Annotated in this window: 52 protein-coding genes (2 of these 52 only partly in view); 28 read left to right on the top strand and 24 right to left on the bottom strand. The window is 69.8% G+C overall.

Annotated elements, in window-relative coordinates:
- The 3 genes in view from gltC to KY661_RS14200 are tightly spaced (each overlapping or abutting the next) and all read right to left on the bottom strand, a layout consistent with a single transcriptional unit that may run on beyond the window.
- A protein-coding gene (gltC, locus tag KY661_RS14210) for an adventurous gliding motility protein GltC (RefSeq protein ID WP_225410706.1) crosses the window boundary here: on the bottom strand, nucleotides 1-217 show its 5' end (the start). It extends 1811 nt beyond the left edge of the window; only the first 217 of its 2028 coding nucleotides appear in the window; its start codon is at nucleotides 215-217; its stop codon lies beyond the left edge, outside the window.
- Nucleotides 217-1029, bottom strand: a complete 813-nt coding sequence (locus KY661_RS14205; RefSeq protein ID WP_075010477.1) for an outer membrane beta-barrel domain-containing protein — start codon at nucleotides 1027-1029, stop codon at nucleotides 217-219. The genes gltC and KY661_RS14205 overlap by 1 nt, the downstream gene beginning before the upstream one ends.
- Nucleotides 1029-1856, bottom strand: a complete 828-nt coding sequence (locus tag KY661_RS14200) for an outer membrane beta-barrel domain-containing protein (protein ID WP_225410705.1) — start codon at nucleotides 1854-1856, stop codon at nucleotides 1029-1031. Before KY661_RS14200 ends, KY661_RS14205 begins: the two co-directional genes overlap by 1 nt.
- A gap of 264 nt (nucleotides 1857-2120) precedes the next feature.
- On the opposite strand from KY661_RS14200, the gene cglC reads away from it, so the two are divergent.
- The 5 genes from cglC (at nucleotide 2121) to ybaK (ending at nucleotide 6347) form a co-directional block, all read left to right on the top strand.
- Nucleotides 2121-2597 (top strand): adventurous gliding motility lipoprotein CglC, encoded by a 477-nt coding sequence (gene cglC / locus KY661_RS14195; protein ID WP_143101645.1) that lies wholly within the window; start codon nucleotides 2121-2123, stop codon nucleotides 2595-2597.
- Between the two features lie 68 nt (nucleotides 2598-2665).
- Nucleotides 2666-4102, top strand: a complete 1437-nt coding sequence (locus KY661_RS14190; protein ID WP_225410704.1) for a vWA domain-containing protein — start codon at nucleotides 2666-2668, stop codon at nucleotides 4100-4102.
- A gap of 133 nt (nucleotides 4103-4235) precedes the next feature.
- Entirely contained in the window at nucleotides 4236-4733 is a 498-nt protein-coding gene (purE, locus tag KY661_RS14185; RefSeq protein ID WP_075010516.1) for a 5-(carboxyamino)imidazole ribonucleotide mutase, read from the top strand.
- Nucleotides 4730-5866 carry a 5-(carboxyamino)imidazole ribonucleotide synthase gene (purK, locus tag KY661_RS14180; RefSeq protein ID WP_225410703.1) on the top strand — a complete coding sequence of 379 codons (1137 nt, stop codon included), beginning with the start codon at nucleotides 4730-4732 and terminating at the stop codon, nucleotides 5864-5866. Before purE ends, purK begins: the two co-directional genes overlap by 4 nt.
- Before the next feature lie 4 nt (nucleotides 5867-5870).
- Nucleotides 5871-6347 carry a Cys-tRNA(Pro) deacylase gene (gene ybaK / locus KY661_RS14175; RefSeq protein ID WP_225410702.1) on the top strand — a complete coding sequence of 159 codons (477 nt, stop codon included), beginning with the start codon at nucleotides 5871-5873 and terminating at the stop codon, nucleotides 6345-6347.
- 13 nt (nucleotides 6348-6360) lie between these two features.
- Here ybaK and KY661_RS14170 read toward each other — a convergent pair whose 3' ends face one another.
- From KY661_RS14170 to KY661_RS14160, 3 genes are read right to left on the bottom strand one after another with little or no spacing between them, the layout of a single operon-like run.
- Nucleotides 6361-7377, bottom strand: coding sequence for a zinc-binding dehydrogenase (locus KY661_RS14170; RefSeq protein ID WP_225410701.1), 1017 nt, complete (start codon nucleotides 7375-7377; stop codon nucleotides 6361-6363).
- A 33-nt stretch (nucleotides 7378-7410) separates the two neighbouring features.
- Entirely contained in the window at nucleotides 7411-7953 is a 543-nt protein-coding gene (locus KY661_RS14165; RefSeq protein WP_225410700.1) for a DUF192 domain-containing protein, read from the bottom strand.
- Entirely contained in the window at nucleotides 7950-8342 is a 393-nt protein-coding gene (locus KY661_RS14160; protein ID WP_075010471.1) for a TIGR02266 family protein, read from the bottom strand. Before KY661_RS14160 ends, KY661_RS14165 begins: the two co-directional genes overlap by 4 nt.
- Before the next feature lie 25 nt (nucleotides 8343-8367).
- Here KY661_RS14160 and KY661_RS14155 point away from each other — a divergent pair, with 25 nt between their 5' ends.
- The 3 genes from KY661_RS14155 (at nucleotide 8368) to KY661_RS14145 (ending at nucleotide 11824) form a co-directional block, all read left to right on the top strand.
- Nucleotides 8368-10734 (top strand): hypothetical protein, encoded by a 2367-nt coding sequence (locus tag KY661_RS14155; protein WP_225410699.1) that lies wholly within the window; start codon nucleotides 8368-8370, stop codon nucleotides 10732-10734.
- A gap of 29 nt (nucleotides 10735-10763) precedes the next feature.
- The gene (locus KY661_RS14150) at nucleotides 10764-11288 is read left to right on the top strand and encodes a hypothetical protein (RefSeq protein WP_225410698.1); all 525 of its coding nucleotides are present in this window, start codon (nucleotides 10764-10766) and stop codon (nucleotides 11286-11288) included.
- 68 nt (nucleotides 11289-11356) lie between these two features.
- Nucleotides 11357-11824, top strand: coding sequence for a nuclear transport factor 2 family protein (locus KY661_RS14145; protein ID WP_225410697.1), 468 nt, complete (start codon nucleotides 11357-11359; stop codon nucleotides 11822-11824).
- 12 nt (nucleotides 11825-11836) lie between these two features.
- Here the strand turns inward: KY661_RS14145 and KY661_RS14140 are convergent, their stop codons facing one another.
- Complete coding sequence (locus tag KY661_RS14140; RefSeq protein WP_225410696.1) at nucleotides 11837-12808, bottom strand: homoserine kinase; 972 nt, start codon at nucleotides 12806-12808, stop codon at nucleotides 11837-11839.
- A gap of 156 nt (nucleotides 12809-12964) precedes the next feature.
- Here KY661_RS14140 and KY661_RS14135 point away from each other — a divergent pair, with 156 nt between their 5' ends.
- Entirely contained in the window at nucleotides 12965-14563 is a 1599-nt protein-coding gene (locus KY661_RS14135; RefSeq protein WP_317987258.1) for a tetratricopeptide repeat protein, read from the top strand.
- A gap of 450 nt (nucleotides 14564-15013) precedes the next feature.
- Complete coding sequence (locus tag KY661_RS14130) at nucleotides 15014-15475, top strand: hypothetical protein (protein ID WP_225410694.1); 462 nt, start codon at nucleotides 15014-15016, stop codon at nucleotides 15473-15475.
- Between the two features lie 13 nt (nucleotides 15476-15488).
- Here KY661_RS14130 and KY661_RS14125 read toward each other — a convergent pair whose 3' ends face one another.
- From KY661_RS14125 to KY661_RS14115, 3 genes are all read right to left on the bottom strand, one after another.
- Nucleotides 15489-15980: a hypothetical protein gene (locus tag KY661_RS14125; RefSeq protein ID WP_075010463.1), complete on the bottom strand. Its 492-nt coding sequence runs from the start codon at nucleotides 15978-15980 to the stop codon at nucleotides 15489-15491.
- Nucleotides 15981-15994: 14 nt separating this feature from the next.
- Nucleotides 15995-17335, bottom strand: coding sequence for a cyclic nucleotide-binding domain-containing protein (locus tag KY661_RS14120; protein WP_225410693.1), 1341 nt, complete (start codon nucleotides 17333-17335; stop codon nucleotides 15995-15997).
- Nucleotides 17336-17403: 68 nt separating this feature from the next.
- Nucleotides 17404-19533, bottom strand: coding sequence for an FHA domain-containing protein (locus KY661_RS14115; RefSeq protein ID WP_225410692.1), 2130 nt, complete (start codon nucleotides 19531-19533; stop codon nucleotides 17404-17406).
- Nucleotides 19534-19694: 161 nt separating this feature from the next.
- Between KY661_RS14115 and KY661_RS14110 the strand changes: the two genes are divergently transcribed.
- Genes KY661_RS14110 through KY661_RS14100 form a run of 3 tightly spaced genes read left to right on the top strand, consistent with a single transcriptional unit; the run spans nucleotide 19695 to nucleotide 23575 of the window.
- A complete protein-coding gene (locus KY661_RS14110; RefSeq protein ID WP_075010460.1) occupies nucleotides 19695-21179 on the top strand; it encodes a TldD/PmbA family protein in 1485 nt (494 codons plus the stop codon).
- Between the two features lie 14 nt (nucleotides 21180-21193).
- Complete coding sequence (locus KY661_RS14105; protein WP_225410691.1) at nucleotides 21194-22543, top strand: TldD/PmbA family protein; 1350 nt, start codon at nucleotides 21194-21196, stop codon at nucleotides 22541-22543.
- Between the two features lie 39 nt (nucleotides 22544-22582).
- Nucleotides 22583-23575: a ParB/RepB/Spo0J family partition protein gene (locus tag KY661_RS14100; protein WP_225410690.1), complete on the top strand. Its 993-nt coding sequence runs from the start codon at nucleotides 22583-22585 to the stop codon at nucleotides 23573-23575.
- A gap of 2 nt (nucleotides 23576-23577) precedes the next feature.
- Here KY661_RS14100 and KY661_RS14095 read toward each other — a convergent pair whose 3' ends face one another.
- On the bottom strand, nucleotides 23578-25398 hold the full coding sequence (locus tag KY661_RS14095; protein WP_225410689.1) for an OPT/YSL family transporter: 1821 nt from the start codon (nucleotides 25396-25398) through the stop codon (nucleotides 23578-23580).
- A gap of 78 nt (nucleotides 25399-25476) precedes the next feature.
- On the opposite strand from KY661_RS14095, the gene KY661_RS14090 reads away from it, so the two are divergent.
- The 8 genes from KY661_RS14090 (at nucleotide 25477) to KY661_RS14055 (ending at nucleotide 32872) form a co-directional block, all read left to right on the top strand.
- Nucleotides 25477-25950, top strand: a complete 474-nt coding sequence (locus tag KY661_RS14090) for a hypothetical protein (RefSeq protein ID WP_225410688.1) — start codon at nucleotides 25477-25479, stop codon at nucleotides 25948-25950.
- Nucleotides 25951-26041: 91 nt separating this feature from the next.
- A complete protein-coding gene (locus KY661_RS14085; RefSeq protein WP_225410687.1) occupies nucleotides 26042-26617 on the top strand; it encodes an RNA polymerase sigma factor in 576 nt (191 codons plus the stop codon).
- A 3-nt stretch (nucleotides 26618-26620) separates the two neighbouring features.
- The gene (locus tag KY661_RS14080) at nucleotides 26621-27415 is read left to right on the top strand and encodes a serine/threonine-protein kinase (RefSeq protein WP_225410686.1); all 795 of its coding nucleotides are present in this window, start codon (nucleotides 26621-26623) and stop codon (nucleotides 27413-27415) included.
- Nucleotides 27412-29058 (top strand): caspase family protein, encoded by a 1647-nt coding sequence (locus tag KY661_RS14075; protein ID WP_225410685.1) that lies wholly within the window; start codon nucleotides 27412-27414, stop codon nucleotides 29056-29058. Before KY661_RS14080 ends, KY661_RS14075 begins: the two co-directional genes overlap by 4 nt.
- On the top strand, nucleotides 29058-29636 hold the full coding sequence (locus KY661_RS14070) for a hypothetical protein (protein ID WP_225410684.1): 579 nt from the start codon (nucleotides 29058-29060) through the stop codon (nucleotides 29634-29636). The genes KY661_RS14075 and KY661_RS14070 overlap by 1 nt, the downstream gene beginning before the upstream one ends.
- Nucleotides 29637-29738: 102 nt before the next feature.
- Nucleotides 29739-30251 (top strand): hypothetical protein, encoded by a 513-nt coding sequence (locus tag KY661_RS14065; RefSeq protein WP_225410683.1) that lies wholly within the window; start codon nucleotides 29739-29741, stop codon nucleotides 30249-30251.
- 108 nt (nucleotides 30252-30359) lie between these two features.
- Entirely contained in the window at nucleotides 30360-31274 is a 915-nt protein-coding gene (locus tag KY661_RS14060; protein WP_225410682.1) for a DUF4382 domain-containing protein, read from the top strand.
- 179 nt (nucleotides 31275-31453) lie between these two features.
- Nucleotides 31454-32872: an MEDS domain-containing protein gene (locus KY661_RS14055; protein ID WP_225410681.1), complete on the top strand. Its 1419-nt coding sequence runs from the start codon at nucleotides 31454-31456 to the stop codon at nucleotides 32870-32872.
- 31 nt (nucleotides 32873-32903) lie between these two features.
- Here KY661_RS14055 and KY661_RS14050 read toward each other — a convergent pair whose 3' ends face one another.
- From KY661_RS14050 to KY661_RS14035, 4 genes are all read right to left on the bottom strand, one after another.
- Entirely contained in the window at nucleotides 32904-34490 is a 1587-nt protein-coding gene (locus KY661_RS14050; protein WP_225410680.1) for an IS1182 family transposase, read from the bottom strand.
- Between the two features lie 97 nt (nucleotides 34491-34587).
- Nucleotides 34588-35025, bottom strand: coding sequence for a response regulator (locus KY661_RS14045; protein WP_225410679.1), 438 nt, complete (start codon nucleotides 35023-35025; stop codon nucleotides 34588-34590).
- Between the two features lie 72 nt (nucleotides 35026-35097).
- On the bottom strand, nucleotides 35098-36306 hold the full coding sequence (locus KY661_RS14040; protein ID WP_225410678.1) for a GAF domain-containing sensor histidine kinase: 1209 nt from the start codon (nucleotides 36304-36306) through the stop codon (nucleotides 35098-35100).
- Nucleotides 36307-36423: 117 nt separating this feature from the next.
- Nucleotides 36424-38046 (bottom strand): sigma-54-dependent Fis family transcriptional regulator, encoded by a 1623-nt coding sequence (locus tag KY661_RS14035; protein WP_225410677.1) that lies wholly within the window; start codon nucleotides 38044-38046, stop codon nucleotides 36424-36426.
- 174 nt (nucleotides 38047-38220) lie between these two features.
- Here KY661_RS14035 and KY661_RS14030 point away from each other — a divergent pair, with 174 nt between their 5' ends.
- Nucleotides 38221-39405 carry a cytochrome P450 gene (locus KY661_RS14030; RefSeq protein WP_225410676.1) on the top strand — a complete coding sequence of 395 codons (1185 nt, stop codon included), beginning with the start codon at nucleotides 38221-38223 and terminating at the stop codon, nucleotides 39403-39405.
- Between the two features lie 45 nt (nucleotides 39406-39450).
- On the opposite strand, the gene KY661_RS14025 is transcribed toward KY661_RS14030, so the two are convergent.
- From KY661_RS14025 to KY661_RS14015, 3 genes are all read right to left on the bottom strand, one after another.
- Nucleotides 39451-41040: a S8 family serine peptidase gene (locus tag KY661_RS14025; RefSeq protein ID WP_225410675.1), complete on the bottom strand. Its 1590-nt coding sequence runs from the start codon at nucleotides 41038-41040 to the stop codon at nucleotides 39451-39453.
- A 166-nt stretch (nucleotides 41041-41206) separates the two neighbouring features.
- On the bottom strand, nucleotides 41207-42298 hold the full coding sequence (locus tag KY661_RS14020) for a serine hydrolase domain-containing protein (protein WP_225410674.1): 1092 nt from the start codon (nucleotides 42296-42298) through the stop codon (nucleotides 41207-41209).
- Nucleotides 42299-42337: 39 nt separating this feature from the next.
- Entirely contained in the window at nucleotides 42338-44191 is a 1854-nt protein-coding gene (locus KY661_RS14015) for a sulfatase-like hydrolase/transferase (protein ID WP_225410673.1), read from the bottom strand.
- A gap of 161 nt (nucleotides 44192-44352) precedes the next feature.
- Here KY661_RS14015 and KY661_RS14010 point away from each other — a divergent pair, with 161 nt between their 5' ends.
- The gene (locus KY661_RS14010) at nucleotides 44353-45210 is read left to right on the top strand and encodes a DMT family transporter (RefSeq protein ID WP_225410672.1); all 858 of its coding nucleotides are present in this window, start codon (nucleotides 44353-44355) and stop codon (nucleotides 45208-45210) included.
- Between the two features lie 24 nt (nucleotides 45211-45234).
- On the opposite strand, the gene KY661_RS14005 is transcribed toward KY661_RS14010, so the two are convergent.
- Nucleotides 45235-46854 (bottom strand): NADP-dependent glyceraldehyde-3-phosphate dehydrogenase, encoded by a 1620-nt coding sequence (locus KY661_RS14005; protein ID WP_225410671.1) that lies wholly within the window; start codon nucleotides 46852-46854, stop codon nucleotides 45235-45237.
- A 149-nt stretch (nucleotides 46855-47003) separates the two neighbouring features.
- Between KY661_RS14005 and KY661_RS14000 the strand changes: the two genes are divergently transcribed.
- Together KY661_RS14000 and KY661_RS13995 are read left to right on the top strand one after the other, a co-directional pair.
- Nucleotides 47004-47648, top strand: coding sequence for a hypothetical protein (locus tag KY661_RS14000; protein WP_225410670.1), 645 nt, complete (start codon nucleotides 47004-47006; stop codon nucleotides 47646-47648).
- On the top strand, nucleotides 47645-47890 hold the full coding sequence (locus KY661_RS13995; protein ID WP_225410669.1) for a hypothetical protein: 246 nt from the start codon (nucleotides 47645-47647) through the stop codon (nucleotides 47888-47890). The genes KY661_RS14000 and KY661_RS13995 overlap by 4 nt, the downstream gene beginning before the upstream one ends.
- A 43-nt stretch (nucleotides 47891-47933) precedes the next feature.
- On the opposite strand, the gene KY661_RS13990 is transcribed toward KY661_RS13995, so the two are convergent.
- Complete coding sequence (locus KY661_RS13990) at nucleotides 47934-49460, bottom strand: vanadium-dependent haloperoxidase (protein ID WP_225410668.1); 1527 nt, start codon at nucleotides 49458-49460, stop codon at nucleotides 47934-47936.
- 319 nt (nucleotides 49461-49779) lie between these two features.
- On the opposite strand from KY661_RS13990, the gene KY661_RS13985 reads away from it, so the two are divergent.
- On the top strand, nucleotides 49780-50844 hold the full coding sequence (locus KY661_RS13985; RefSeq protein ID WP_225410667.1) for a hypothetical protein: 1065 nt from the start codon (nucleotides 49780-49782) through the stop codon (nucleotides 50842-50844).
- Between the two features lie 44 nt (nucleotides 50845-50888).
- Entirely contained in the window at nucleotides 50889-51767 is an 879-nt protein-coding gene (locus KY661_RS13980) for an AraC family transcriptional regulator (protein WP_225410666.1), read from the top strand.
- On the opposite strand, the gene trxA is transcribed toward KY661_RS13980, so the two are convergent.
- Entirely contained in the window at nucleotides 51764-52087 is a 324-nt protein-coding gene (gene trxA / locus KY661_RS13975; RefSeq protein ID WP_225410665.1) for a thioredoxin, read from the bottom strand. The genes KY661_RS13980 and trxA overlap by 4 nt on opposite strands.
- Before the next feature lie 219 nt (nucleotides 52088-52306).
- On the opposite strand from trxA, the gene KY661_RS13970 reads away from it, so the two are divergent.
- The gene (locus KY661_RS13970) at nucleotides 52307-52723 is read left to right on the top strand and encodes a DUF2000 domain-containing protein (protein ID WP_225410664.1); all 417 of its coding nucleotides are present in this window, start codon (nucleotides 52307-52309) and stop codon (nucleotides 52721-52723) included.
- Between the two features lie 30 nt (nucleotides 52724-52753).
- Here KY661_RS13970 and KY661_RS13965 read toward each other — a convergent pair whose 3' ends face one another.
- The 3 genes from KY661_RS13965 to KY661_RS13955 all read right to left on the bottom strand — a co-directional run.
- Nucleotides 52754-53032 (bottom strand): hypothetical protein, encoded by a 279-nt coding sequence (locus KY661_RS13965; protein WP_225410663.1) that lies wholly within the window; start codon nucleotides 53030-53032, stop codon nucleotides 52754-52756.
- A gap of 73 nt (nucleotides 53033-53105) precedes the next feature.
- Nucleotides 53106-53576 (bottom strand): cupin domain-containing protein, encoded by a 471-nt coding sequence (locus KY661_RS13960; RefSeq protein ID WP_225410662.1) that lies wholly within the window; start codon nucleotides 53574-53576, stop codon nucleotides 53106-53108.
- Between the two features lie 33 nt (nucleotides 53577-53609).
- Nucleotides 53610-55685: the 3' portion of an efflux RND transporter permease subunit gene (locus tag KY661_RS13955; protein ID WP_225410661.1), read on the bottom strand. 1041 nt of this gene lie beyond the right edge of the window; the window shows 2076 of its 3117 coding nt (coding positions 1042-3117); the start codon falls outside the window, past its right edge — the gene reads right to left on this strand; it ends in the stop codon at nucleotides 53610-53612.

The raw sequence follows: 55685 nt of genomic DNA, 5'->3' as shown, positions 1-55685 counted from the left end.
CGCTCGCCGCGGGCATGGCCTCCTCCTCGGGAGGAGTCTCGGCCGGAACGGCCTTCTTGCCACGCGCGGGCTTCTTCTTCTTGGCAGCCTGCTTGCCGCGCTTCTTCTTCGAAGCGCCGGGCGTGTCGAGGCCCTCGAAGCTCTGGGCAGGGGCGGGGTTGGCCCACACGAGCGTAAGCCCGAGCAGGGCGAAACGGAGGAGTCGGGAGGTGCGCATCATGACTCGGGAAGGGCAGTGGGGAAGAAGAAGGAGAAGCCCAGCTCGAACATCAGCTGGTTGCGCAGCGTGGTGGAGGGAAGAACCGCCTTCTCCACATAGATGAGGTCACGCACCTCGGTGCGCACCGTCATGTACCGGTTGAGGAAGAAGCGGAAGCCGATGCCCACGTTTCCGCCCACCGTGGTGAAGGACTGGCCCCCCTCCCCTTCGCTGGCACGCCGCCCCTTGTACTGGACCGCCGAGGCGCCCACGATGCCGTACATGTCGAAGTGGAGGAACTTCTCGGCCAGCACGGAGATCTTCCCGTAGATGGGCGCCCACTGCAGGTCCACCCCCGCCATCAGGGTGAGCAGGCCGGGGGCCTCGCCATCCAGCTGCTCGAAGGACGGCGAGCGGCACCCGCGGGTGACGCCCCCCTCCACCTGGGTGAAGGTGCAGATCTGCGCCGAGCCGGACACCGCCGAGAGCGCGTACCCGGCGCGCAGCCCCACCCCGAGCGTCTCCAGGGGGTGGTAGGTCAGCGACGCCCCCAGGATGTACTTGGAGAAGAACGCATCCCGGAAGGTGACGGTGGCCGAGGGGCTGACCTCGAAGCGGCCCTTCTTGAGGAAGAGGTGGCCGGACACGGGGCGGATGCGCTCGCGCAGCGGCCCGAGCGCGTCCTTGTCCACCTCGGACACGTCGCCAGCCTCGGCCTCCGAGGAGGACGCGGCGGGCACGGGCTCCGTGGCCGTGGGGGGCGGAGCGGTCTGGGCCAAGGCCACGGCCGGCGCCCAGCAGAGCACCCACAGGAGAGAGAAGGCGCGCATCACTCGCCCTCCCGGCCAGTGGACTGCAGGGGGAAGAACAGCGAGATGCCCGCGTTGATCGTCATGACGTTCTGCAGCGCCCCCTTGCTGGTACCCAGGGGCTGATCCACGTACGAGGTGTTGATCAAGGAAGTGTTCACCGCCAGGAAGTCCTTGGCCACGAAGCGCAGGCCCACGCCCAGGTCGGTGGCGATGTTGAGCCCGCGGCCCGGCAGCGAGGAGGTCTCGGTCTGCACCACGCCCAGGCCGCCCACGAGGTAGCCGTCGAAGTGGAGAATGGAGTTGAGGAAGGCCACCTTGCCATACAGGGGGCTCCACTCCACGTCGCCCATGGCGGCCCAGTTGGGCACCGAGTTGTAGATGGCCGACTGGAAGCTGCGCTTGGCGATGCGCACGTCTTCCGAGGGAATCACCTGCATCACCGAGCCGCGCACGGCCACCGCCAGGGTGTCCGCGAAGTAGTACGCCCCGCGCAGCGAGGCGCCCAGCTTCGAATAGTACGGATCATTGATGGAGAAGCTCACCTGGGGCGTCAGCTCGAAGCGGCCCTTCTTCAGGTACACCTTTCGCTGAACGCTTTTGACCCGGTCGTCCAAGGTCACGTCCGTGGAGACGGCCACGGGCTCCGGAGGGGGCTCGGCGGCCGGCGGGGCGGCCTCCGGGGCGGGTGGGGTTTCAGCGGCAAGAGGGGTCTCTTCGGTCTGCGACTCCTCGGCCTGATTGGCGTCCGAGCCGCTGAGGTCGAGTCCCATCCCCTCTTGGGATTGGGCGAGCGCTAGCGCGGGTCCGAAGCACAGCGCGAGCAGGGTGGCCTTGAGGCGATTCACTTCCGGGGGCTCCGTGGTGGAGGGGCGATCAGCCGCCCGCGAATGTGCGGAGTGTCAACGGCGGGGGCATCCTATCCGTCCACTTCCACCCCTACAACCAATCCGAGCATGTCCCGGTTACGTTCCCGGCATTCCCCCTGCCTGAACTATTCCACTCATGCCACTTGTGGCGGAAACGGTTGGCAGCGCGAGCCGCTATGCTACGGTCCGGGGCTCACCCCTCCTTTGCCTTCCTCTTCCCTTCTCATGAGGTGCACACCGGTCATGTCTGCGCGTCTGGTCATCGTTCTGAGTGCCGCCCTGCTCGCCAGCGCGTGCGAGGTCACCACCCAGCTGGGCCAGGAGTGCCTGCTGATCAAGCAGGATCCGGACCGCCCCGGGGAGTCCACGGCCATCCTCGAGCGGGAGATCCTCCCGGGCCAGGACTTCATCTCCTTTGGCGTCACGGACTGTGAGGACCTCGTCTGCGTCCGGGACGCGAACTTCGTGGGAGACCCCAACCCGGATGCCCAGGCCAAGGGCTACTGCAGCCAGGACTGCGTGGAGGGCTCGGGCAAGTCGGGCTGCGAGGTGACGGACTCGGGCGTGGCCGAGGACATCCGCACCGGCATCACCTGCCGCTCGCTGCTCCTGGACCAGGCCTCGCTGGAGCGGCTGCGGCAGGAGGACCCGGTGGCCTACCGGCGGACGTTCGGGGAGAACAACTCGCCGTACTTCTGCGCGGTCGCGCTGACGCCCTGAAGAATCCGTAGACCTTTTTTCCGCCTCATCCGTCTGAAGCAGGGCCCGCTGTCCCAAGGAGCCCTGCCATGAACAAGACCACCACCCTGCTGGCTTTGACCGGGGGGCTCGCGCTCACCGCCCTCGTGCTGGGGCTGCCGCAGCTGACCGCCCCCCTGCTCCATGGGGCCACGCCCCTGCCGGCCCAGCCGTCCCCCCCGCCCCCTGCCCTGCCGTCCCCGCCGCCCAGCACCTCCCAGGGCTCGCTGGCGATGACGAGCCGCCTGTCCCACCCCTACATCATCCCGGGCCGCTCGGACCTCTTCGTCACCGTGGACCTCCAGGGCCAGGAGGTGCCGGGGGCGAAGCGCAGCCCGGTGAACCTGGCGCTCATCATCGACCGGTCCGGCTCCATGAGCGGCTACAAGCTGGAGCAGGCCAAGCAGGCCGCGCGGCAGCTCGTGAAGATGCTCAAGGACGAGGACCGGCTGGCCATCGTCCACTACGGCTCGGATGTGAAGAGCCTGCCGGGCATGCGGGCCACCCCCGCCAACCGCGAGCGGATGGTGCAGTACATCGAGGGCATCTGGGACGAGGGCGGCACCAACATCAGCGCGGGCCTGCTCGCGGGCCAGGCCCAGATCGAGGCCGCACGCTCGGACTACCGCGTCAACCGCCTCATCCTCATCAGCGATGGGCAGCCCACCGAGGGCAGCACCGACGCGGGCAGCCTCCAGCAGCTCGCCAAGGACATCCGCGCCCAGGGCATGACGGTGAGCTCCATCGGCGTGGGAACGGACTTCAACGAGGACCTGATGCAGGCCTTCGCCGAGTACGGCGCCGGGGCCTACGGCTTCCTGGAGGACGCGGGGCAGCTGGCGACGATCTTCCAGAAGGACCTGCAGCAGGCCACCACCCAGGTGGCGCGCAACGTGGAGCTCTCCTTCGAGCTGCCCGAGGGGGTAACGCTGGGCGAGGTGCTGGGCTACCGCTCCAGCAGCGCGGGGAACACGGTGCGCGTGGCCCTGCCGGACTTCTCCGCCGGGCAGGCCGAGCGCGTGGTGGCCCGGGTGGTGGTGACGGGCGCTCGCGTGGGCCAGGCGGTGGACGTGACGGGGCTGAAGCTCGCCTACACGGACCTCTTGAAGGACAAGACCGTGGGCACCACCGCCCGCCTGTCGGCGATGGTCACGGACCGGCGCGAGGAGGTGCTCGCCCGGCAGGACAAGGACGCCACCGTGTTCGCCACCCGCGCCCGCAGCGCGCAGAACCTCCAGAAAGCCGCCGAGGCCCTCAAGCTGGGGCGGAAGGACGAGGCCAAGCAGCTCATCCAGCAGAACCAGCAGATGTTCCACGAGGCCGCCTCGGTGGCGGGAGCACCGGCGGTGGCCGCCGACATGGCCGAACAGGACGCGGCCATGGCCGAGTACGAGAGCGCCGGCAACGCGTACGAAGTGAACACGGCCGTCAAGCGCTCGAAGACTCAGGCGCTCAAGAGCTTCGGGCGCATGGGCTCCACGTACTGAGGGGATGCTGGGGGGCCCAACCTCCCCGCCACCTCACAGGACGCGCGCTTCTCGGTTGACCGGCGGAATCGCGCCGCCCTATCTCCGCATTCTCCCGCCCCCGGCGGGAAAGCGCATGGAGGCGCGAGACAGCATGGCGAGTGCGGACACCCCCTGGGTCGGAGTCATCATGGGCGGCAAGAGCGATCTCGAGCACCTGCGCCCTGCCATCGACATCCTCACCGAGCTGGGCATCCCCCACGAGGTGCGCATCGTCTCCGCCCACCGCACCCCGGACTGGATGATCGAATACGCCTCCACGGCGGAGTCCCGGGGGCTGTCGGTCATCATCGCGGCGGCCGGCGGGGCGGCCCACCTGCCGGGCATGGTGGCCAGCAAGACGCTGCTGCCCGTGCTGGGGGTGCCCATGCCCACCACGGTGCTCAACGGCTTCGACGCGCTGCTGTCCATCGTCCAGATGCCCAAGGGCGTCCCCGTGGGCACCCAGGCCATCGGCAAGCCCGGCGCGGCCAACGCCGCGCTCCACGCCGCCTCCATCCTCGCCCTCCAGCGCCCGGAGCTGCGCGCGCGGCTGGCCAGCTGGCGCAAGGCCCGCACCGACGAAGTGCTTCACGAACGGGAGCTCTCATGAAGACCGTGCTCCCCGGAGGAACGCTCGGCATCCTGGGCGGAGGGCAGCTCGGCCGGATGATGGCGCTGTCGGCCCGCACACTCGGCTTCCAGGTCCAGGCGCTGGATCCGGATCCCGCCTGCCCCGCCCGCTGGGTGGTGGACCAGTGCTACACGGCCGACTTCGGGGACGCGAAGGCGGCGGCCCAGCTCGCCCGGGCGTGCGAGGTGGTGACGCTGGAGATCGAAAAGATTCCCCTGGCCTCGCTGAGGGCGGCGACGGAGCACGCGCCGGTGCGCCCCTCCGCCGAGGTGCTGGAAGTCGTGCAGCACCGGGGACGGCAGAAGGCGTGGCTGGCCAAGAACGGCTTTCCGCTGGGCCCCTGGCGCGAGGTGGGCCGCGCGGAGGCGCTCGCCGCGGAGGTGAGCGCCCTGGGAGGGCGCTGCTTCGTGAAGTCCTGCGAGGGCGGCTATGACGGCCGCGGGCAGGTGGTGGTGAGGTCCGCCGCGGAGGCCCCCCAGGCCTGGCGCGAGCTGGGCGAGCGCGCGGTGGTGGTGGAGGCCACGCTGGACCTGGAGGCCGAGCTGTCCGTGCTGGTGGCCCGCAACCCCCGGGGCGAGACGGCGGTGTACCCGCCCGCCTTCAACCACCACGAGGACCGCATCCTGGCCTGGTCGCTGCTCCCCGGCCCGGTCCCTCCCGCCGTGGCCTCGCAGGCCGCGGACATCGCCCGAGCCATGGCCCACGCGCTCCAGGTGGAGGGGCTCCTGGTGGTGGAGATGTTCCTGTTGAAGGACGGCACGCTGCTCGTGAACGAGCTGGCCCCCCGGCCGCACAACAGCTTCCACGCCACGGAGGTGGCCTGCCTCACCAGCCAGTTCGAGCAGGCGGTGCGCGCGGTGTGCAACCTGCCCCTGGGCTCGGTGGAGGTGGTGCGCCCCGCGGCCATCGTGAACCTGCTGGGGGACCTGTGGCTGAGCGAGGGCGGCCCCCGCTTCGAGCAGGTGCTGGCGATGCCGGGCGTCCGGCTGCACCTGTACGGCAAGCGCGAGGCACGCAAGGGCCGGAAGATGGGGCACCTGTCCGCCGTGGGCACCACGCCCGAAGAGGCGCTCACCCGCGTCAAAGCCGCCGCCCAGGCCCTGGGGATGTGAGGCCGTGAAGACGAACGCCGCCCGCCTGCTGGACACGCTCGGGGTTGCCTACGAGCTGCGCGAGTACGAGGTGGACCCCGAGGACCTGTCCGCCGAGACGGTGGCCGCCAAGGTGGGGCTGCCCGCGGAGCAGGTGTTCAAGACGCTGGTGGCGCGCGGCGACCGGACGGGCGTCCTCCTGGCCGTGGTGCCCGGCGACGCGGAGCTGGACCTGAAGGCGCTGGCCCGGCTGAGCGGGGACCGGAAGGTGGACACCGTGCCCCTGAAGGAGCTGCAGCCGCTCACGGGCTACATTCGGGGCGGTGTGACGGCCCTGGGCGGCAAGAAGGACTACCCCGTCTTCGCGGACGAGACGATCGACCTGTTCGACGTCATCTCCGTGTCCGCGGGCGTGCGGGGCACCCAGCTCCTGCTGGCTCCGGAGGCCTACCGGCAGGTGACGAAGTGCAAGGTGGGCCCCATCTCCCGCCCGAAGGGCTGAGGCCCTCCGGGGCTCAGGCGTTCGGGGTGAAGAACACCTTGCCCGACGTCATGTCCGTCCCGGCCAGGCGCAGCGCCTCTTCCGCCGCTTCGAGGGGAAAGCGCGCGCGCACGGGCGTCTCGAACGCCTTGCCCATCCGCAGGGGCACCTCCACCAGGGCCCGGAGCTGGGACTTGCCGAAGCCCTGGGAGAGCCACGCGCCCAACCAGAACCCTTCCACCTTCTGGCGGCGGAAGATCAACTCGCCCACCGGCACGCGGCTCTCCTCGCCGGAGAGCGCGCCGTAGACCACCACCGTCCCGCCCTCGGGCAGCGCCTGAAGGAGCTGCCCCGTCATCGCGCCCGCCACCGCGTCGAAGCCCAGCGTCACCCCCAGCTCGTGGCAGCGCAGCCGCAGGCGCTCCTCGAACTCCGGCTCGCTGCTGTTCACCACGTGCTCGGCCCCCAGCCCGCGCAGCAGCGCCTCCTGCTCCGCCCGGCGGACGATGTTCACCAGCGGAATCCCCGCCTGCAGGGAGAGCCGCAGCAGCATGCGCCCCAGGGTGCTCGCCGCCGCGCTCTGCACCAGCGCCCGGTGCTTGCCCTGGCGCGCCAGCTCCATCATCGCCCAGGCCGAGAAGGGGTTGACGAAGAGGCTTGCCCCCTGCTCGTCATCGATGCCCGGCAACAGGGGCAGGCACTGGGACATGGGCACCACCACGTACTCCGCCCACGTCCCATCCTGGCTCTGCGCGGAGGACACCCCCACCCGGCGCCCCACCAGCAGCCGTCCGGCCAGGCTCCCCGCGGCCACCACCGTGCCGCTGCCCTCGAAGCCGGGCACCACCGGCAGCGGCTTCTTCACCCCATACTGGCCCCGCATGAACATCTGGTCCGCGGGGTGGATGGGCGCGGCCTTCACGCGCACCAGGAGCTGTCCGGGCGCGGGCTTCGGCACCGGGCGCCGCACGAGCCGCAGCGCGTGGGGCCCCCCGCCGTAGTCCGTGAGGCACAGGGCACGCATGGTCTCGGGAAGCGTTTCAGCCGTCATGTTCCCCTCCGGAGGCATCCAGGCACCGCGGGCTCAGGGAACGATGGGGATGGAGGAGACACCCTCGAACTCCACGGTCGCGCCCTTCACCACCCCCACCGACTGGCACCAGCCGCCGGGGACCTCCAGCACGAACTGGCTGGGCACCCCCACCGAGCGCGGCGTGAGCGTGCGCGGCACGGCCCGTTCGCTGATGCCCACCAGCTGCATCTTCGAGTTGATGAAGAGCATGTCCAGGGGGATGAGCGTGTTGCGCATCCAGAAGCTCTGCACCTCCTCCTCGGGGAAGAGGAAGAGCATGCCCTTGCCGGCGGCCAGCTCCTTGCGCCACATCATCCCGCGCGTGCGGGACTCCGGCGTGGCGGCCACTTCCACCTCCACCCGGTGAACCCCTCCAAAAGCATCCTTGAGGCGGACCCAGGCACGCGGCAGCGGGGGCAGCACATAGTCCTCCGCGGACACATCGGTGACAGGCGGGCGGCTCGCGGGAGGCTTGCCCTGGGCTTCGGGCGCCTGACAGGCCACGAGCAGCAGCAGGACCGGCAGGGCCCCCGTCTTGACGGAATGGAGCTTCATGAGTGCAGGGGCTTCTTGAGGAGCTTCTCGGTCAGGTCCGTGCCCAGGCTGTCCGCCATGAGCTTCTCGACGACGGCCTCGAACTCCGTGCGCTGGGAGTCGTTGCTGTAGATGAAGCGGATGCCCATGCCGGGCTCGTCCCCATCCCCCTTGGACCAGACCACCTCGCCCAGCAGCTCGAAGGGCGCCTCGCGCTGGGGCACCGTCAGCTTGAAGAGGAAGCGCGTGCCGATGGGCAGCGGCTTCTTCGTCTTGATGAAGGTGCCACCCTTGGAGATGTTCTTCGTGTAGTCGGCGAAGAAGGAGTTGAGCTTCTTGTAATCGACTTTCAGTTCGATGGGCGCCCGCGTGTGCTGGCGGTGCTCGGGACCGGTCTTCTGTTCGGGCATGCTGGCAGGGAGTATAGGGGAGCCCATGCAGCAAGTCCCATCATCCCGAGTTCTCGCCCTGCTGCGCCGCCGTGCGGTGCTCTGTGTGGTGGGTGTCCTGGCACTCGGAGGCTCCGCGCTGGTCTTCCTCCCGCTGTTTGGGGTGCCCGGTTTCGAACTGGGGCTCGCCCTGGCCATCGCCGTGGGCACCCTGGGGGGAGGCGTGGGCATCGCCGCCGCCGCCCAGGAGCGCCGCATCCTCCGGGGAGAGGAGCCCCGCTGGAAGGATCTTCCCCGGCCGGAACGCCCCGGGGTGGCCGTGGCCCACGCCCTGGGCGCCGCCCTGCTGCTGAACACCGCGGTGCTCCTGCCCCCCTTCCTCAGCGCCACCCTCTTCGCGTGGCTCACCACCCCGTGTGATCCGTTCGAGCTCGTGGGCTTCTACCCCCTGCTCACCCTGCCCTCCGCCGCCCTGGCCGCCGCGGCCGGCGTCCTCTGCGGCTTCGGAATCCAGCGGCCCGGGCGCGCGGTGCTCGCCTATGCCGGCCTGGTGCTCGCCTCGGGCCTCCTCACCGCCTGGCCCATCGTCTTCGGCCCCCAGGTGTATGCCTTCAACCACTTCCTCGGACATCTGCCCGGTCCGCTCTACGACGAGGCGCTGGAGGTCACCCCCCGCCTGGCGTGGTTCCGGCTGGAGACGCTGCTGGGGGCCTCGGTGCTGGCGCTGCTGGCGGCCCTGAGCCTGGACGTGCGGGAAGGCCGCCTTGCCCGGCCGCGCGTGGGGCTGGGCACGGGAGGGCTGCTGGCGCTGCTCCTGGGAAGCATCCTCCTCATCGAGGTGCAGGCCCCCGCGCTGGGGCTGCGGATGAACGACGCCACCCTCTCCGAGCGCCTCGGCGGGGTCCGGGACACGCCCCACTTCCGCCTGCACTACCCGCGCGGCAAGCCCCGGCAGGACGTGGAGCGCCTGGCGAGGGACCTGGAGTTCCGCCACGCCCAGCTCGCCCGCTTCCTCGGCCAGGCCCCCACGGAGACGATCCACGTCTACCTCTACCGCTCGGACGAGGAGAAACAGGAGCTGGTGGGCGCCGGACGGACCCAGTTCGCCAAGCCCTGGCGCTACGAGCTGCACATCAACGAGCGCCCCTTCCCCCACTCCACCCTCCACCACGAGCTGGCGCACGTGATGGCGGCCCCCGCGGGCAGCGGCCCCTTCCGCGTCACCACCCGCTTCGGGGTGTGGCCGCTGATGGGCGTGATTGAAGGCTACGCGGTCGCCGCAGATGACCCCATCCAGGGGGACCTCACGCTGCACCAGTGGGCGGCGGGCATGCGCCGGCAGGGGCTGGCGCCGGACATGCGCGGGCTGATGGGCCCCGAGAGCTTCTACCAGGCCGCGCCCACGCGGGCGTACACCGTCGCGGGCTCCTTCATCCGTTATCTGGCGGACACCTACGGCGCGGAGAAGGTCCGCACCCTCTATGCCCACGCGGACTTCCCCGCCGCCTACGGCCGCTCCGTGGACGAGCTCGCCACCGAGTGGGAGCGCTTCCTGGACTCCCTGCCGCTGGACGAGGCGGCGCTGAGCCGCGCCCTCTTGCGCTTCCGCACCGGCAGCCTCTTCTCCCGCACCTGTGCGCGCGAGGTGGCGCGGCTGTCCGAGGCGGCCGCCAGCTCCATCCTGGGCGACCCGGAGGAGTCCCTGCGGCTCTACCAGCGCGCCGCGTCGCTCCAGCCCGAGGAGCCCACCTACCAGCTGGGCCAGGCCTCCGCGCTGGATCAGCTCGACCAGACGGCCGAGGCGGCCCAGTTGCTGGCGCGCCTGGCAGAGAAGGCCCAGGCCCAGCCCGCGCTGGAGGCCGAGGTAGCGATGAGGCAGGCGGACATGGCCCTGCGCCTGACGCAGCTCGACGGGGCCCGGCGGTACCTGGAGCGGGTGCTCGCCCTGGCGCCCAGCCCCGAGCTGGAGCGCACCGCCCAGGTGAAGCTCTCCGCGATCGACTCCCCCTCGCGCCTGGAGACCCTGGAGCGCTTCTTCCGGGACCCGCGCGAGGACCTGCGCCTGGTGCGGCTGGCCTGGGCACTGGAGACAACGCCCAAGGACGCCATCCTCCACTACCTGCTGGGGCGGCGGCTGCACCAGGTGGGCGAGCCCACGCTCGCGGGGGAGCACCTGCGCCAGACGCTGGAGGCCACCCCACCGCTGTCCGAGGCCCTGCGCCGGGAGACCCTGCGGCTGGTGGTGGAATCCTCCTACCTCGCCGGGGACTGCGGCGCGGTGAGGCACGAGGTGGGGGCACTGCCGGATTTTGGACCTGCCTTCAAGAAGGCGGCCACCGAGTGGGTGGACCGGTGTGCGTTCGAGGATGGTGCCCTGGGCGGACCTCTGGTGCCCCGGCGGGCTTTCCGCTAGACGCATCCGCCTACTCGACAGGAGGGTATATGCGGTTCGAAGCGCGGCAGCGGATTCAGGGGACGGTGGACGAGGTGGAGCGCGCGTTGCTCGACGAGCGGTACTCCGATTTTCTGCTCAAGCACCACGGCGTGCTCTTGGAGGTGCAGACGCTGGAAGTCAAAGACGAGGGCAACGTCGTCCGCCGCCGGATCCGCTACCGCCCCAAGCCCGTCATCAGCTCCATTGGCCCCAAGAAGGTTCCCCCCGAGTGGTTCGCCTTCATCGAGACGTCCACCTATGACAAGCGCACCAAGGAGCTGACGTTCGCCAACGTGCCCACCTCCAATGCCATCTCCAAGATGATGGTGAACACCGGCGTGCTGCGCCTGAGGGACGTCAACGGCGAGACCGAGCGCACCATGGAGGGAGAGATTTCCCTCAAGCTGCCGTTTCTGCTCAAGCCCCTGGCGCTCATTGGCGAGAAGGTCATCCAGTCCGAGGGGCTGAAGATTCTTGATGCCGAGACCCCGGTGCTCAACCGCTTCATCGCCGAGCACGTCCGCAAGGCGTAACCGGTCCTCCGGCCGTCCGGGGAATGAGTTGACACCGGAGCGGTTGGACTCATAGAGGCCACCGAACCATGAACGTCCGATCGCTCCTTGTCCTGCCCCTGCTGCTCCTGGTCACGGCGTGCGCCACCCGGCGCATTGCCGGCACCGATATCGAAGACACCGAGGATTCGCGCGCCATCCTGGGCGTGATGGAACGCTACCGGTCCGGCCTGGAGGCCAAGGACTCGCGCGCCATTCTGGCCATCGTCTCCGAGAGCTTCCGCGAGGACTCCGGCACGGAGACGCTCGAGGACGATCTCTCGTATGCCAATCTGGCAGACCACCTGAAGAACCTCTTCTCCCGGCTGGACAACCCCAAGGTGGACATCAACGTGCGCCGGCTGGACATCAACAAGGACCAGGCGGTGGCCGTCTACTACTGGAACGCGAGCTGGCGGCTGCCCTCGCTGACGTCCCGGGCCCAGAACGACTCGGAGCTGGAGCAGATGGTGCTCGAGAAGCGCGACGGCCAGTGGAAGATCGTCTCCGGCATCTAAGCGCCGCCCCGCTCACAGCCCCATGAGTTGGAGGAACCCCGCGGGCCCCAGGGCCACCAGCTCCCGGGCCCGCCCCAGGTAGGTGCGGAAGCTCTTGCGGGTGAGCTGCTCCGCGGGCAGCGGCGACAGGTGGAAGTCCCGGATGCGGCTGGCGGTGTAGCGCACCGCCCCGAAGAGCGCGTGCCCGAAGAGGTGCTCGCGCTCCACCGGCGACAGGGGGCGCGCGTCCTGGTAGCCCCGGAAGAAGGCCTGGCACAGCGCGGGCACGTACTGCCCCTCGAAGCCCCAGGCGTTCAGGGTGATGGCCACGTCCAGCGCGTAGGCATCCCGGCACGCCATCTCGAAGTCGAAGAAGGCGCCCACCCGGTCCCCCAGCCACTTCACGTTGTCCATGAAGAGGTCCGCGTGGATGACGCCGCGAGGCTCCAGCCCGCCCGCGCGCTCCTGCTCGGCCCGCGCCAGGTACCCTTCCAGCTCCCCGGCCACCTGGGCCACCTCCGCGTCCGGGTTCTGCCGCAGCCCCGTGAGCCACTGCTGCACCTGCGCCGCGCTGTAGGGATTGTCCCGGCTTCCGCCAAAGGACTGGGTGAGCCGGTGCATCTTCCCCAGCTCCTGTCCCAGGCGCTCCAGGTGCTCCGCGGTGAGCTGCGGGCGCTTCAACTCCTCGCCCACGAGCCACCGGAACACCGACACCCGCCCGCCCTGCAGCTCCAGGAAGGGTGCGCCCTGCGCCGTGAGCACGGGCGCGGGGCCCGGGAACTGGGACTCGGCAAGGTGGGCCAGCAGCGCGGCCTCGAAGCGCAGATCCTCCGCCGAGCGCACCGTGGTGTGCCTCACGAAGAAGCGCCCCGAGGACGTGAGGAACCGGTGGTTGGTGTTGATGGAGCCCTCGGGGATGGCGTCGACCGTGTGCACCTCGCCCAGCCCAAAGGCCTCGGCGATCCGCGCGAACGCCCCGGAGTCCAGCACCGTGTACACCGCCATCACTCCACCTCCAGGAGTCGACAGCCGCTCAACCCTCCGGCCCCCCCCACGTTGACACCCGGAGACAGCGGCCTTAAGTAGCCCCGGCTCCCCTTATCACGCATAAACGTCCGAAACCATTCAAATTTCCAGTCCGGAAGGCGGTCGCGCATGGGCATGGCAAGCGGCAGTAGCGGCGGGCAACGGGACTGGAAACGGCGCGAGAGCCTGGGCAGTGCGCTGGCCCAGGTGGCGCTGGTGGCCGTGCTGCTGGGGGCCGCCGTCACCTTCGTGGTGCACCGGGGCCGGGTGCGGCGCGACACGGAAACACACCTCAAGGCGGCCCAGGGGCTGGCGCAGCGCGGCAACCCCGCGGACCTCGCGAAGGCGCTCCAGGAGCTGGACGCGCTGTTCGCCCTGGATGCGGACGTCTACGGCGCGCACGCCCTGGCGGCGGACCTCCACGCGGCGCTGTGGCTGGAGCACCACCAGCCCGGCTCGGAGGCCCCGGCGCGCGAGCACCTGGCCCGGGCCGAGGCCCTGGAGTCCAAGGATGCCGAGCGCTATGGCGCCCGGGTCGTCCGGGCCTGGGTGACGCTGTCCGAGGGCAAGGCCCCGGAGGCCGCCGGGCTGTTGAAGGCGCTGCGCGAGCGCGGGGCGAGCAACCCCAAGCTGTGGCTCGTCCAGGCGCGGACGGACCAGGCCCTGGGCAACCTCCAGGCCTCACGCCAGGCGTATGCCCGCGCCATGGAGGGGGCCTGGAAGGATCCCCGCTTCGCCACGGCCTACGGCGAGGCCCTGCTGCAGGAGGGGCTGTTCGCCCAAGCCGGTGAGGCGCTGGGCCGGGCCACCTCGGCCAACCCAGACCACCTCCAAGCCCGGCTGACGGCGGGGCTGGCCACCCTGGCCCTGCACGGCAGACCGGACGAGGTGGAGCGCACCCTGCAGGACCTCCAAGCCCGGGAGGCGGAGCTGAGCCCCGCGCTGAAGGCCCGGGCCCTCGCCACCCGCGCGGAGCTGGCACTGACCCGGGGCAACCCGGACGCGGCGCTCCAGGCGGCGGACGCGGCGCTCGCCGTCTCCCCGAAGGAGCCCTATGCCCTCTTCGCCCGGGCCAAGGCGCTGACGGCGAAGAAGGACCCGGGGGCCCGCGCGGCCTTCGAGGCGGCGGCGGCCCAGCACAAGACGGCGCCCCTGTTCTATTTCGAGGGGGCCAAGGCGCTCCAGCAGCTGGGCGACACCGCCGGGGCCCTGGCGCTGATCGATGGCTACGAGGCCACGTTCCGGAACATCCAGGTGAGCGCCGGCGAGGGCAAGACGGTCAGCGCGCTGGAGCGGGACGACCGGTACTGGCTGACGCGCGGCAACGTGCTGGAGGCGGCGGGCCGGCAGGATGAGGCGCTGACCGCCTATGAGCAGGCCCTGGCCGTGAAGGGGCCGCAGCAGGCCCGCGCGCAGTACGCCAAGGGCGCGCTGCTCCTGGCCCGCAGGGACTACGAGGGGGCGAAGGCGGTGCTCACCACCGTCACCCCGGACAACGGCACCAGCTCCGTTCCCGAGGCCTACACGGCCATGGCGGAGCTGCTCTTCGCCCAGGGGGACTACGCCACGGGCTGCCAGCACCACTTCTTCGCCCTGAGCCGGGCCCAGGGCCGGGGCGTTCCCGCCGAGCAGCTCCAGGCCCAGGTGGCGCAGATCGGTAAGCAGCTCACGGACGCCGGCCAGGTGAAGATGGCCCAGGCCTGGAAGACCGAGGCCGAGGCCCTGCTGAAGTAAGGCCGCCTCAGAGGCGGGAACGGATGGCCTGGTACCAGCGCTCGGCCATCTTCGCCTCGCCCGTGGGATTGGGGTGAATCCCGTCGTAGGTATCGGCCAGCGCGCTGAACCCCGTCCATTGATCCACCACCGTCACCGGTGAGGCAGCCGTGCGCTTGTGCTCCTTGAGCTTCTGCCACAGCGCACAGCAGCACGATCTCCCAAAGTCACTCTCAACTTTTTCAAAGACATGCGAACCACTTGGTGTGGGGGGCGCTGAACCCTCTCATATCCCTGACCAGGAAAACACGCCTTACCGCTCTCTCACCGCCAGAATACATTTCATGATCTGAAAACATCCGCTCTCAATGCAATACAAAAAATAACTTCAGCGTCTCACTTTCTGCTTTTCTCATGACTGTCTTCACGCCCATACTCGCGCCCAACCCCAACTCCCCAGAGGCGCCAGATATGAGCAACCCTCTCTGTTTCACGAAGGCTCCCCGCCGCTCCTTGGTGTTGTCCTCGTTGATGGGCCTGGCCCTCGTGGCGAGCGCTTGCGGCCCTGCGGCCGGCGAGCCCAGCCAGGATGTGGGCACTCAAAGCCAGACATTGCAGGACGGGTGCGAAACCCAGTCGCCGATCCTGACGATGAGCGGCCCCACCACCATCACCCTCCAGTGCAACGAGCCCTGGGTGGTCCCGGCCGTCTCCGCGGTGGATGGCTGCGGCAATCCCTTGACCGTGTACGGCTACAACACGGGGGATGACGACCAGGATGGCATTCCGGGCACCATCGATCCGGATGACTTCGGCCCGGGCCCCGATACCGCCACCAACGGCCTGTATCAGGTGCAATTCCTGGCGTGGGATGCGTATTACAACATCACGGGAGAGATCCTCTTCGTGAACGTCGTGAATTGCCCTGAGTAACAGGCAAAGCCTGTCAGAATAACTCCGAGGGCTCCAAGCGGCGGTGGGTGGCGCGCACCATGCGCCATTCACCGTCCTCGTTCTCGAAAGAGCCCTCCACCCGCCACGCGCTCATCACGCTGTCCTGCCCGAGCTGCTCAAGTTCCTTCGCCTCCGAGCGGCCGAAGATGAACTTCACCGTGAAATCGCCCCGCGAGGGAGACACCTCGGTGACTTCGAGGTCCGTGGTGAACAGCCGCAGCCACTGGCCGCGCAGCACCTGGGCCAGGAGCACGCCCCGGACCCGCTGCTTGTCCCAGCCCTGGTCCGTCTTGAAGCGCTCGGACACGCCCTCCATCACCGCGCCGATGTCCTTCTGCTCGGCCGCGTGCGTCATCTCGCCGATCTTCCGGCGGATGGCCTCCTCCACGGGAGGCTCCTCGTGCGGCCAGAAGGCCAGCACCAGCCCCGCCACCAGCAGGGCCAGCCCTCCTCCCACCACGTGTGAGCGCGTCAGGGCCACCATGGGAGGCTCCGGACTCAGCCCGCCCGGGCCACGTCCGGCTCGATGACCAGCTCATCCGCGTCGATGATCTCCGCGGGCCGCAGGGCCTCGGCCGTCCGCTGGATGCGCTGCTCCGAGAGCTGCTCCAGGTACGTCTTGATGGAGGGGTACTGCTGCGTCAGCTCGGCGAAGGCCTCGCGCGGCAGGAAGGCGGTGGCCGTCTTGCGCGTGGCCGCCACGGTGGCGGTGGCATTGGCGCCGGTGAGCAGGGAGATTTCCCCGGCCACCTCGCCCTCCCGCAGGATGCCCAGGCTCACCGCGCCGCCGCCCGGGTCTCCCTTCTGCACCACCAGCTCGCCGGCGAGCACCAGGAACAGGCCCGGCGAGGGCTCGCCCTCCACCAGCGCCTTGTCCCTCGGCTGAAGCGCCCGGAAGGTGAAGCGCTCCAGGAGCGCGGCCCGGTCGGACTCGGGCAGCTGCTGGAAGAGCGGCGAGGTGGCCATCATGTTGCGCGCCATGCGCTGCTGCGCGAACTCCGCCAGCACCTGGGGCACGGAGGGGTGGTTGCGCGCCACGGCGTTGAGGTGCTCGCGGCGGACCTCGAACACCTCCGTGTCCACCGTGGAGGTGACGCTGGCGGTGGGCGAGGTGCTGGTGATGAGGGACAGCTCGCCGAAGATGGAGCCGCCGCCCAGGAAGCCCAGCGTCTTGCGCTGCCCTTCCGTCAGCCGCGTCACCTCCGCCTTGCCGGCGACGATGACGTGGAGGTGGTCTCCCGTCTCCCCCTCCTGGCTCATGACGGTGCCCGGCGGCACGCTGCGCCAGGCCATCCGGTACACCAGGTCCAGGAAGGCCTCGCGCTCCAGCGCCGCGAACAGCGGCAGCGGCGGGCGGCTGTTCGGGTCCGCCGCCCCACCCGGGTCCGGCGCCGCCAGCACCTCGATGGCGTGCTGCGTCAGCTCCTCGCCCACCATGCCCAGGAGGTCCTGCTCCACCTTGCCCTCGAACATCGTCTCGGGCGGCAGCGGCGGCGGCACGGAGGCGCGCCCCGCGGCATTGCGCGAGGCCCGGGCGTGGATGCGCACCAGCGTGTCCTTCAACCGGCGCTCCTGCGGGGCCAGCTCCAGCGCCAGCTTGCAGGCGGCCATGGCCGACAGCAGGTAGTCCCGGCGCAGCAGGCCCTCGGCACACGCGTGGTAGGCCGTCACCGCGCGCTCCCGCTCTCCCATCTCGGCCAGGCACCGCGCCGCGAGCATCCGCGAGCGATGGTCCGCAGGTTGGCGGCGCACGGCCTCGGAGAACACCCCGAGGGCCCGCTCGAACTGGCGATCCTCGATCAGATCCATTCCGAGCTCTCGCAGCGACGACTCACTCATTGCCACTCTCCCACAAGGTATTGAACGGCGGCGGGTGCCCCCGCCCCACCTTACCGCACGCCGCGCCGTCAGGGCTGAAGTGCTTGCAGGTGCGTCTCCGCCTTTTGCCGCAGCTCCGAGTCCGGGGGGGAGGCGTCGATGACGATCCTGAACTTTTCCGCCGCGGAGCGGGGATCCCGGTCCCGCTCGATGTAGGCGCGCTTGAAGAGCTCCTCCACCTGGCCCTCCAGGCTGTTGAGCCCGTCCTGGGCGCCCGCGTCCCCGGGGTTGATGCGCAGGGCCTCCCGGAAGCTGCGGGCCGCGCTGGCCACGTCGCGGCGCGCCAACGCCGCCTTGCCCGCGCTCACGGAGGCCCGGGCGAGCTGCTCGTTGAGCGTCTCCTGGAGCCCGCCGTTGAAGCCGATCTGCTGGTACAGCTCGGAGGAGCGCTTCAGGGGCCGCACGGCGGCCTCCAGCGAGCGGGCCTGGACCTTGCGCTGGGCGTCCTCGAAGGACTTGGCGAACTGGGGGATGAGCCGCTTGAGGCTCTTGGCGCGGTCGCGGATCTCCGTGTCGCCCTTGTGGGCCTCCATCACCCGGTCGCACTCGAGCACCGCGCGCGCGTAGTCCCCGTTGTCGAACTTGCGCTCCACCGCCTCGAAGGCCTCGGCGATGAACTGGGCGCGCTTCTCGGCCGCCAGCTTCGCCGCCAGGGCCTTGTTCTGCCGCCCCTGCCGGGCCAGCTCCTTGGCCTCGTCCTCCAGCGCCTTCTCCAGGTCCGCCAGCTTCTGGCGGTAGAGGGGCTGGGCCGAGGGCGGGAGCCTGGCGACGAGCGCGCGCAGCCCCTCCACGTCGCGCTGCTCCAGCAGGGCCTCCGCGCGCTTCACCAGGAAGGCCAGCTCGCGCTCATCCAGCTCCTTCTCCAGCTTCTCGCGCTCCTCGTCGCTCTGGGCCGTGGTGCCCAGCGGCGTGTCCTTCAGCTTCTGGCGGGCCTCCTCGAAGCGCTCCTCGTCCATGAGCGCGCGCACGGCCTGGAAGGCCTCCATGACGGCCAGCTCCTTGCGCGCCGCCTGGGCCAGCCCCTCCGTGTCGATGCCGGGCTTGAGCGCCTCGGCCTCTTCGATGAGCTTCACCGCGAGCGCGAAGTCCCCGCTGCGCACCGCGTTGTACGCCTGCTGCATCTTCGTGGCGGCGACGGCCTCCTTCGGGTCCGGGGGCTGCACCTCGGGCTGGGACGGGCGCCCCATGAGGATGATGGCCACCACCAGCGCCACCACCACCGCCACGCCGATGCCGCCGCCGATGAGAACCTTGTTGCCACCGAACTTGTTGTCCCCGCCCCGGCCGGGCCGGGGCCGGACGGGCGCATCCAGCAGCTCCTGGGGCGCCGGGAAGCGGGCCTGGGTGGCCTGGTTGAAGCGCGGGTCCGCCGGGTCCACCTCGTCCTTGCTGGCGGCGCCGGTGTTGGCGGCGGCATCCTTCCGCGCGGCGGCGTCCGCCTCGGCCTTCTTCTGGGCCTCCTCCGCGGCCTTCTTCTCCTCGGCCTCGCGCGCCTCCTGCTCGGCGCGCATCTGCTTCACCTGCGCCAGCTCGTCCACGTAGCGGATGCGCGTCTTGCCGATGGCAATCACATCGCCATGCGTGAGCAGCTTCTCGTCCACGCGCTCATCGTTCACCAGCGTGCCGTTGATGGTGCCCAAGTCCCGCATGAGCGTGCCGGCTTCGCTGTGGATCAGCTCCAGGTGGCGGCGCGACACGGACTGGTCGGACAGCTGCAGCTCGATCTTCTTGCCGCGCCCCACCACCATGCGCACGCCCTTGAAGCGCCGCTTCTTGCCCTGGTCCGGGCCCTCCACGATGTGGAGCGACACGGGTGGCCCCGCCCGGGTCGCGTCCGGGTTGTCATCGTCCTCCTCGGGCAGGGGCTCGTCGTCCTCTTCCTGCTCGGAGAGCGCGTCCATGCCGCTCGGCCGGCGGACCGACCGCGCCGACGGGGTCGGAGTGCCCTCCTCCGCGTCCTCCTCGCCCTCGTCCGGGTAGTGGTTGGAGGTGTGGTACTCCTCGTCCACCTCGACGGAGCGGGGACGGGCCCCCGCGCGGGAGCGCTCGCCGTTGGCGAAGGGCGACGGCCGGAGCTCGGTGCGATCATTCCGCGAGGCACCGCCCGAGGGCTTCGGGGCATCATCGGCGGGGGGGGAATTGGGTCGGCGAGGGGGCATGGAGGTGGGGGGCCTGGAGCGGGGCCGGAGCATCTTAGAGCGCACGCCCCGTCAGGGGAATGCAGACCTGTCCGGAACAGCCCGTGTGCGTTGTCCGTTGCCCGGAGGATACGCCCTCATTACGGTCCCATCCCACCTCCTCTCGTGTTTGGAGAAATTGAATGCCCCGTGCGTCGGTGCTGACGAAAAAGCGTCCCTCCCCGGCCCTGCTCGCCCCCCTGGCGACCCGGCAGAAGGTGCTTCCTCCCCTGCTCCCCCAGCCCTTGCTCGAGCGGCTGCTCGGGGTGGCGATGGAGCGCGGGGCGGAGTTCGCCGAGGTCTACGTCGAGCGGGCGCAGTCCACGGCGGTCATCCTGGAGGAAGGGCGCATCAAGAGCGGCCAGACCGGGCTGTCCCAGGGCGTGGGCGTGCGCGTCATCGCCGGGCCCAAGGTGGGCTACGCGTACTCGGATGATCTGGACGAGGAGGCGCTGCTGCGCGCGGCCCGCACCGCGGCGATGATTGCCCAGGGCGGCGGCTCCCCGCAGAGCTTCAAGGTCAGCCGGGCCCCCGCCCCTACTTATTACAAGGTCGCCACGCCGCTGGCGGACATCGAGGTAGCGCGCAAGGCGGAGCTGGTGCTCCGGGCGGACAAGGCGGCGCGGGCGTTCGACGCGCGCGTCAAGCAGGTGAACGGCTCCTACGCGGATGTCACCAAGCGCATCGCCGTGGGCAACACCCAGGGCCACTACTCCGAGGACACGCAGGACCTGTGCCGCCTGTCCATCCAGGTGATGGCCGAGGGCAAGAACAAGGAGCGGCGCACGGGCTTCTACGGTGGCGGCGGCCGGGTGTCCTTCAACCACTTCGACACCTTCACGCCCGAGAGCGTGGCGCGCGAGGCGGCCCGGCAAGCCATCGCCACGCTGGGGTCCGTGGAGTGCCAGGCAGGTCCGCAGACGGTGGTGCTCGCCCCGGGCTGGAGCGGAATCCTCCTGCACGAGGCGGTGGGCCACGGCCTGGAGGCGGACTTCATCCGCAAGGGCACCTCGCTCTTCGCGGGCAAGCTCGGCGAGAAGGTGGCCTCGGACCTGGTCACCGTCATCGACGATGGCACCATGGCCAACAACCGCGGCTCCATCAACGTGGATGACGAGGGCGCGCCGGGCCAGCACAAGGTCCTCATCGAGAAGGGCGTGCTCAAGGGCTACCTGTACGACCAGCTCAACGCGAAGCTGATGGGCCAGCGCTCCACGGGCAGCGGCCGGCGCGAGTCCTTCAAGCACATGCCGCTGCCGCGCATGACGAACACCTACCTGGCCCCGGGAGACCATGCCCCCGAGGACATCCTCAAGGAGGTGAAGCGCGGCCTGTACTGCGCCCACTTCGGCGGCGGACAGGTGGACATCACCAACGGCAACTTCGTCTTCGAAGTGTCCGAGGCCTATCAGATCGAAGACGGCAAGCTGGGCAAGCCCGTGAAGAACGCCATCCTCATCGGGGTGGGGCCCGAAGCGCTGAAGAACGTGTCGCGCGTGGGGAACGATCCCATGCCCGATCCGGGCCTGGGCACCTGCGGCAAGGATGGCCAGAGCGTGCCGGTGGGCGTGGGGCTGCCCACGCTGCGCATCGACAACATGACGGTGGGCGGAACGAAGGTCGCCTGAGGCACACGGACTCCATGACTGGCTACGAACAGCTCGCGAAGAAGCTCGTCCAACGCGCCAAGAAGAAGGGCGCCAAGCAGGCAGAGGCCTTCATCGAAGCAGGCCGGCAGAGCAGTTGCCGGGTGCGCGATGGCGAAATCGAGGATTTGACCGAGGCCACCAGCAAGGGCGTGGGCCTGCGCGTCATCACCAAGGATCACCGCCTGGGCTTTGCCTACACCTCGGACTTCGATCCCTCCTCCCTGGAGGGCTTCGTGGACCGGGCGCTGCAACTGGCCCAGGCCGCGGCCCCCAACAAGCTCAACGGCCTGCCCAGCCTCAAGGAGCTGGGCAAGCTGGGGGACACCGGGGAGCTGTATGACCCGGCGGTGGCGAACCTCGCCGGAGATTGGAAGATCAAGGCCGCGCTGGAGATGGAGAAGGCGGGCAAGGCGGTGGACCCGCGCATCACCACCTTCGACAACGTGGGCGCCGGGGACTACGTCTCCGAGGTGTATGTCGCCTCCAGCGAGGGCATGTCGGCCGGCTACGCGGGCACGTACGTGTACCTGGCCGCATCCCCCGTGGCCGCCGAGAAGGGCCAGCTCCAGACGAGCTACTGGATCGACTACAAGCGCTTCCTCTCGGACCTGGACGCGCCCGAGTCGGTGGGGCGCGAGGCGGCGCGGCGCGCGGTGCGCATGCTCGGCGCGAAGCGGGCAAAAACCCAACAGGTGCCCGTGATTTTCGATCCGCTCGTGGCCGCCTCCTTCGTGAACAACATCGCCTCGGCGGCCGACGGCAACGCCATCTACAAGAACTCCAGCGTCTTCGTCTCCAAGCTGGGCAAGCGCCTGGCGCCCGAGACCGTGACGGTGGTGGATGACGGCCTGCTCAAGCGCGGGCTGGGCACCTCCCCGTTCGACGGCGAGGGCGTGGCCACCCGCCGCACCGCCCTGCTCGACAAGGGCGTGCTGCGCAACTACCTGTACGACTCGTTCACCGCCCGCAAGGCGAAGGCGAAGACGACGGGCAACGCGGCCCGGGGCTACAGCTCGCTGCCGCACATCGGCACGAACAACCTGTACCTGGAGCCGGGCACGCGCACCCCGGAGGAGCTGGTGCGCGAGGTGAAAAACGGCTTCTACGTCACCGCCATGCTGGGCAGCGGGGCCAACCCGGTGACGGGCGACTACTCGCGAGGCGCCAACGGCCTCTGGATCGAAAACGGCGAGCTGACCTACGCGGTGCAGGAAGTCACCGTGGCGGGAAACCTCCTGCAGATGCTCCAGGACCTGGACGGCATCGGCAACGATCTCCAGTTCCGCGGCTCGTCGGGTGCACCCACCTTGCGCTTCAAACAGCTCACCATCTCGGGAGACTGAGCCCCAACGGCTTCCCGTTTCTCCGGAGGAAAGGGACGTATGGCAGCGAAGAAGGCAGGCACCCGGGCCCGGAGCACCACGCCCCGTAAACCCCGCCGCAAGAAGGCCGAGCCCCGCTCGCGGGGGCTCTCGGCGGCGGAGGTGGCCAGCGAGGCCGCCACGCCTCCCACCGAGCTCATCCAGGGCATCCATCAGGATGGGGGCGAGGTGCTCGCGGTGTACCGGGATCCGCTGGGCGCCCACACGGTGGTGTTCGCCGCGCTGCCCATCGACAAGGTCGAGCCCACGCCCTACCAGCGCGACCTGTCCGAGCCCCACGTGAAGCGGCTGGTGGGCGCCATGGAGCGGCTGGACCGCTTCCTGGATCCCGTCATCGCCATCCGCAAGGACGGGCGCTACTGGACGCCCAACGGCAACCACCGCCTGCACGCCTCGAAGATGCTGGGCGCCAAGGCGATGGTGGCCCTGGTGCTGCCCGAGGAGGACGTGGCCTATCAGATCCTCGCCCTCAACACGGAGAAGGCCCACAACCTCAAGGAGCGCTCGCTGGAGGTCATCCGCATGCACCGCGGGCTCACGGGCTCGCGCGCGGGGAAGGAGTCGGCCTTCGCCCACCTCTTCGAGGAGCCCGCCTTCATCACCCTGGGCGCGGCGTACGAGAAGCGGCCCCGCTACTCGGCGGGCGCCTACCACCCCTTCGTCAAGCGGGTGGAGCGCTTCCTGGACCTGCCGATGGAGGAAGCGCTCCGGGAGCGGGAGGCGCGCGCGGACCGGCTGCTGGAGCTGGACGATGAGGTGACCCGCATCGTCACCGCGCTCAAGGAGCGGGGCCTGCAGAACCCCTACCTGAAGAACTTCGTCGTCGCGCGCATCAACTTCCTGCGCTTCAAGAAGGACGACAGCCCCTCCGAGTTTGGCCCGAGCGTGGCGCGGATGCTCGCCAGCGCCCGGAAGTTCAACCTCGACAAGGTGAACAAGGACGACATCTCCCGCATGGGGGGCGCGGGCGGCGCGGAGCCGGACGAGGAGTAGCCTCAGCCCAGCAGCGTCACCAGGCCGATGAGCCCCACGACGAGGAAGAAGAGCGACTCGCCGGCGATGAGGCCTCCGCCCAACAGGGAGGTGGTGCTCATGTCCTCGGGCACCGCCTCTCCCCCCTCGCCCGGCGTTCCCGAGGCCTGGGGGGCGCTGCGCTTCGTCCAGGTGTTCCAGAGCGACGAGGCGATGCCGCCCACGCCGAACCAGATGGCCGACGGCAGGCTGACGAAGGCGCCGAACGACGAGGCATAGGGGCTGGCCAGCACCACCGAGTCCATCGTCCACCCCACCGCGGCGCCCCGGGGCGAGCCCTTCACGAACCCCTGGTAGCGCGCGTTGCCCCGGAGCACCTTGCGGGCGACCTCCAGGACGAAGCCCAGCCCCAGGCCCACCGCCAGCGCCTTCAGGGTGTGGTCCGACAGCGCCCCCAGGCTCCGGATGGCGCCCACGAGCTTGTACGTCATCGCCGAGTTCCACTGCCCCACGTCCGCGCCCGGCGTGTCGAGCTGGTTGATGGCCAGCACCGGGTAGGCGGTCATGAAGATGCGCGCCAGCCCCACGCACAGCACCGAGCCCATCACGATGCCCACCACCTGGTAGCGGAACTGGATGGTCCGGTCCGTGCCCAGCCGCCAGCCGGTGGAGCGGTCCTGCTGCATGTCACAGCCCACCGAGGTGCAGATAAGCAGGATGCTGGAGGACATCACCGCCACCACCGGGTTCTTCAGCCCCAGCATCGACATCAGCAGCACCGAGACGACGAAGGCGCTGGAGATGGGGTTCTGGTCGGTGATGCCGTAGGAGATGCCGTTGATGAGCACGAAGAGCAGCGCCAGCGCCATGCCGAACAGGACGAAGCCCAGGGGCTGATTCAGGAGCTGCGTGGCCACGGCCACCACCGCCACGCCCCAGAAGGCCACCCACGCGAACAGCCGGGGCAGGCTCACCTGCTTCCAGGCGGGCACCTCGCCTTCCACCGCCTGCGCCCGGTTGCGCACGCGGTCCACCGCCTGCCGCGCCAGCAGGGCCAGGTCGACCACGGCGGCGCCGCAGATCATCCCCAGGCCGGCCAGGAAGCCGATCTTGCGGAACGGATCCTGCGGGCCCAGCCAGCCCCACTCCCGCAGGGGGGGCGTGAGGGCCGCGCCCACGAGGCCCCCCAGGAGGGCCGGCACCGTGACGCGGCTGCCCACCACCATGCCCGCGCCCAGCGTGGAGCCGCTCACCCCCAGGCTCGCCAGGGCCCGCGACGTCTCGGTGAGCCAGGCCACCAACGCGCCCAGGGCCGTGCCGCCGCCCAGCTTGGCGATGGAGACCTTGAGGATCCTCTTGTCGGTGAGCGCCCGGAGGATGTTGGCCACCGCATAGCCCGAGGGGTAGTCGAGCTGCAGCCGGTCCACGAGCAGCGGCGTGTAGAGCATCCCCACGCCCACGCCGAACATGCCCACGCACCCGACGAAGAGCATCAGGTGCCATGCGGGCGGCTGCGGCATGCCCAGCCACACCATGGCCTGGAGCAGCACCGCCATGGCGCACAGGGAGGCCACCGAGGCGGCCATCGTCTGCATGAAGTTGGCGCCGTGCTTGCCCTCGGGGCCATAGCCGTACGTGACGGCGCTGCCCAGGATGCCCGCGAGCACCTGCCCGCCCACGAAGAACCCCAGGCTGAAGTTCATATAGGAGGCGGCCACGCCGCCCAGGGGCCCCAGGATGAAGATGGCCACCGCGCTCAAGAGCAGGTGGAACTTCCAGGTGCCTGGCGCCGGCAACCAGCCAAACCGGGTACTTCCGGGGGGAGACGAAGACACATCAGCCATGGGGGGCGCACATTAGCGCACGGCCTGGTCCAGCGGGGCGGCTTGATGGGGAGGAGGCAGCGGGCGTATGGGGGCGGGATGCACGCCCCTCGCGCTTCGGTTTTCCGGTCCCTGGCCCGCCTCGCCGTGGGGGGCGCCACGGTGGGACTGCTTGCCTGCGGCGGCTCCGATCCGGAGGCCTTCCGGCGGCTCCTCGTGGAGAGCGCGCAAGGGCCCTGCTCGGAAGGCATGGACTGCGAGGGCTCAGACGAGGTGCGGGCCGATGGCACCTTCCGCGTGGACCGCTTCAATGCTCCCGGCGGGCCCGTCCAGGAAGTCCTCCTGCCCCCGCACGCGCTGGGCGACGTCCGGGAGACCGCCACGGACTCCGGTTTGCTGGAGACCCTGGAGCGCGGGGAGCAGCCCTGCGGGACCGTCACCGATGCCAGCGTCTGGCTCACCTTGGAATTGGAGAACAGGACCTACCGGGCGCAGATTGCCGGCTGCGATGCCCCGGGCGTGGGAAAACTGACCGCGCTCCTGAAGCGTCTGCGTGACACCTACACGCCGTGAGCCCCTTCCCCGCCTCGCCTCCCGAAGGGGCGGGAGCCGGGGATAATTCGGGCGTGTGGCCGATCCACGCGCCGGGAGGTCTGGAGACCAGGTGGGTGAAACAGAGGGACTCACGGACCAGGTACGGCGGGCGGCCCAAGGGGAGAGGTCTGCCTTCAATGCGCTGTACCGGCGCACCCGTCCCCTGGTGGCGCGGCTGGTGGCAGGTTTCGGCACGTTGGATGCCGACGAGGTGGAGGACGTCATTCAAGAGGCCTACGTGCGGGCGTTCCGGGGACTGCCCCGGCTGAAGGAGGCCACGGCGTTCGAGCCGTGGCTGCTGGCCATTGCCCGGAACCGGGCCCGCACGCGCCTGGAGCGCCGCTCGTCCCTCCGGCGGATGGAAGCGGAGCTACCGGATCCGGCCCCCGAGGCGGTACCGGCCTTCCCCGAGGCGCTCCAGGTAGAGCGGGACATCGCGGTGGTGCGGCAGCTCATCGCCGAGCTGCCCGAGGGTGAGGAGAAGACGACCGTGCACCTGTTCTACATCGAGGGACAACTTACAGCGCGGGAGATCGCCGAGCAGCTCGGGGTGGGCAAGAGCGCGGTGACGATGCGGCTGGAGCGCTTCCGCGGGCGCATCAAGCGGGAGCTGCTCCAGCGGGTGCTCGCCGGACGGTGGGACTGAGACATGAGACACCTGGATGCCGCCGCGATGCACGCGCTCTCCACCCGGGAGCCCGAGGCCGTCGCCTACTTCCGTGAGCACCTGGCCGCCCCCTGCGAGGTCTGCGAGACCTTCCTCGCCCACCATGCCGGACCGGGCCTTCTCGATGGCGAGATGGATGCCGCGCTGCTGCGGCTCGCCCCCGCGCCTGCGGCGGAGGACCTCCCGCCCCTGCGCGCCCTGAAGCCGCCCCGGCGCCTGCCCTCCCCCTCCGCGCGGCAGTGGGGATGGATGGGCGGCGCCCTCGCGGCCAGCCTGCTGGCGGTGGTGCTGGTGCCCTCGCTGCGCACCCCCTCCGCCGTCCCGGAGGCGCCCTGGACCGGAGTGAAAGGCCCGGGCCGCATCTCCCTGGAGCTGGCGGTGGTGGCGCAGGGGTTGGACGGGCAGCTGCGCCGGTTGGATGCCGGGGCCGCCGTGGCCCCGGAGGACGTGCTGCTCTTGCGCTACCACGCCACGGAGGCCGGCACCGCGCTGCTCTACCAGCAGCGCGCGGGCCAGCCCCCAGAGCTGCTCGGCCGCTTCCCGCTGGAGGCAGGGACGCATGACCTGGAGGGGCCCCAGGGCCTGGCGGGGGTCAGCCTGGAGGGAGACGAGGGCTCGCTGCGGCTGGCGCTGGTGGCCTTCGCCGCCGGGGAAACGCCTTCCGAGGACGCCGCGCTTGTGGCGCTCGGCGCGGGCGAGGCCGCGGAACACCGTCCCGGCACCGTGGCGCGGTTCGACGTGCACGTCCAACCAGGACAAACTCCTCCCCGGCCGTGAAGCGCTTCGTCCCCATCCTGCTCGCCGTCCTCACCGCCTGCGCGAGCCCATCCTCCACGTCCCGGGAGAAAGGAGGCCTCGTCCCCCTCCGGCTCGACGCGACGGACCTGTCGCGCGCCTACACCCCCCGGCGGTTCGCGCTGCTGGTGGGGGTGTCCTCGTTCGACGATCCGCAGTGGCGCGGCCTGCGCTACTCCGGGAAGGACGCCACGGATCTGGCGGCGATGCTGGGAGACCCGGCGCGGGGCCGCTTCGACCAGGTGCGTGTCCTCACGCGCCCGGAGGAGACCACGCGCGAGGCCATCCTCGCGGCCCTGCGGAAGCTGAAGCAGGAGGCCACCCGGCCCGATGACGTGGTGCTGGTGTACCTGTCCGCCCACGGCACGCTGGCGCGCGATGGCCGGGGCGAGCTGAGCCGCTACCTCGTCACGCGGGATGCCTCCTACCGCGCCATCCCTCAGACGGCGCTCTCCATGGACGCGCTCAAGGCGGAGTTCGAGCAGTTGCCCAGCCGGCGGCGGCTGCTGGTGCTGGCCACGTGCCACAGCGGCAGCGGCAAGTCGCTCCTGCCCCAGGAGCTGGAAGTGGAGCTGGCCGGCATCAAGTCCGGCTTCTACGCGCGTCCGCTGGAGGAGTCCTCCCGGGCCTCCATGGTGTTCGCCGCGAGCGACTGGGGCGAGACCGCGCGCGAGGACGAGAGCCTGCGGAACGACATCTATACGCACTTCCTCATTGAGGGCCTGGGCGGCGCCGCGGACCGCAACGCGGACGGCGCCGTCACCGCCACCGAGGCCCACGACCATTCGCGCCGCCGCACCTTCGCCTTCACCGAGGGCCGGCAGCGGCCGTCGGCGGAGAGCCTCGAGGTGGGCGCAGATCCCATCATCCTCTCCGGACACCTGCGCCGCACGGGCCAGCCCGAGCTGTTCTCCTACCATCCGCGGCTGGACGGCTTCACGCTCAAGGTGGACGGCGAGCCGCGCTTGGAGCTGCCCGGTGGCGCCGCGGTGGGGCCCGGCCGGCGCACGGTGGAGCTCACCAAGGGCGGCGCGGTCCTCGTCCGGCGCGAGCTCAACGTGACGCCCGGGGAACGGCTGCCCCTGGAGCGGCTGCTGTCGGACGCCCTCCCCCGGCGGTCGCTGTCGCTCGTGGGCGGCGTGTTCTCTTTCGTGGATGGCGCCCGCAGGCGCACCGTGCTGCCCCCGGCGCCCCAGGCCGGCATGGTGCTGCGGCTGGAGGACGCGCCCCTCCAGAACCTGGGGCTGCTCGCCGACCTGAGCCTGGGCCGGGGGCGGCGCTCGCTCCAGATGGCCCCGGGCAGCGAGGTCCCCTTTGGCTACACCACGCTCACGGTGGGGGCGGCGGTGCCGTACCTGTGGCGCTGGGAGCGGCTGACGCTTTTCGCGGGGCCGCGTGTGGCCGCGCTGTACCTGCACAGGTCCTTTGACGTGGAGGCGTTTTCCGGCGCCCAGCGCTACTTCACCGTCAGCCCGGGGGTGGTGGGCGGCGTGGTGTGGCGCCTGGGCGAGCGGCTGGAACTCACGTCTCAAGCGCAGCTGATGCTGACGTATGTGGTGGTGGACGGCCGGGGACAGGCCGTGGGCTTCACGGGTGGACACGCTGGAGTGGGGTACCGCTTCTGATGCTTCGCACATGCTCGCGGGTGACAGGGATGCTGCTGGTGCTGGGCCTGGGGGCCTGCGGCAGCCTGGACAACGCGCCGTTCCGCTCGGGCACCGTGCACGGGCGGCTCACCGAGTTCGATCCGGCGGTGGCGCTGATCTCCCTGGTGGGAGCGCCCCGCGTGCGCGCCACGCTGGAGGCGGATGGCCACTTCACGCTGGAGGACGTGCCCGCGGGCCCAGCGGAGCTGTTCATCGTGGCCTCGGAGCAGAAGGCCGCGCGCGTGGCGCTCACGGTGCAGGGGGGCCAGTCCGTGCAGGTGGCGGATGTGGCGCCCCAGCCGGCCAGCACCCTCTTCTTGAAGGTACAGGCCCAGGGCAACCTGCGGGTGGCGCAGGCCGTCGCCTCCGTGGAGGGCACCCCCTTCGAGTCCCTCTTGCTCGACAACGAGGGCGTGCGGCGGGTGGGCCCCCTGCCCGACGGGTGCTACGAGGTACGTGTCTCCGCGCCAGGCTTCCTGGAGGCAGTCGGCCAGGGCTGCGTGGGCCACGGCGAGCAGAAGGTGCTGAGGCTCGAGCTGACGCCGGACGAGAACTAGCGGGAAAACACGCCGGCCCCGTGGCCGCTCCGCCACCTCCCGGGTCTTCCTGTGGCCAGGGAGGAGCAGAAAGCCTCCCCCGGCTTTCTCTGGAGGATGCCGATGCGAAAAGTGACTGCTTCTTCGTCCGCGGTGCTGATGGCGCTGTGCATGCTGCTGGCCAGTGGCTGCGGGGATTCCGTGGAGACGGACCCCACGCTCAGCAACGGGGACAACAACCTGGGCGCCGGCAGGACGGAAGGCGAGCCCCAGGACGGTGGCTCGAGCCCGGGCGACACCGGCACCCTCACGATCTGCCACATTCCCCCTGGCAACCCCGCCAACGCGCACACCATCACCGTGGGCGCGCCCGCGCTGAGGGCGCACCTGCGCCACGGCGACACCGTGGGCCCCTGCGGCGGTGAGACGGAAACGCCCCCGGATGGCGGCGGGTCCTTCCCCGGCGAGGGCGGAGGCGGAGGCAGAGGCGAAGACGGCGGTGAAGGCGGCGGCGAGGGCGGCGGCGAGGGCCCTGTCTGCCTCCCCTCTGGCTCCGAGTGCAATCCCGAAGGGGCCAACACCTGCTGCAACGGCCTCTCGTGCCTTCAGGGCATGTGCTGGCCCAGCATCGGCTGAGCCTCATCACCCGCCTTCTGACGCCCAGGGTGGACACGGCCTGTGGCCACCCCGGGCCCCAGCGGGTCTCTTTGCCATTCACCCCTCCTTTTTCACGAGTTCCATTTCATGACGACCCTCCGTTCCCTGCTTTCCAGCCTGCTGCTTGCCACCGGCGTTCTCGGCCTGGCGGCCTGCGGCGATGACTCCACGGCCCGTGTCACGGTGAAGCTGACCGACGCGCCGGGGGACAACTTCGAGAAGGCGGTGGTCACGATCACCAAGGTGTATCTGAAGGGCAGTGAAGACGTGGTGCTGCTCGACGAGCCGGTGACGGTCAACCTGCTCACCCTGGCCAACGACGCGGCGGACCTGGTGAAGGACGCCGAGGTTCCCCAGGGCACCTACCGCGAGCTGCGCTTCGTCATCTCGGGCGGCTACATCCAGGTGAACGAGGAAGGGCAGAGCCGCATCTACGCCACCTCGCCCAACTACGCGGGGCTGCCCGAGGGCACCCGGGCCGATGGCGAGCTGCACATGCCGAGCGCCAGCAGCTCGGGCCTCAAGGTGAAGTTCGACAAGGACGCGGACGTCACCATCACCAGCGAGGACACCCAGAAGGTCATCCTCGTGGACTTCGACGTGGCACAGAGCTTCGGCCGGGCCGCCGGCAACTCGGGCCGGTGGGTGATGGGGCCCGTCATCAAGGGCGCGGACCTCCAGTTCTCGGGCAACGTGAAGGCCACGTTGGCACTGGGCACCGGTGTGCAGCTGCCCGGCGGTGACACCCCGCTGGAGCTGAGCGCCTTCTCCGCCGTGCTCATCAACGCGGACGGCAGCCGTGAGACGTTGCCCTTCAGCCCCAGCCCGGACGGCCTCTTCGTGGCGAACTTCAAGTTCCTGCTGCCCGGCACCTACCAGGTGGACGTGGTGGCGCCCGCGGGCGTGAGCTTCACCACGGCCCCCAGCCACCCGGCGTCCGCCACCATCGGCTCGGGGGCCGAGACGGCCGTGAACTTCACCCTCACCTCCGTCTCCCGCTAGCCGTCACGAAGCCCCCTCCAGGCTTCCTGAACCAACGCCCTGCTTGGCTCCTCCCCGCGGGGGCGAGGAGCCCTGTTTCGAGAATCCAACCCCCAAGCCCTCAAGCGGTTTGGCTCCAGGCCCCTTCGCTGTTACATGGAACAGAAGTTCTTCCCTCTTTCCCCCGCTTTGAGGGACACATGTTCCAGGCCTCCTCTCCAAGTCCCGCCAAGAGCACTCACCTGCACGAGCAGATGCGGGGGATGAAGCACGGCGACCATTACTGCCTCGTGTACGAGACGCCCGAGCAGCAGTGGGCGGCGATCCTCCCGTTCATCACCGCAGGCCTCGAACGCAACGAGGTGTGCGCCTATATCACTGACGACCGGAGCATCGACGAGGTACGCCACGCGCTGCAGGCGCACGGGGTGGACGTGGAGGGGCATGTACGCCGCGGGGCGCTCACGTTCATGACGAAGCGTGAGGCGTACCTGAGCAGCGGCAGCTTCAGCCCCCCCGCGATGATCACCTTCCTCCAGGACACGGTGCGCCAGGCCGCGGCGAACGGTTTCTCGGGCTTTCGCGTCACGGGAGAGATGACGTGGGCGCTGGGGCGCGAGTGCGGGTGCGAGGATCTGGTGGAGTACGAAGCGCTGCTCAATGAATTCTTCCCGGGCAGCCGCTCGCTGGCGGTCTGCCAGTACAACCGCCGGCGCTTCGGGGCGGACATGATCCGGGACGTGCTGCGCACCCACCCCATCGCCATCCTCGGCGACCAGGTGTGCGCGAACCTCTTCTACGAGACGCCCGCGATGGTGCTGGGGCGCGAGTCCGCGGAGCGGCGCGTGGACTGGATGATGCACCAGCTGAAGCACTTCCGCGCCTCGGAGGAGAAGCTGGAGCGGGCGGTGCAGGCGCGTGACGACTTCATCGGGGTGGCGAGCCACGAGCTGAACACCCCCCTCACCTCGCTCAAGCTCCAGGTCCAAGGGCTGCAGCGCCTGCTCGCACAGCGGGCCACGGCGCCCGAGGACACCCAGCTCACGCGCACCCTGGGGCGCACCGACCGCCAGGTGCGCCGGCTCTCCCAGCTCGTCTCGGACCTGCTGGACGTGTCGCGCATCACCTCGCACCAGCTCGCCCTGCGCACCGAGCCAGTGGACCTGCGGGATCTGGTGGAGGAGACGGTGGAGCGCATGTCCGCGGAGTTCACACCCTCCTCCATGCAGCTGTCGCTTCAGAGCGGAACCCCACTCGTGGGCCAGTGGGACCGCTCCCGCCTGGAGCAGGCGGTGACGAACCTGCTGAGCAACGCGTTCAAGTACGGACAGGGGAAGCCGGTGGCCGTGCGCATCACCGCCCAAGAGGACCAGGCCGTGCTGGAGATCGAGGACCAGGGACTCGGGCTGCGCCCGGAGGATCTGCCGCGCATCTTCGAGCGTTTCGAGCGCGCCATCAGCCCCAGCGAGGTGAGCGGTCTGGGGCTTGGGCTGTTCATCACCCGCGAGATTGTCCGCGCGCACGGCGGCACGGTGGAGGTGCGCAGCCAGCCCGGGCAAGGCTCCACCTTCACCCTCAAGCTGCCACGCATGCCCCAGGCCCTGCGGGCCCAGGCCTGAAGCCCAGGCCTAGAGCGCCGAACAGGTTAGGTCACGCCGCGCGCTGGTAGCGCGCCGCGGCCTCGAGGTTTTGGACGACCGCGAGTCGCCTGAGGTCAAAGAGGTTGCGGCGCGTGCCACGGTAACGAGCCTTCGGGCCCTGGCGGTTGGCGAGATGTGCCAGGCGATGCTCGACGCCGACACGCTCCCGGAGTCCTGCGCGACCCGCGCGTGACTGCAGACGTGAGCGAAGGCGCTTCTGGAGCCGCTCGTCGTCGCCCATCGTGACGCTGCGACCCTTGCCGGACGCGGCCTGGGTACAACTCGAGCGCAGCTTGCACGGCCCGCAGGCCTCCGGGTCGAATTGCACGACGGCGCCAGGCTCGAAGGGCTCTACCTGGCCAGCAGGGCATCGGATTGTGCCGTCGCGGATGTTCACTTTGAAGTCGCGCTTGCCGAAGAGTCCGGGCTTCGCGCTGACTCCTCGCCACGGCCGACAGACGACGTCGCCGCCGCTCGCCAGCACATCTTCGGTCATTGAGCTGTTGAGGTATGCCCTGTCGATGAGGAGGACGTCGGGGAAGAGCTCCTGGTGGGCCATGTCTTCCTGCAGTGCGCCCGTCGCCTCCTCTTCGGGTCGGTTGGCCGGCGTCACGGCGCAGGCCACCACGAGCTCGGTGTCGAGGTCGGTGCCGATGTGCTGCTTGTAGCCATTGAAGCGCTTGCTCTTGCTCTTGCGCCCGTGGCGCATGTCTGGGTCTTCGATGGAGATGCGCCTGTCGGCCGCCACGCCCTGTCGAATCTGCACGCCGCCCTCGGGGCGCGGCTCGAGGTCCTGTTCGCGCACCTGCGCGAGTGCTTCGATGTAGCGAGTCAGCGGAGCCGCGACGCACGACTTCGACTGCTTCGCCACCCAGGCCATAAGGCGGTCGAGCTGTCGGCAGAGTCGATTGAGTGCGTCGACCTTCGCGTCGGGCGCGCTCCAGTCGATGTCGAGGCCGGCCTTGATGCTGCTGGCCATCAGCAGCGGCGCATCGGCCTGCTGACACACCTCCTCGACGTCGGTGCCGAGCGCGAGCGCCATGCCCTCGGCCACCTTGCGGCCTGCGTGGCCGAGCAGGTTGAGGGTGTCCTCAACCCGCCCGGCCCCTTCCAGAGGGCGGCTGTCGACCCCCACTCGCAGCGTCTTCGGCGTCTTCTTCGGGTCGAAGCCCTTCGTCCGCTTCGCCACCTCGACGGTGCGCTCCAGCAGCCGACGGTCCATCTCGGTCGCGATGAGTCGCTCCCTGAATTGCTGCAGCCCGCCCTGGGAGAAGGCTGGCTCGTCCTCATCCGCGCCGAGTCGGTCCAACACCATCCGCCACCGGCTGTCAGTGCCCGACAGGCACACGGCTTCAGCGTCCGAGGCCTGCGTGTAGGCCTGCACCAGCAGCGCCATGCACATCATCGCGGGCGGCTGTGGCTCTTGTCCCTGGCCCGTCTGTCGGTACATCGCTTCGAGCTCGTCCTGAAAGGCCTCGTCGAACAACTCGTGCCGATGCTCGCGCAGGAAGACGAAAAGTTTCCTACTCTTCCCCGCCAGCTTCAGCAGGCGCTGCTCCCGTGCGCTCTGCTCCACAGCTGGCTTCCAGCGCTCCATGAGCCACCTCCTTGAGGTGGCGACCTGAACACGCGGCGATAGCTCGCGTCGATCCCCTGCCGCTTGCCTGCTCCCTCGCCGTAACCTGATCGGCGCTCTAGTGGGTGCGCAGGTCCGGTCCCCGCCGGGGCGCATCCTCGGCATCCAGCGGCATGTCCACCGCATGCGCCACGCGCCGGGTGAGCTCGGCGAGATCATACGGCTTGAGCACCAGCTCCAGTGCGTCTGGCCCGGTGAGGTGCGCCGCCGCGCGCGCGTTCGCGGTGGTGATGACGAAGGCGCGCCCCTGGGCCTCGGGCAGGGCCTTCACGCGCTGCAAGAAGTCCCAGCCGCGCTTGTAGGGCAGCGAGAGATCGAAGACGACGGCACGCGGCTCGAAATTCCGGAACAGCTCGCGGATGTCCACCCGGCCCCGCTCGAGATCCGGAATGCGTGCGGTCTGGACCTCGAAGCCCGCCATCTCGAGGACCTCCGAGAGGACTTCGAGCAGGTCTTCGCTACCGTTGAGCACCAGCACCCGGGGACGTGTCCGCATCACCTTCGAAGGTAATGCCGGGGACGAGGCAGGCAACCCGCCCGTGCCGCTTGCTGGGCAAGGAGCCAGCCGTCAGGCGGTGCGCGGCAAGTGAACGTGAAAGGCCGTCCCCGCCCCGGCGGTGCTCTGCACCTCGACGCTGCCCCCGTGCGCGCGAAGGATCTGGTCCACGATGAACAGCCCCAGCCCAATGCTGCGCCGCTCCCCTCCCGGCTGCTCGCCACGGGTGAACGGCTGGAAGAGCGAAGCCAACACGTGCCCGGCGATGGGCGGTCCCCCGTTGTGCACGCTCAGGTGCACCGCGTCCGGACGGCCCTGCACGTCCACCCGGATGGGCTCGCCCGGGGGACCGTATTGCACCGCGTTGGTGATGAGGTTGGTCAGCACCTGGGCCACGCGGTCCGGGTCCCAGGTGCCCGTGCCGTCCCCCGAGCAGCGCAAGAGGAGGAGACGCTCGGGCACGGAGAGCTGGAGCTCGTCCACCACCTGCTGCGTGAGCTCGTTCACGTCCATGGCCTGACGGCGCACCGGCAACCCCTTGCCGATCCGCGCCTGGGTAAAATCCAGCAGGTCGCGAATGAGACGGTTGGCGCGGCCAGAGGCCTGGAGGATGCGGGTGAGCCCCTCGCGCGCCCGGCCATCCAGATCCGTCCGCCGCATCATCGTCGCGGCCGACAGGGTAATCGCGGTGAGGGGGCTGCGCAGATCGTGGCTCACGATGCCGATGAGCTGCTCGCGCAGCTGCGCCGTCTCCTGGGCCCCCAGCAACTGAGCCGCGCGGGCATCCAGCTGCTCCTCCTGCTCCAGCTGGTAGCCCACCAGATCCGCGAGGTGGCGGAACACCACCAGCCGGTCCTCCTGCACCGCCGCGGGCAGTGGATCCAGCGCGCACATCACGCCAAAAGGCGTTCCATCGCGGCGGCTCAAGGGCACCGCGATGTAGCTCTCGATGCCGTAGAGCTTCGGCGCCGGGTGGCTCGCGAAGCGCGGGTCCTCGCTCGCCCGGTTGACGAGCAAGGGGCTCTCCGAGCATCGCACCACATTGCAGAAGGTCGTGGCCAGCTCGAGCGTATCGCCCGGACGGAGGCCAAAGTTCGTCTCGTCCAGCACCGCACAGCACGTCCACGACGCGTCCGTCACACGCGCCACCACGGCGAGCCGCATGCCGGTGAGCTGCAGCAACACGCGCAGCACGGACTGCACCGCGCCAATCCGGGCAATGGCCGCCACATCCGCCTGCACGCGAGGGTCCAAGGCGGGAAGAAAGGGAGGCAATGACACCGGGGCAGAACTCATGGCGTCCGGTAAATCTAAAAGAACGCCTTCCTTCTGGCAGCCAAGGGCCATGGAGGGAGCGCCCGCCCGGCCGGGAGGTTGCCTGGGCGTGGCGCCGCAGGCTCACGGACGCCCGGGGCGGCGCTTGTACTGTTTGAGCTTGCGGTAGAGCGTCGTCGCCCCGATGCCGAGCTGGGCCGCGGTCCGGGCCTGGTGGCCCCCGTTGCGCTCGAGCGCGGCCAGGATGGCGGCCTTCTCGATGGCCTCCAACGTCTGGTCCTCCGCGGGCGCCAGCAGGGGGGCGGGGGCCTGGCGAACCTCCTCGGGCAGATCCTCCACCCCCACGCGTTGGCCCTGGGCCAGGGCCGCGGCCCGCTCCATGGCGTTCGCGAGCTCCCGGACGTTTCCAGGCCAGTCATGGCGCACGAGCTGATCGGCGGCCGGGGCCGTCAACCCAGACAGGGGCCGGTGCATGCGCTGGGCGGCCTCCGCGAGCAACTCCCGCGCCAGGGGCAGGATGTCCTCCCGCCGCTCACGCAGCGGGGGCACGCGCAGCTCAATCACCCGCAGGCGGTAGTAGAGATCCTTGCGGAACCGGCCCGCCGCCACCTCCTCGGCGAGCTCCCGGTTGGTGGCCGCGAGGATGCGCGCCTGGAAGGGCCGGGTGCGGTTTTCCCCCACCCGCCGCACCTGACGCTCCTGGAGCGCCCGTAACAGCTTCGCCTGCACGCCAAGCGGCAACTCCCCCACCTCATCGAGGAAGAGCGTGCCGCCATGGGCCGCCTCGAAGAGCCCCGCACGGTCCTGGACGGCGCCGGTGAAGGCGCCCCGCGCGTGGCCAAACAGCTCGCTCTCGAGCAGTGTCTCGGGGATGGCCCCACAGTTGAGGGCCAGGAAGGGCCCCACCGCCCGCGCGGACACATCGTGGATGAGCCGCGCCACCCGCTCCTTGCCCACGCCGCTCTCGCCCGTGAGGAAGACGGTGGACTCCACCTTCGCCATCCGCCGGGCCAGGTCCAGCACCCGCCGCATCGAGGGGCCCCGCGCGACGAGGCCGGAGGGCTCCTCGGGCGCCCGGGCAAGACGGGCCAGGGCGCGCTGCTTCTCCCGGAGCTTGCGCTCGGTGCGCTTGAGGGAGCCAGACAGCATGGGCAGCGCCGCCTCGATGCCTCCCTCCTGGAAAAACGGCAGGTGTGGCCCGAGCGCCGCGCCCCATTCCAGGCGCGTCTGGCCCCGGACGTGGCACGCCGCGTCCCCCTGGCCCTGGCACCGGTCCTCCAGGACGAAGACCTCCTGGCCCAGGGTGCGGCTGAGGTACCCGCTTCCAATGCCACACAGGGTCCAGCACACCGGGGCCTCGGCCTGGCCGAAGTGCAGCAGGTGCTGCTCCGCTTCGTAGGAGGACTCCAGGGTGGCGCCCCGGGGCGAGAGCGGGTCGCTCTCCGGTGCCAGCCGGAGGTGGCCCTGCAACATGTGGATGATGCCTCCGGCGTTGCGCCACGCTTCCTCGCTGTCCCAGGTGAGCTCGGCGTGCATCGCCTCCGCCATGCGCCAGCCGTGCACGAAGCCGAAGCGCGTGAGCACCGCGCGCGCGGCCGACAGCCCGAAGGTGTCCACCAACTGCTTGCGGAGCAGGCCCATGGCCACCGCATCCAGGATGAGCACCTTGCGCCCCGCGAAGCGGACCTCCCCCCGCTCCGCATCCACCTCCAGCAGCTCCCGGATATCGAGGTCCTCCACGCGCATGCCGCATCCTTTCAAATTGAACGGAGGCATCGGCCAATTCGACCGGTCCGGGGGGCCTCCCGCCTCGTGAAGAGGGGCTTCCCCTCGGGCGCCTGGACGGACCCGCGGTGGCACACCCCTTGCCCTGGCTCGGCCCCGGCTCCCTCCCCGCTTCCCTGTCCGAGGCATGAACCGATGCGTTTTCCCCTGAACCTGATGGCCCCCGGCGTGCGGGCCAATCCCTACCCCCTCTATGCACAGCTCCGGCAAGGCCCGGTCTGCCAAGTGGAGCCGGGAGGACTGTGGGCCGTCAGCCGGTATGACGACGTGGTGGCGGTCCTCAAGGACACCCGCCGCTTCTCCTCCGTGGGCCTGGGCCGGGGTTTTCTGCCGCCCTGGTTGGCGCGAAATCCCGTGGCCTTCTCACTGGTGATGAAGGATCCGCCAGAGCACACCCGGCTCAGGAGCCTGGTCAGCAAGGCCTTCAGCGGTCCGGCCCTCCAGCGGATGGAGGCTCAGGTGCGCGCCCTCGCGGAGGAACTCGCGGAGGCCACGGTCCAGCAGCGGGAGGTGGACTTCACCGCCACCTTCGCCCTGCCGCTTCCCGTGCGCGTGCTCAACCTCCTGTTCGGCCTGGACCCGGAACGGTGGCCGGACATGCGGCGGTGGGCGGAGGATCTGCTCAGCATTCCCGCGAGCCAACCCACGCCAGAACGCATGGAGGACATCCGCCGGAGCATTCACGAGATGGAGGCGTGCTTCCAAGCGCTCATCGCATCGCGCCGGGCCCAGCCCGGCGAGGATCTCGTGAGCGAGCTGGTCCACACGGAGCGCATGACGGAGGACGAGCTCATGAGCTTCCTCTTCAGCCTGTTGCCCGCCGGCTTCGAGACGACGGCCCACCTGCTCTCCAACACCCTGCTCGTGCTGGCCCAGCATCCGGGCGAGATGGCGCGCGTGAGTGAGGACCCGCGCCGCATTCCCGCGCTCATCGAGGAGGTGCTGCGCTACGAGCCACCGGCCCAGTCCAGCCTCCGGCTGGTGACCGAGGACACGGACCTGGGCGGCGTGCGAATCCCCCAGGGGGCCCTCGTCGCCGTCCTGCTGGGCGCGGCGCTCCGGGATGAGCAGCGCTTCGCGGAGGCGGACCGCTTCAACCCCGGCCGGGAAGCCCAAGCCCATCTGCCCTTCGGCCACGGCATCCACTTCTGCCTGGGGGCGATGCTGGCGCGCATGGAAGCCCGCCTGGGGTTGGAAGCCCTCTTCCGCCGCGTCCGCGGCGTCTCGCTCACCCGGCAGGAGGTGCAGTGGTCCCAGTCGTACATCGCGCGGGGCCCCCTGAGCCTTCCGCTCCGGTGGGAGCCCCGCGCCAACAGATGAACTCCCCGGACGCCTGCCCCAGAGGGAGCAGGCGTCCCGAGAGGACTACAGGCCGGAGGCCGCCTTGACCGCGGCGCTCGCGTTCACGAGCCCGTAGCCATAGGTGGTGTCGTAGCCCGCGGCGCCCAGGTTCATCGCCGTGTTGAAGAGGTGGGTCTCCACCTGGGTGTTGGTGAGCGCGGGCTTCGAGGACCAGATGAGGCCCAGGACGCCGGCCACGTGCGGGGTGGCCATCGAGGTGCCGTCATAGAGGTCCCACGCCGAGGCCTGGTTCACCACGGTGCCGCTGGCGCCCGCCTGGGCCTTGAGGCTGGCACCGGTGGTGTCGGACACGCCGATGGTGGGGATCCACGCGCGGCCGTCAGCGGTGGTGGCCGTGCCCAGCGTGCCACTGAACTCCCCCGCGACGTTGTTGTAGAGGATGGCCGCCACGGCCCCCTGGTTCATCGCGTTCAGCACCTTGTCCGAGAAGTTGATCGTCCCACGCTGGATGAGGGCGATGTTGCCGCTCACCGAGGTGGGGCACTCCCCGGCCTGGCCCAGGCCGCAATGGACGATCGTCTTGGTGAGGCCCGCCGTGCGGCCCGCGAACTCGAAGCCCAGGCCCATGAAGGTGGCGGTGGTCGACACCGACGCCTCGCTGCCCGTCCCACCGGGCACCGACGAGAGCACCATCACGCCCGGCGCCACCACGTCGATGTTGGTGCCCCGGTTGGAGAAGGTGGCCAGGGCGTTGTTCACATCCACCGCGCCCACGGCGATGTTGGTGGCGTAGCCGGCCGGGAAGGAGACCTTCGAGGCCCCGTCATTGCCCGTGGCCGCGACGATGAGGGCGCCCTTGGTGCGCATCTCCTTGTAGAAGTTCTCCTCGATGCGCGACTTCGTGCCGCCACCCAGGCTCAGGTTGACGATCTTGCAGCCGGCCGTCTCCACCAGCCACCGCACGCCGTCCATGATGTCCGAGGTCGTCCCGCCGTTGGGGCCGAGCACGCGCGCATGGTACAGCTGGGCGCCGTAGGCCACGCCATAGACGCCCGCGCTGTTGTTGGCCGCCACGATGGTGCCCGCCACGTGGGTGCCGTGCGTCTCGTTCACGTCGTTGTTCCACCACGGATCCGAGTCATTGCTGACCGTGTCGATGCCGCCCTTGTAAATGGGGGCGATGTCCGGGTGGGTGTAGTCCAGGCCGGTATCCGCCACGCCAATCTTGATGCCGGCGCCGGTGATGCCCCGGGCGTGCACCGCGGTGGCCTGGGTGGTGATGAGGCCGTAGAGGCCGTTGCCCGTGGACGGGGTGAGCTGGCTGGTGGCGAGCCCCAGCGGCATGCGGATGGCGTCCTCTTCAATGGCCTCGATGAGGTTGGAGCGCATCAGCGCGGCCATCTTCGACGGCTTCATCTCCACGGCGGCCACGTTCAGCTCGGAGAAGTCCTTGCGGAGGTTGGCGCCCATCTGCTTGAGCAGCGCGTGCTCGGCGGCCCCCGGCCGGTTCTTGAAGGCCACCAGGTAGCGGCCCGAGGACTCCAACGAGGCGGTGTCCACGCCGGGCTCGGCCTGGGGGGTTCCCTCATCCAGGGGACCGGTCCCGCAGGCGGACAACAGCATCAGCGCGGCAAACACGGAGGACTTCTTCATGCGGCAACTCCAGGGGGATACGGACGCTCCGAAAAGCGTCCGTTGTGGGCACGACATCTGGAGATTGCGTGGGGCGCGGCGCGCTGGATCTCAAATAACGAGAAAAATTCAATCTTGAGAAAACCACTCTCCGTGAACCTCCTCAAGACTGGCAGCGGAGGACGCGCTAACGCGGCTCGATCGCTTGCAAGAGGCGCTGGGCGGCCGCTCCCAGCTCGGACTGCGGGAGGTTCGTGTTGTTGAGGATCACGACGGTGGCGCCCCCACCCGGCACGTGGGCCACCACGGACTTGAAGGCCCCCAACTGGCCGGTCTCCCACGTCACCTCCCGGTTCCGGCCACCCAGCAGCACCGTCTCGACGCGGCCGCCGAGCGCATAGCGGGCCTCGGGCACGGTGACCGTCGACAGCTCCCGCACGGAGTCCGCCGACAGGAAGCCGCCCCCGTCGATGGCCTCGGCGATGCGGCGCAAGTCCTCCGCGGTGCTGTAGAAGGTGCCCGAAGCCGCCGCATAGGCAGGCACCGGCTCCAGCTTGCGCTGGGGGACCGGCTGCAAGGCGGTGTACCCCATGGCGGCCCCCGGCACGTCCGCGAAGCTCCCGGCGGGAAGGCCCGTGTCCTTCAGCTTCAGCGGCCCGAGCAGCTCCTCCTCCACGGTCTGCTCGAAGGACTTGCCGTTGGCCTGCTCGAGGAGGGCCCTCACCAGCACCCAGTTGGTGAGGGAGTAATCCCAGGCGGCCCCGGGCACGGCTTGCAGCGCCCCGGAGCCGTAGGTGCGCGCAGCCTCCGCGGCGGACAGCTGCCGGAGCGCCATGCTCCGGTCCTTCTTGTAGGCCTCCATGACGCCGTTGGGAATGCCGCTCGTGTTCGACAGCAGGTGGCGAAGCAGCACCCGCTCACGCGTCTGCTCCGGCAGGGCCGGCAGCCACTGCCCGATGGGCGTGTCGAGGCCGAGCGTTCCCCGCTCCACGAGGCGCAAGACGACGATCGACGTCAGCCACTTGGAAACGGAACCGATCTGATAGCGCGTCGCCGCCGTGGCGGCCACACCGGCCTCGGCGTTGGCCATGCCGTGGGCACGAAGATACGGCGCTTGCCCCCGCCCGGCGGCCACCAGCACGACGCCATGGAAGTCCGGTCTCGCCGTCAGCGCGTCCACCTCCCCGGCCACGCGGCGGTGGGCAGCATTCGTGGCGCAGCCCGACAGCCACAGGACCAGCCACAGTCCCCACCCGCTCCGGCACCTGCCCTTTGTCATCGCGCCTTCTTAACCCGCTCCGTTGCCGGGCTGGAAACGTCACTCCCCGGGGGCCTGGGTGGGACCCGGAGTGGAAGGCGTGCTTCCCCCGTCGCGCAGCCGGCGCAGGAGCCGGGGCACCTCGGCGGCGAAGCGGCTGCTCGCATCCAGGAGCGGCCGGTCATCCGGGGTGGTGATGAGCGTGCCCGGCTGGGCGGGGCCGAACACCACCTTGAGGGACTGGCCGATCAGCGCGTAGCGGGGCTCCCACCCCACGGTGGCCAGCAGGTAGCGCGTGGGGTCCGGGGTGAGCATGGAGGCGCCATCCCCGAACAGCGCCGGATCATGCGTGTCCCCCAGGAGCGAGAAGAGCGTGGGCACCACGTCGATATGGCCCGTGAGGGTCTCGACCCGGCCCGGCGGCATCCGCTCGTCGATGATGACCATGGGGACATGAAGCTGGGAGCTGGTCACGTCCGAGCCATGGCCCACCCGGCCATGCTCCCGGAACTCCTCCCCGTGGTCGGAGCTGAAGACGATGAGCGGCGCACGCCCCCGGGTCTCCGTCATCTCGGTGAGCAGCTCGTCGATCTTCAGGTCCACCTCGTAGGCGGCGTTCTGGGCCCGGGCGCGCAGCTGCCCGGCGGGAATCTGCGTGGCGGACAGGGAGCCCTTCCCATCCCACGCGGGAGAGAACACGGCGGCCCGGGGCGGATAGTCGTAGTTGAAGTGCGTGCCCACGAAGAAGACGAAGAGGAACAGCGGCTGATCCACCGGCGTGTCCCGGAGAATGCGCCGGGCATCCTCCACCATCGCGGCATCCTTGATCCGGTGCTTCCCCTCGTAATTGGTGATCAACCCGTCCCGCACATCGCGGAACACGGTGTCCTTCAGCCCCATCCAGTCCACCGAGGAGGCGGCGAGCAGGGCCACCCGGTAGCCATTCTGGCGCAGCACGGGAAAGAGCAGCGGCGTCTGCCCTGCCCCCATCACCGCGTCGCGCCGCTGGGCATCCAGCGAGTAGAACAGGCTGAAGAGGGAGTAGTCCGTGGAGCTCGCCCCGCTGTAGTGGCGCAGGAAGGTGGTGCCCCCTTCGGCGCGCCGGCTCATGAGCGGCATGACCTCCGGGGTGAAGAAGTCCGCGCGCAGGCTCTCGGCCAGGAACAGCACCACGTCGGGCCGCCGGGTGAAGCGCACCTCGGAGGGCGCCACCTTCGCCGCGGAGGTGCCCGCCTGCGGCGTCGCCCCGAAGCGCAGCCCCTGCGAGGCCGGGCGGCCGGTGAGCGACGCCAGAATGCGGTTCATGCGCACGGGCGGCTGGAGGGGCAAAATGGTGGCCGCGGCCTGGACGGACTCCCCGGCCGAGAACAGCAGGTAGGCGGTGGTGACCCGCTCCGCGCCCCAGAGCAGCACGAGCGCCAGCACCCAGCGCCACGGGCCGCGCGGCGTGGCGAACCGGCGCATCACCCACGCGCCCACCCACACATCCAGCGCCATCACCACGGCCCCGATGGCGGCGATCTCCATCACCTCTTCCCGCCGCAGCCCCGTCTCCCCAATGGCGGAGGCCTGCATCGCCACCGCGATGACCAGCCCATTCACGTGGAAGCCCATGGAGGCGTGGACCAGGGAATCCAGCACCAGAAAGGCCAGCAGCAGGGCCGTGACGAGCGAGGCCGCCCACACGTACCCACGCCGAAGCACGAGGAACGGGAGCGTCGCGGTGAAGGCCACCAGGCCCAGGAAGAGCGCCTGCACGAAGGACCCCACGGCCAGCGCGGCGCGCGGGTCCGCCGGGGCGCGCTCGATGGCCCGCAGCAACTCCGCGCCGAAGAGCGGCAGGGCGCACAGGCCGTGGAGCAAGCACCAGCCCAGGGCGGGAAGAAGGTAAGCGCGCGGTGAACCGGTTTGCATGCTGAGCGTTGCCCGGGAGCCCTCAGAAAGGAGGGGGAGCGCGTTCCTATGTCCTCATCCAGCCAAAACTCAAGGAGTTAACAAGCACCGCCCGGGGCGCCTGCATGTCCTGCGCATGGACTCGCGGCGGCAGGCCCGCTATGTCCCGCCGCCACCGCCCCATGCTCCGTCCCCGACTCTACCTGCTAGGTGCCGCCGCCCTCTGGTCCACGGCCGGCGCCGCCATCAAGCTGTCCCACCTCGACGCCTTTCAGCTCTCCTCCGGGCGGTCCTTGATTGCCGCCGTGGTGCTCTTCCTCATCTTCCCCGAGAGCCGCCGGCGTCCGAACCTCCGGATGCTCGCCGTGGCGGCGGCGTACGCGGCCACGGTGGTGCTGTTCATCTTCGCCAACAAGCTCACCACCTCCGCCAACGCCATCTTCCTGCAGGACACCGCGCCCCTCTACCTCCTCCTGCTCTCGCCGCTGCTGCTCCGGGAGCGGCCCTCGCGGGGCGAGCTGGCCGCGGTGCCCATCTTCCTGCTCGGCCTGAGCCTGTTCTTCCTGGACCAGCTCTCCCCGGGCCAGTTCCAGGGCAACCTCGTCGCGCTGGGCTCGGGCGTGGCCTTCGCGCTCACGATTCTCGGCATGCGCGCGGCGAGCACCGAGGGTTCCGCCATCCTGTTCTGGGGCAACCTGATCGCCGGCTTCGGCCTGCTGACGCCCGCCCTGTCCGGCCCTTCGCCCACCCTCATGGACACCGGGCTGCTGGCCTTCCTCGGCATCTTCCAGCTCGGCCTGGGCTATGCCTTCTTTCAACGGGGGCTGCGCGACGTGCCGGCGGTGGAGGCCTCGCTGCTGGTCCTCCTGGAGCCCGTGCTCAACCCCGTCTGGGCCTTTGTCTTCGCCGGCGAACAACCCGGCCCCTGGGCCCTCGTCGGAGGCTCCATCATCCTGCTGGCCACCTCGTGGCGCACCGTGGTGGGGGTGCGCGGCACCGGGGCGGCACCGGCCAAGGTCTCCGCGCAGGAGAAGGCGTAGTCCGCCCTCACCCGCGCGGGCGCCTCAGAAGATGTAGTCCGTCGTGAGGAAGGCCGAGTCCCGCTCGGTGAGGATGTGCTGGACCAAGGCCTTGTTCTCCGCCGTCGTCTTGGTGGCCACCAGCGTGCGGATGGAGAACACGCGCAGCGCGTCCGCCACCGACAGGGTGCCCTCGGCCGAGTCCTTGCGGCCACTGAAGGGGAAGGTGTCCGGCCCACGCTGGCACTGGGTGTTGAGGTTGATGCGGCCCGCCTGGTTCGCGAAGGCATCGATCAGGGCCCCCATGCGCTTGGCGTCCTTGCCGAAGAGGCTCAACTGCTGCCCATAGGGCGAGTTCACCACGTAGCGGATGGCCTCCGCGTCCTCCTCGAAGGGGACAATGGGGATGACGGGGCCGAACTGCTCCTCGTAGTACAGCCGCATCTGCTCGTTCACCGGCGACACGATGGCCGGATAGAAGAAGGAGCCGCGGGCCTCCCCGCCGTTCGGGTTGAGCACCTGGGCCCCGTGCCGGACCGCATCGTCCACGAGCCCCTTGAGGTAGGCGGGCTTGCCCGGCTCCGGCAGCGGCGTGAGCGACACGCCGGGCTCCCAGGGCAGGCCCGGCTTGAGCTTGCCCACCGCGGCGATGAACTTCTCCAGGAAGGGCCCGAGGATCTTCTTGTGCACCAGCAGGACCTTGAGGGCCGTGCACCGCTGGCCATTGAAGGACAGTGCGCCCAGGACGCACTCGCTCACCGCGTTCTCCAGGTCCGCGTCCGGAAGGATGATGGCCGGATTCTTCGCATCCAGGCCGAGCACCGCCTTCAGCCGGTGCGGCTTGGGGTGCATCCGCTTCAGCTCGCTGGCGCCCTGGTTGGTGCCGATGAAGGCGAACACGTCCACCTTGCCGCTCTCCATGAGCGCGCCCACCGTCTCCCGGCCCCGGCCGTAGATGATGTTGATGACGCCCGGCGGGAAGCTGTCCCGGAACGCCTCCAGCAGCGGGCGGATGAGCAGCACGCCGAACTTGGCGGGCTTGAAGACCACGGTGTTGCCCATGAGCAGCGCGGGGAACAGTGTGGAGAACGTCTCGTTGAGCGGGTAGTTGTAGGGCCCCATGCACAGGGCCACGCCCAGCGGCACGCGGCGCACCTGCCCCATGATGCCCTGCTCCTGGACGAACCGGGCCGAGTTGCGGTCCAGCTCCTTGAGGGCCGACAGCGTCTCGACGAGGTAGTCCCGCGTGCGGTCGAACTCCTTCTCGGCGTCCTTCTGCGTCTTGCCGATCTCCCACATGAGCAGGTTCACGACGGGCTGACGCTGCTCCTGCATCCGGGTGATGAAGCGCTCCACGTGCTCGATGCGCTCGGCCAGCCGCATGGTGGGCCAGAGGCCGCGGCCCAGGTCATACGCATGCACCGCCGCATCCAGCGCGGCCAGCGACTCCTTCGAGGTGAGCAGCGGCGTGCTGCCGATGACCTTCTGCTCGAGCCCCCGCACCGTCTGCACACACACGGGGCTGCGCACGGGATTGAGCTCGCCCTGCCAGGTGAGCAGCTTTCCGCCGATGAGGTACTCGCGCTGCTCGGTGAAGTCCGGAATACGGGCGGACGCCGGGACCGCATCCACCGAGGAGAAGAGGTTGTCGAGGAGGCTCTGCATGAGGAATCCCCAAAGAAAGCGCCAGGTGCGCTGGATTCTACTGGGCCCTCCCACGCCGTGCCGCAGAATCGCTCACGCGGTCCGCGCGCACCTCTCACACGCCCTGTGATATCCGGCCCCCTCACCCCAACGCTTCCGGAGAAATGACCATGAAGCCGATGTTCCGCGCCATGCTGATGACCTGTCTGACGGCCCTGGTGGGCTGTGCATCCATGAAGGGAGGCACCCAGCCGCCGGACACGGGCGCGCCTGGCCCCGGGTCCCTGGTGGAGAACTGCGATGACACGCAGAAGGAGATCTCCAAGCAGGCGGACGCGATGGCGAGCCCCTACGGCATCGATCAGCACGTGGAGAAGAACTTCTCCGGCCGCAAGGTGTCGTGGCTGATGACGGACAGCGCCTACCAGAAGTTCGTGGTGCAGACGGGCGCGAAGAACTTCGGCCGCTGCAACGACGTGGCCTGCTACCTGTTCGCGGCGCCGGCGGCGACCATCCAGGGCGCGGTGGAGAAGGCGAAGACGCCGGACGGGAAGCATGATCCGGCGGTGCTGGGCCAGGCGCTGGGCCTGCCCGCGCAGAACTTCGAAGGCCCGCTGCGGATGATGACGCTGGACCTGGCGGCGCAGAAGGTCTGCGCGCGGCTGCCGGTGGAGGCGGATCCGGGCGTGTGGAAGTGCACCACGCCCGAGGAGAAGGACTGCTTCAAGTTCGGCGGCTACACGTCCGGCGGCGTGCCGGAGATGATGGTCATCAACGCCCCGGTGGCCGGGACGCAGGTGGCGGAGATTCCGTGAGCGCCGAGGAGGTGCTCCTCCAGAGCCCCCTCCTGTACCGCGTGCTGAGAGGCCAGGACGGGGCGCTGTCCATCGAGGTGCTGGTGGGCGGCATCGTCCAATTCGAGGTGCGCGTGCGCCTGACCCCGGAGGAGGCCACGGCCTTCGCCCGGGAGGGACGCGCCTTCGCGGACCGGCTGGCCCAGGCCATCCAGGCCGACCCGCCCTTCGGCGGGCGGTCAATGCGCTCCCCTCCCTCGTGAGGTGCGGACGGGGCCCGGCAACCCGGTGCCCCGTCCCCGCGCCTCAGGGCGCCTCGGGGGCCCAGTACGCCCGCGCCCGGGGCCAGAGGAAGTCCGCCACGTCGCGTCCGAGCTCCAGGCCCGCGATGTTGTCCGACTGGATGTGGTAGCCGCCCATCACCCGCGAGATGCCCGCCAGCTCCGCCGTCTCGCTGAAGGTCGGCAGCTCCAGGGTCACCTCGCAGTCCTCGGGCGTGTCGTTGGAGGGCCGGCCCCGGCGCTGCTGGATGATGTTGCAGGCAAAGCCCGGCTCCGTGAGGGCACCGGCGGTGAGGTGCTCCACCTTGCCGAAGGTGTCGCTGCCCGTGAACAGCTCCAGCACCCGGGCGCACGCGGCGCTCACCGTGCTGTGGCCCGAGACGTAGCCCGGGAACGGCGGCGTGATGAAGGTGGAGGGCGAATACGGGCGCCACTGCCCGGCGGGAATCCGGTCCACGCCCTGGCCCGGCCCCACCCAGCCCATCAGCTCGCCGCCCTCGCGGTAGTAGCGGACGAGCGTCCACGGGCGGGAGGAGTCGTAGAAGCGCTTGGACTCCCACGCGGCGATGAAGGCATCCAGGGCCGCATTGCCCACGGTGAAGAAGAGCTTCACGTCCCGGTCCAGGCCGTACCCATCGCGACGGGACACGTCCTGCGCGAACCGCAGCCAGTGGCCCGACTGGGCCGTGGACCGGGGGCCGTCGCGCATGAACTCGACGAGGGCCTTCTGCTCCGGGGTGAGGTTCGCGTTGAACCGGATGATCTCCCGCACCTCCCGGGCGAGCGCGCGCGAGCCCACCTTCGGCGGAGGCGGGGGACGGAACTGGTCACTGGACACGAGCGCGAACGGCTTCACCAAGTACCAGTGGGGGGTCAGGAAGCCGGGGGTGACGGTGCCGCCGTTGCCATCCTCGAAGGAGATGGGCTGCCACCGGTCCGGGTCGATGATGACGTTGGGCGGGTTGACGGGGGTATAGCCGGTGTAGTCGGAGTACGGGCCGCTGGAGCCGGGCGCATCCCCCAGCTGGTTGGCGCCATCGTGCCGCCGCCAGGTCAGGAGCGCCTCCGCCACGGTGTTTCCCACCCCTTGGGGAGTAGAGGGCTGGATCGAGGTGTCGTCCGGGTCGTACCCCATGTGCCGCATCTGGTCCGCGAGCCAGGCGGAGTCCTCCGGGAAGAGCTCCTCCAGGGCCCGGTATGCGGCATAGGCGATGGCCTTGCGCTTGTTGGCCAGGGTCCGTTCCGCGGGGGGCCGGCGCAGGGTGCCTCCCAGCCGGGTGCCCACGGCGCGCGCGTCATACGCCGCCCAGGCGTCGAACATCGCGGTCACCACGATGGCGTGGGAGCGGGAGATGACCGTGGGCCGCGCGCCCCGCCGCTCCACCTCCCGGGCCGTGGCTTCGAGCGCGATGTCCACCCACCGGTAGGCATCCGAGGGGGCGTTGCCGTGGGCAGGCAGCGCAGGCTCCGCCTGGGCGGAGGGAATCAGAAAACAAAGCGTGGCGAGAAAGACAAAGAGCCGTTGGGGTTGGGTCAAAAGTGCTCGAGCCAAGGGTTTCTCCTGGTGCGAGGCCCCGGCCAGATGGGCCTCGTGGCGCCCTCTCTATCCCTCCTGTCTGACCCGGACCGCGCCCGAGACCCCTCGGCCCACCGCCACACCGGAGAAACGTGAGCCCGTTGTCCGGCTTTCAACTTCGGCCCGGCATGATGCAGCGCGCCAGCGCTTCGCGGCCCTGAGGCACACCCGGTTTTCCTGACATACCTTTGAAAGCTGCCTGGGTCTTCAGTCCGCCAATTGACTTTTCATTTTGCCAAAGAGCACCCTTTCCCCCCGGCGGAACTGTCCACCGCCCTGCCGTGAGGAGAGGTCCGTGCCCACCTCGAAAATCGTTTCAATTCTTTCCCTGCTTGCCTTCACCACCCTTCTGGCCTGCGGCCAGGAAACGGAGCCCACTCCGGCTCCGTCCGGCGTGATGCTCACCATCCAGGGGCTCTCGCTCGACCAGATTGACCGGGTCGTCGTCACCGCGCAGCCCTCGGGCGTCTCCGCCACGCTGACGCGCACGCCCCCCAACCCGTTCTTCCAGGGCACCCTCACCCTCCCCGAAGGCCAGTACGTCCTGACCGCGGAGGCCTTCACCGCTGACCCTTCCCAACCGGCCGTCGCCTCCGGCTCCGCCAACGTCACCGTCACCGCGGGCGCCACCTCCGCCGTGATGATCTACATGCTGGACCCGGCGCCGGACCCGGGCCAGCAGACGCTCGAGCCCATCATCAAGTCGCTCACCGCCTCCAACGCCAACCCCCTGACCGGTGAAGCCATCACGCTCACCTCGGATGTGGTTCACCCCACGGGGGCCACCATCACCTACGCCTGGACCAGCACCTGCACCGGCGGCACGTTCAGCGATGCCTCGGCCGCCACCACCACGTGGACCGGCAGCGCCGCGGGCACCTGCGCCCTCACCCTCACCGCCTCGGTGGCCGACAAGAGCGTCACCTCCTCCGTGTCGGTCACCGTCCAGCCCAGCCCCGGAACCGTGAATACCGCCGCGACCTACGTTCCCCGGCCGTACATCACCAAGCTCACCATGACCCACTTCTCGGGAGGCACGACCTACAATGGCGTCGTGACCCGGGGAGCCCCCGGCTCCCAGACGCCGGGTAACTTCCCGCCCATGCCCGCCCTGAGGAAGATGCAGTTTCAGATCGAAACCAACGAGGGCTGGGTCAACAAGCTTCTGGTGACGTGCAACGGCACCTCCACCTACGCGACGTCGAGCACGCAGACCTGCGGAACCACGACGTGCTTCGCCAACTTCTTCTTCAACTCGGCGCTCCCTGGGTCCGTGTGTCTGCTGACCGCGACCAGCTCCCGTGAATACCCAGGTGGAGCGCTGACGGACACCTTCTCCGCCGGCGTCCGGGTCCAATAGCGGAGCCGCCCGCCGCCACGGCCGTGGTAGCGTCCCGGCGCGAGATGTCCGGTCCGCGATCACCCTCCCTGGAGCGTGCCCGTGCTTCCCGGCCCAGCCGCAACTGGGTCGATGTCACGCGGGATGGGGCCACGGGCATCGAGACCATCCGGGCCCACTTCACGGGCCACGCCTACGATCCGCACTTCCACGACGCGTACCTCGTGGGCGTGACGGAACAGGGGCTCCAGGAGTTCTCGTGCCGCCGCGCGCTCCACCGCAGCACGCCTGGACGCGCCATCCTCATCGAGCCCGGCGAGACCCATGACGGAAACGCCCCGGAGGCGGCGGGCTTCACCTATCTGATGCTCTACCTGCCGCCGTCCTGGCTGGCCGAGACGTGCAGCCGGGCAGCTGACGGCCGCTTTCCGGACCGCCAGGCGGGCTTCAGCACCACCCTCAAGGACGAGCCCCACCTGGCGGCCACCATCCGCCAGGCGTTCTGGAGGCTTCACGCCCCCGAGTCCCGGCTCGCGCGAGACGAGGCGCTCGATGCGCTGGCCGCCTCGCTCAACCCACACCTCGGGGCCTCGGTGGTGCTGCGCACGGGGGAGGCGGCCACCCGTGCCGCCCGCCGGGCCCGCGACCTGCTGCGGGAGCGGATGGAGCAGGACCTCGGGCTCGACGAGCTGTCCCAGCTGTGTGGGGCGGACCGGTTCCAGCTCTCCCGGGCGTTTCGCTCGGCCTACGGGCTGCCGCCACATGCCTACCTCGTCCAGCTTCGCCTCTCCGCCGCGCGCCAGCGGCTCGCGGCCGGGGAGGCACCCGCGGATGTCGCGGCCTCCGTGGGGTTCGCCGACCAGAGCCACCTGGGCCGCTGGTTCCGCCGGGCGTTCGGGCTGACGCCCGCCGCCTACCGCGCGCTGTGCATCTCCGTTGGCTAGACGCCCACCAGCTTGAGCAGATTCTCGCGAGTCGTCAGCCCGGCGGAGCTGCCCACTTTCTCGCCCTTGTTGAAGACAAGCACGGTGGGCACCGACCTCACCCCGTACTTCTTCGTCACCTCGGTGCAGTCATCGATGTCGACGCTGCACACCTTGATCTTGCCTTGGTAGTCCTGGCCAATCTTGTCGACGATAGGGGCCAACGCCTTGCAGGGCCCGCACCACGTGGCGCCAAAATCCACCAGCACCGGCACGGAAGCCTTGAGCACCTCGGCGTCGAAATCGGCGTCTTTCTCAATCACCTTGACGAATGGACCCATGTGAACACTCCTGAAGGAGGAACAGCCTGGGGAACCTAGCGGGCGGCCCTGGAGGCCCCAAGCCGGTGAGCGCGGCGGCCGTGCCTCATCGCCTGAATGTTGGGAAACAGTCCTTCGCGCGTTGAAGGAGAAAACACACAACCAGCCCTCCGGTGCACAAACGTTCCAGACGGCCAGAGCCGCCCGCGCGGAGGATGTCCCTCTCACCAGGAGATCTCCATGCCCGAGCCGTTCACCACCAAGATTGCCCTCATCGTGCGCGAGGACCTCGCCGGATGGCAGAAGCTGAATGTCGCCGCCTTCCTGGCCTCCGGCGTCACCGCCTCGGCGCCCGAGGCCCTGGGCGAGTCCTATGAAGATGCCGCGGGGCGGCGCTACAGCCGGATGCTCGGCCAGCCGATGCTCATCTTCAGTGCCTCCCGCGCGCAGCTCCAGGACGCGCACCGCGTGGCGCTCGAACGGGAGCTGGCCGCCACGGTCTATGTCGGCGCCATGTTCTCCACGGGCCATGACGAGGCCAACCGCGACGTCTTCCGGAAGGAGAACCCGGAGGACCTCGACCTGGTGGGCCTCGCCGTCCGTGGCGGCCGCAAGCAGGTCGACAAGGCCGTGAAGGGGCTGAGCCTGCACAAGTGACACCGCCCTCAGGGGCGATGGCCCAGCGGGTTACCAAGACACCCCGGGGTAGCCCGGCACGAGCACGGTGCCTCCCACGGGAGCACAGAAGTTGTAGGCGTAAGAGAGGCACCGGTTGGGCGTGGACGCACTCGCGTAATAGCCGGTCCGCCCATCGTCACAGGTGATGCTGCACCCCGCTGCGGCCGCCGACGTCTGGGAGCCGGCTTCCACTTCCGGAATGCTTTCCTCTCCCTCCCCGGCACCACCACACGCCGCCAGGCTCAGGGACAGGAGGGACACCACCACCCACGGGGACGCCGTCTTCATGCGGACTCCTCGGTTCAGCGAGAGGCCCGGAGTATGCCCGAGCGGGCCCAGCAGACGCACGCCCAGTGAATCCTCACTCGGGCGAGGCAGACGCCTTCACAGACTCGCCTTGGCGGAAGCGTTGCTCAGGGCCGGGGCCCACGTAGATCTGCACAGCCCGGAAACGGGGGGCGCCCTCGGGCACGCGCGCGAGGTGACGGACGCCCGCGGGGATATAGACCGCATCCCCTGGTTGCACGGACAGCGCGCGGCCTTCGATGGACATCTCCACGTGGCCTTCCTCGACGTAGAGCATCTCCACGCTGTGCTCATGGATGTGCTCGGGCACCCCGGCGCCGGCCTGAAGCTCCAGGATGCCCAACGAGGCCGCGCTCGCCCCCGTCTCCGCGTTGACCAGCAGGAGCGCGGTGCCCTTGCCTCCCGGCAGGAGGAAGGCCGGGGCCTCCGCGCTGCTCACCACATGGCGGACGGGCACCGCGGGGGTGTGGGTACACCCGAGGACCCCACACGACGCCAGCACGGCCAACGACGGGAGAACGTTCATCCTGGCTCCTCGCTCCAAATTCCCCTCAGCCTATCAGTGTCCCTGCTGAGGCGCGGGCGCTGAGACGAGCAGCGGCGCCTCGCTGCCGGCGGACACCGTGCGCGTCCGGGCCACGAGCAGATAGATCGCCGGGACGAAGAAGAGCGTGAAGATCGTCCCGATGGCCATGCCGGTCACCAGCACGAGCCCGATGCTGTTGCGCGCCGCCGCGCCCGGCCCCTCCACCAGGACGAGCGGGAAGTGGCCCGCGACCGTCGCCACGGTCGTCATCAGAATCGGACGGAGCCGCTCGGAGGCGGCCTCCCTCACGGCCTCGAGCTTCGTGTGGCCCTCCTCCTGGAGCCGGTTGGCGAAGTCGACGATGAGAATTCCGTTCTTCGCGATCAGCCCCATCAGGGTCACCAGCCCCACCTGCGAGTAGATGTTGAGCGTGGTGGTGAAGCCGTCGGTGAAGAACGTCATGTTCGGGTTCGGCATCTTCAGGAACGTGGTCAGCAGCGACCCGAAGAGCGCCAACGGCACGGACCCCGCGAGGATGATGAGCGGATCCCGGAAGCTGTTGAACTGGGCCGCGAGCACCAGGAAGATGAGCACCACCGCGAGCAAGAACGCCGGGAGGAACTTGTTGCCCTCGACGCGCAACTGCCGCGACTCGCCCGTGTAATCGATGCTGTAGCCCTTGGGCAGAATCCGGGACGCCTCCGTCTCCAGGTAGGTGAGCGCCTCGTCCAACGGCCGGATGGCCACGCCGCTCAGCTTCACCGCGTTGAGCTGCTGGAAGCGGTTGAGCGACCGGGGCGCCACCGTGTCCCGGATGGAGGCGATGGAGGAGAGCGCCACGAGCTGGCCGTTGGGGCCCGTCACGTGGATGTCCTTCAACTGCTCGGGGTTGAGCCGGGACACCCGGAGCACCTGGGGAATGACCTTGTAGCTGCGCCCGGCGATGTTGAACCGGTTGACGAAGTTGCCGCCCACCGCCGCGCTCAGGTCCTGCCCCACCGTGGTGAGGTTCAGCCCCAGCTGCGCCACCTTCTCGCGGTCGATCTCGACCTGAGACTGGGGCTGGTCGATCTTCACGTCGATAAGCGGCGGGAAGGCGAACAGCCCGCTCTGGGCCGCCTTCTCCTGGAGCTGCTGCGCGAACCCCAGCAGCTCCTCCGCCTCCGCCGTGGAGGCGATGACGAACTCCACCGGGAAGTTGCCACCGCCTGGCAGCGCCGAGGGCAGGATGGGGAAGGTCTGAATGCCCGGGATGGCGCTGACCCGCGCCTGCGTCTCGGCCAGCACCTCCGCCGCGGAGCGCTGCCGCTGCGACCACGGCTTCAGCTCCAGGCCCCAGAACCCAAAGCCCGGGCTGGTGATCTGGAAGGTAGAGGCCGCCTCCGGCATCTCCATCACCGTCCGGTTCACCTCCTGAACGGACGGGAGGAGCTGATCCAACGTGGAGTTGGACGGCGTGTTGACGATGCCAAAGACGATGCCCTGGTCCTCCGTGGGCGCAAGCTCCTGCGGCGACTGCGAGAACATGAGAAGCGCGAGCACGCTCAGCACCGCCCACGCGGTGTAGACCACGCTCCGTGCGCGCAGCGCGCGGTCCAGCGACCTCGCGTACGCGGCCCGCAGGCGCTCGAACGTCCGGTTGATGAACCCCGGCAGGCCCTGGTCCTCGTGCCCCGCGCGCAGCAGGGCGGCGGACATCATTGGCGAGAGCGTCAGCGCCACCACCCCCGATAGGGTCACCGCCCCGGCCAGCGTAAGCGCGAACTCGCGGAACAGCGAGCCGGTGAGCCCGCCCTGGAAGGCGATGGGCGCATAGACCGCGGCGAGCGTGAGGGTCATCGCGATGATGGGCCCGGCCAGCTCCCGCGCCCCCCGGAGGGCGGCCTCGACGGGCCGCAGCCCCTCGCGCAGGTGGCGCTCCACGTTCTCCACCACGACGATGGCGTCATCCACCACCAATCCCACCGAGAGCACCACCGCCAGCAGGGTGAGCAGGTTCACGGTGAACCCGAAGAGCTGCATCAGGAACACCGTGCCGATGAGCGACACCGGGATGGCCACCACCGGCACCAGAATCGAGCGCACGGAGCCAAGGAACAAGAAGATGAC

Source organism: Allostigmatella hybrida (genome assembly GCF_020103775.1).
Classification (GTDB): domain Bacteria; phylum Myxococcota; class Myxococcia; order Myxococcales; family Myxococcaceae; genus Hyalangium; species Hyalangium aurantiaca.
Note: the sequence above shows the minus strand (reverse complement) of the source record. Positions and strands in the feature narration are given on the sequence as shown.

Coding starts and splice junctions, on each gene's coding strand:
- KY661_RS14205 (WP_075010477.1), bottom strand. CDS start 1,029: ATGCGCGCCTTCTCTCTCCTGTGGGTGCTCTGCTGGGCGCCGGCCGTG.
- cglC (WP_143101645.1), top strand. CDS start 2,121: ATGTCTGCGCGTCTGGTCATCGTTCTGAGTGCCGCCCTGCTCGCCAGC.
- KY661_RS14190 (WP_225410704.1), top strand. CDS start 2,666: ATGAACAAGACCACCACCCTGCTGGCTTTGACCGGGGGGCTCGCGCTC.
- purE (WP_075010516.1), top strand. CDS start 4,236: ATGGCGAGTGCGGACACCCCCTGGGTCGGAGTCATCATGGGCGGCAAG.
- purK (WP_225410703.1), top strand. CDS start 4,730: ATGAAGACCGTGCTCCCCGGAGGAACGCTCGGCATCCTGGGCGGAGGG.
- KY661_RS14170 (WP_225410701.1), bottom strand. CDS start 7,377: ATGACGGCTGAAACGCTTCCCGAGACCATGCGTGCCCTGTGCCTCACG.
- KY661_RS14165 (WP_225410700.1), bottom strand. CDS start 7,953: ATGAAGCTCCATTCCGTCAAGACGGGGGCCCTGCCGGTCCTGCTGCTG.
- KY661_RS14160 (WP_075010471.1), bottom strand. CDS start 8,342: ATGCCCGAACAGAAGACCGGTCCCGAGCACCGCCAGCACACGCGGGCG.
- KY661_RS14155 (WP_225410699.1), top strand. CDS start 8,368: ATGCAGCAAGTCCCATCATCCCGAGTTCTCGCCCTGCTGCGCCGCCGT.
- KY661_RS14150 (WP_225410698.1), top strand. CDS start 10,764: ATGCGGTTCGAAGCGCGGCAGCGGATTCAGGGGACGGTGGACGAGGTG.
- KY661_RS14145 (WP_225410697.1), top strand. CDS start 11,357: ATGAACGTCCGATCGCTCCTTGTCCTGCCCCTGCTGCTCCTGGTCACG.
- KY661_RS14140 (WP_225410696.1), bottom strand. CDS start 12,808: ATGGCGGTGTACACGGTGCTGGACTCCGGGGCGTTCGCGCGGATCGCC.
- KY661_RS14135 (WP_317987258.1), top strand. CDS start 12,965: ATGGCAAGCGGCAGTAGCGGCGGGCAACGGGACTGGAAACGGCGCGAG.
- KY661_RS14130 (WP_225410694.1), top strand. CDS start 15,014: ATGAGCAACCCTCTCTGTTTCACGAAGGCTCCCCGCCGCTCCTTGGTG.
- KY661_RS14125 (WP_075010463.1), bottom strand. CDS start 15,980: ATGGTGGCCCTGACGCGCTCACACGTGGTGGGAGGAGGGCTGGCCCTG.
- KY661_RS14120 (WP_225410693.1), bottom strand. CDS start 17,335: ATGAGTGAGTCGTCGCTGCGAGAGCTCGGAATGGATCTGATCGAGGAT.
- KY661_RS14115 (WP_225410692.1), bottom strand. CDS start 19,533: ATGCCCCCTCGCCGACCCAATTCCCCCCCCGCCGATGATGCCCCGAAG.
- KY661_RS14110 (WP_075010460.1), top strand. CDS start 19,695: ATGCCCCGTGCGTCGGTGCTGACGAAAAAGCGTCCCTCCCCGGCCCTG.
- KY661_RS14105 (WP_225410691.1), top strand. CDS start 21,194: ATGACTGGCTACGAACAGCTCGCGAAGAAGCTCGTCCAACGCGCCAAG.
- KY661_RS14100 (WP_225410690.1), top strand. CDS start 22,583: ATGGCAGCGAAGAAGGCAGGCACCCGGGCCCGGAGCACCACGCCCCGT.
- KY661_RS14095 (WP_225410689.1), bottom strand. CDS start 25,398: ATGGCTGATGTGTCTTCGTCTCCCCCCGGAAGTACCCGGTTTGGCTGG.
- KY661_RS14090 (WP_225410688.1), top strand. CDS start 25,477: ATGCACGCCCCTCGCGCTTCGGTTTTCCGGTCCCTGGCCCGCCTCGCC.
- KY661_RS14080 (WP_225410686.1), top strand. CDS start 26,621: ATGAGACACCTGGATGCCGCCGCGATGCACGCGCTCTCCACCCGGGAG.
- KY661_RS14070 (WP_225410684.1), top strand. CDS start 29,058: ATGCTTCGCACATGCTCGCGGGTGACAGGGATGCTGCTGGTGCTGGGC.
- KY661_RS14065 (WP_225410683.1), top strand. CDS start 29,739: ATGCGAAAAGTGACTGCTTCTTCGTCCGCGGTGCTGATGGCGCTGTGC.
- KY661_RS14060 (WP_225410682.1), top strand. CDS start 30,360: ATGACGACCCTCCGTTCCCTGCTTTCCAGCCTGCTGCTTGCCACCGGC.
- KY661_RS14055 (WP_225410681.1), top strand. CDS start 31,454: ATGTTCCAGGCCTCCTCTCCAAGTCCCGCCAAGAGCACTCACCTGCAC.
- KY661_RS14050 (WP_225410680.1), bottom strand. CDS start 34,490: ATGGAGCGCTGGAAGCCAGCTGTGGAGCAGAGCGCACGGGAGCAGCGC.
- KY661_RS14045 (WP_225410679.1), bottom strand. CDS start 35,025: ATGCGGACACGTCCCCGGGTGCTGGTGCTCAACGGTAGCGAAGACCTG.
- KY661_RS14035 (WP_225410677.1), bottom strand. CDS start 38,046: ATGCGCGTGGAGGACCTCGATATCCGGGAGCTGCTGGAGGTGGATGCG.
- KY661_RS14030 (WP_225410676.1), top strand. CDS start 38,221: ATGCGTTTTCCCCTGAACCTGATGGCCCCCGGCGTGCGGGCCAATCCC.
- KY661_RS14025 (WP_225410675.1), bottom strand. CDS start 41,040: ATGAAGAAGTCCTCCGTGTTTGCCGCGCTGATGCTGTTGTCCGCCTGC.
- KY661_RS14020 (WP_225410674.1), bottom strand. CDS start 42,298: ATGACAAAGGGCAGGTGCCGGAGCGGGTGGGGACTGTGGCTGGTCCTG.
- KY661_RS14015 (WP_225410673.1), bottom strand. CDS start 44,191: ATGCAAACCGGTTCACCGCGCGCTTACCTTCTTCCCGCCCTGGGCTGG.
- KY661_RS14010 (WP_225410672.1), top strand. CDS start 44,353: ATGCTCCGTCCCCGACTCTACCTGCTAGGTGCCGCCGCCCTCTGGTCC.
- KY661_RS14005 (WP_225410671.1), bottom strand. CDS start 46,854: ATGCAGAGCCTCCTCGACAACCTCTTCTCCTCGGTGGATGCGGTCCCG.
- KY661_RS14000 (WP_225410670.1), top strand. CDS start 47,004: ATGAAGCCGATGTTCCGCGCCATGCTGATGACCTGTCTGACGGCCCTG.
- KY661_RS13980 (WP_225410666.1), top strand. CDS start 50,889: ATGTCCGGTCCGCGATCACCCTCCCTGGAGCGTGCCCGTGCTTCCCGG.
- trxA (WP_225410665.1), bottom strand. CDS start 52,087: ATGGGTCCATTCGTCAAGGTGATTGAGAAAGACGCCGATTTCGACGCC.
- KY661_RS13970 (WP_225410664.1), top strand. CDS start 52,307: ATGCCCGAGCCGTTCACCACCAAGATTGCCCTCATCGTGCGCGAGGAC.
- KY661_RS13965 (WP_225410663.1), bottom strand. CDS start 53,032: ATGAAGACGGCGTCCCCGTGGGTGGTGGTGTCCCTCCTGTCCCTGAGC.
- KY661_RS13960 (WP_225410662.1), bottom strand. CDS start 53,576: ATGAACGTTCTCCCGTCGTTGGCCGTGCTGGCGTCGTGTGGGGTCCTC.